Below are 57303 nucleotides of genomic sequence, written 5' to 3'. Positions count from 1 at the left end.
TGAAATTGGTGGTCGGAACGTCTTCGGTCAGATCGAAATAATGGATGCCGGCAAGATGGGCGGCGCGGGCCAGTTCGATATTCAGATGGTAGGGAAGGCAGGAGAGCACCGCCTCGACGGTGGAGAGCAGTTCGCCAATCACCTGAGCGTCGGAAATATCGCCGGTGCGGCACCGGAAGGGCAGATCGCCCAGTGGCAATTGCGCATCGACGCCGATGACCTCGAAGCCGCCTTCATGCAACAGCGTCGCCGCCAGCCGTCCGACCTTGCCCAGGCCGAGAACGGCAATCTTTTTGAAACTCATGCATATCCTCCCACGCGCCCGCTTCGGCGCTTTCGTTTTTGCCCGATGCGTGCCGCTCCAAATCGGACATGCACGGGATGGGCGGAGGTATAGAATAAAAAGCTTATAAAGGAAAACGGCCGGAATCCCTTCCGGCCGCCGAATTTCCTCGAAAATCCACCACTTATTCGTTGATCAGCCGCTTCAGCAGCTCGATTTCGTGCGAAAGCTTGGTGTCTCCCGAAATCAGCTCCTCGATCTTGCGCACGGCGTGCAGCACGGTGGTGTGATCACGCCCGCCGAAACGGCGGCCGATCTCGGGGAAGGAGCGCGGCGTCAGCGTCTTCGACAGATACATGGCGATCTGGCGCGGCTTGACGATGACGCGGGTGCGGCGATTGGAGACCAGCTCCTGGCGCGAGACATTGTAATGCCGGGCGACGATGCGCTGGATATCCTCGATGCGCACGCGGCGCGGTTCGCCGGAGCCGACGAGATGGGCGAGCAGTTCGTCGACGCGCTCGATCGACAGGTTCGGTTCGAAGGAGCGGCGGAAGATCAGCTGGTTGAAGGCGCCTTCGAGTTCGCGGCCGCTGGCCGTGATGTTGCGGGCGACGTGCTGCAGCAGATCGGCTGGAATTTCCAACGACGGATCCTCCTGGCGGGCGGCCGCAAGGCGCCTTTTGAGGATTTCGAGACGCATTTCGTAATCCGGCGCGTCGAGTTCGATCGCCACACCGCCCTGCAGGCGCGAACGGACGCGGGGATCGAGCGATTCCAACTCCCAAGGCGCGCGGTCGGCGGCGACGACGACCTGCTTGGCGCTGTCGAGCAGCATGTTGAGGAGATGGCAGAATTCGTGCTGGATCATCTTGCCCTGCAGGAACTGCATGTCGTCGATGATCAGCAGGTCGATGTTGCGCAAGGAATCCTTCAGCGTCAGTGCGTCGTTATCACGGATCGCGGTGGCGAAGCGCCACATGAAATATTCCGCCGTCAGATAGACGACGCGCAGAGCCCGCGGGTTCTGCACCGCCGCATTGGCGATCGCCTGCAGCAGGTGGGTCTTGCCGAGCCCGACCGTCGAATGGACGAAGAGCGGATTGAAGCGCACGGCGCCGGAACCGGCTTCGGCGATCGTCTTGGCAGCTGCAAGCGCGACGCGGTTCGAGCTGCCTTCCACGAAGGTATCGAAGGTGAAACGGCTATCGAGCGGCGAGCCGAACAGCGGCGCACCAAAGCTTGCCGGCCTTGCGGCGGCGACAGCCGAAACTGCCTGCTGGACGGCCTGGCTGGCCGGCTGGGCGCTTGCCGGGCGGCGCATCTGCGCGGGAGCGGCCGGCTCGGGCTGGACCACCTCGTCGGCAGCCTTCATGCCGCTGCGCGTTGCCGTGCGCACCAGAATTTCGATCTTGAGAATTTCCGGATCTTCAGCCTGGAACAGACCAGTGATGAGATCGAGATAACGATTGTTGATCCACGACTTCAGGAAGGTCGTGGGAACCGACAGGCGAACGACGCTCTTCGATACCGAATGCAGCTTCAACCTGGCAAACCAGCTGGCATAGACGTCAGGTCCGACCTGGGCCTTCAAGCGCGCGCTGACGCGCTCAAACAATATGCTCTGCTTCATTTCCGCCTTTGCTTCCCCCATTTCCAGGCGAATGGAGCCGAACGCCTGCGGTGCCGCATCCCCATTGTCGTGCCCGCCTGCCGTCATCGTATTCATCTGCATAGTGCCGCCTTTCAATTCCACCGGGCGGCCTCCGCTAAACAGCCGCCCGAGCATTCCCCGCCTTTGACGGGCTGGCGGCATCCTCATGAAGCCGCTCGCCTGCCGGTTCACTCAAACACTGCCCCCGAAGGGACCGGCGCAGAACTCCGCTGCAGGTACCGCGTTCATGCGGCGCCTTCATCGGCCTTCCGTGCCAGGCTGGCGGTCGATCCTCGTTTTCGGCCGACCAGCCCGAACGCAATATTACTATCCCCTATCCCGCAGCCGCACGTTAAACGTGTGATTGCCATAGGCACAAAACATCCCTGCCCCGTAACAGCCACGTTACGGCTCAAATCCGTCAAGTGCTTGAAAAAACGGAAGCGCAAGGCTCCGTAACAAATGGTACAAACTTATCGCCCTGCCGACGTGGCAGTTAAGACCGAGCCTCTGCAGGTGATGTCCGCGCCCTTTGTTGGAAGCCATTTAGGCAGGATCAAATGGCAAGATCAACGATGAATTTTACGCAAAATTAAGATGCAGCCATTGACTCCGCCCGCCCTTTTCGGGCGTCACACCAGCGTCAAAAAAGAATCGCTTTTGAATCAAGGAGATTCCCCGTTCGGGCTATTTTGACACGCAAAGAAAGAAAAAAAATAAAAATCTTCTTGACTCCCCCAGGCTCCCCGGAGCGTAGGCCAGAGTCGCGCAGCGCGAAAGCATCCTTGCGCAAGCCATTGTTTTTTAAAGACTTTTCCTGTCATGGCGCTGACACGAAACAGTCGTGCGATTAACCATGAAGACGCCGATCGGCGGAATCGAAAAAGCCCGGTAAAATTACCGGGCTAATCATAACGAGGAGGTCGTTAATGGAAGATTACGCGGTCGCTGAGACCGAAAGAGCCTTCACACGAGCGGCCAGGCGCGAGACCTTGCGCGATGCCGTGTTGGAGTGCAGCACGCCCTTGCTGGCGGCACGGGCAAGCTCCGGCTGAGCGGCCAGGAAAGCGGCCTTCGCCTTGTCGGCGTCACCGGATGCGATAGCCTCTTCGACCTGGCGAACGAAAGTGCGAACGCGCGAGCGACGAGCCTTATTGACGTCGGTACGGCGGGCGATCTTGCGGGTCGCTTTTTTCGCCGAAGTTGTATTGGCCATGGATGCCTCTCTCAAGAATTCGAACAAACTCCGCCATCACCGCGGGCCCTGCGGCCACCAAATCCAGCAATGCGGGAGCAATCGCGGAAAACCAGAGCGGCTTTCCGAACCGTGGGCGGGCATATAACCCTAAAGCCGGCCCACGTCAACGCGGATTTTCAAGCTTTCCAGCCGGCAGGCGCCGAAAAGCATTCAACGGTGCTTGAAGGCGGGTTTGCGCTTCTCGACAAAGGCCGCCATGCCTTCTTTCTGATCATCGGTGGCAAAGAGACTGTGGAACAGGCGGCGTTCGAAGCGGAGCCCCTCCTCCAGCGTCGTCTCGAAGGCGCGGTTGACCGCCTCCTTGGCCATCATCACCGAGGGCTGCGAAAGCGAGGCGATCTTCTCGGCGGCGGCAAGCGCCTCGTCGAGCAGACGCTCGGGCGCCACCACACGCGAAACGAGTCCCGATCGTTCGGCTTCTGCCGCATCCATCATCCGGCCGGTCAGGACAAGATCCATCGCCTTCGCCTTGCCGACGGCGCGTGTCAGCCGCTGCGAACCGCCCATGCCGGGAATGACGCCGAGGGTGATTTCCGGCTGGCCGAACTTCGCCGTCTCCGCGGCGATGATGAAATCGCACATCATGGCCAGCTCGCAGCCGCCGCCGAGCGCAAAACCGCTGACGGCGGCAATGACCGGCTTGCGCGCCTTGGCAATGTCGTCCCAGCCGCTGATGAAGTCACTCTTATACATGTCGGCGAACTGGAGCGACTGCATCTCCTTGATATCGGCGCCGGCGGCAAAGGCGCGTTCGGAGCCGGTGATGACGATCGCGCCGATCGCCTCGTCGTCATGGAAGGCGGCGTAGGCCACCTTCAACTCCTTCAGCACGGTGGAATTCAATGCGTTCAGCGCCTGCGGGCGGTTCAGCGTGACGAGGCCGACATTGCCTCGGGTTTCGACGATCAGGGTCTCGTAAGCCATGCTGGTCTCCGGTTCACTGTTATTTCTGGCAGGCGGCGCAATAGAAGGTGGAGCGGCCCGCCTGCACGATACGGGCGACCGTACCGCCGCAGCCGGGCGTGCCGCAAGCCTGACCTTCGCGATCATAGACGGAGAAGGAATGCTGGAAATAGCCGAGCGACCCGTCGGTCTGGATATGGTCGCGCAACGACGATCCGCCGGCGGCGATCGCATCGGCGATGACGTCGCGGATCGAGGCGACGAGCAGGCCGAGCTTTTCCTTCGGCTTGCCGCCCGGCGTCACCAGGGTGCCGGCGGCGCGGATCGGCGAAAGATGCGAACGCCACAGCGCCTCGCAGACATATATATTGCCGAGACCGGCAATGTTCTTCTGGTCGAGAAGCGCGCTCTTCAAAGGCTGCGCCTTGTCGCGGAAACGTTCGGCGAGGTAGGCGGCGCCGAGATCGTTGCCCGTCGGCTCCGGGCCGAGGTCACGGAAGAAGGGATGGGCGGCAAGATCGGCTCGTCTGACCATATCCATGAAGCCGAAACGGCGCGGGTCGTTATAAACGACGCGGCGCGGGCCCCCCTGGCCTTCGAGATGAAAGACGACGTGATCGTGCTTCTCGTCCTTGGTGCGGGCGTGATGGAATTCGCCCGGCATCGCCGAGGCCGCGCCCTCCTCGATACGGAAGGAACCGGACATGCCGAGATGGGAAACCAGCGTATTGCCGTCGTCGAGATCGACCAGCAAATATTTGGCGCGGCGGCCAAGCCCGACGATGGTGCGGCCGGAAACCCTGTCCGCCAAGGCTTCGGGAAAGGGGAAGCGAAGGTCCTGGCGGCGCAGTTCCAGCCGCGCGACGCGAGCCCCTTCCATCGCCGGCGCCAGCCCGCGCTTGACCGTTTCGACTTCTGGCAATTCCGGCATCTTAACCCATCTATATCGAACGTGTTTCAACCGAGGTCGATGTGCGCTATAGCGCCAGTGGGCCGCGGAGAGCGCAGCCCAGTGATAGCGTCGCGCGCGGTCTTTCGCTATGGCCGCCGTGCCCGAATCTTGAAGGAACGGAGCAGCCTGATGTCAGAAAGCCGCACTTCCGCCGATGGCGGCATGGAGACCTCCTACGGCTTTCGCGAAGTGCCCGGCGGCGAGAAGCAGGGCCTGGTCAACCAGGTGTTCCACAAGGTCGCCAAGCGCTACGACATCATGAACGACGTCATGTCGATGGGCATGCACCGCGTCTGGAAGGATGCGATGATCGCCGCCCTCAATCCGCGCAAGGAACCGGGCTACAAAGTGCTCGACGTTGCCGGCGGCACCGGCGACATCGCCTTCCGCATCGTCGAGGCTTCCGGTCGGCAGGCGCACGCCACGGTACTCGACATCAACGGCTCGATGCTCGGCGTCGGCGCCGAGCGGGCGGAAAAGAAGAAGCTTTCGGCTAATCTGACCTTCGTCGAGGCGAATGCCGAGGAACTGCCCTTCGAGGCCGCCAGCTTCGACGCCTATACGATCGCCTTCGGCATCCGCAACGTGCCCAGGATCGATGTCGCGCTGGCTGAGGCCTATCGTGTGCTGAAACGCGGCGGCCGGCTGCTGGTGCTGGAATTTTCCGAAGTCGACATGCCGCTGCTCGACAAGATCTATGACGCCTGGTCGTTCAACGCCATTCCGCAATTCGGCAAGGCGATCACCGGCGATGCCGAGCCCTACCAGTATCTGGTGGAATCGATCCGCAAATTCCCGAACCAGGAGAATTTCGCGGCGATGATCCGCCAGGCCGGCTTTTCGCGCGTCAGCCACACCAATTATACCGGCGGCATCGCCGCACTGCATTCCGGCTGGAAGCTCTGAGGGAATGAAGAAAAAAGAGACGAACCTCCGTCACCGGGGCATTCCAGCATGAGCACTTTCGGAGCCTATTTCCGCCTTTGGCGCGTCGGCTGGGTGCTCGTGCGTGAGGGCGTCGTCTCGGCGCTTCCTTCCGAAGGCCTGCCGCCTTCGGTCGCGCTCGCCAAATCCTTCGTCACGATTTTCGAGCGAAGCAAGGCAAAGCATCAGAAGCGCAGCGACCGATTGGCGCAGGCCGTCGAGCGGCTTGGCCCCTCCTATGTGAAGATCGGACAGTTCCTGGCGACGCGGCCTGACGTGGTCGGCGTCGAATTCGCCAACGACCTGTCGCAGCTGCAGGACCGCATGGCCTTCTTTTCGTCGGCTGCCGCCAAGGCGAATATCGAAGGCTCGCTCGGGCGGCCGATCGGCGAGCTTTATGCGAGCTTCGGCGAGCCGATCGCCGCCGCCTCGATCGCCCAGGTGCACCCGGCCGAAGTCGAGACATCGCAAGGCCGAAAGAAGGTCGCCGTCAAGATCGTGCGACCCGGCGTGCGCCAGCGTTTTGCGCACGACATCGAGGCCATGTACCTCGTCGCCCATATGCAGGAGCGTTTCATGCCGTCGAGCCGGCGGTTGCGGCCGGTCGAGGTGACGAAGACGCTCGAACAGACGACGAAGGTGGAGATGGATCTGCGCCTGGAGGCGGCAGCGCTTTCGGAGATCGCCGAAAACACCGACAGCGATCCCGGCTTCCGCGTACCGAAGGTGGACTGGGAGCGGACGGGCCGCGACGTCATCACCATGGAGTGGATCGACGGCACGAGAATGTCCGATGTCGAGGGGCTGCGCGCGGCCGGCCACGATCTCAATCTGCTCGCCGACACGCTGATCCAGTCGTTCCTGCGCCACACGCTGCGCGACGGTTTCTTCCATGCCGACATGCATCCGGGCAATCTGTTCGTCGATGCCGATGGCATGATCGTCGCCGTCGACATGGGCATCGTCGGACGGCTCGGCAAGAAGGAACGGCGGTTCCTCGCCGAAATCCTCTATGGCTTCATCACCCGTGATTACATCCGCGTCGCCGAGGTGCATTTCGAGGCGGGCTATGTGCCCGGCCACCACAATGTCGAGAGCTTCGCCCAGGCAATCCGGGCGATCGGCGAGCCGATCCATGGACAGCCGGCCGAGACGATATCGATGGGCAAGCTGCTGACGCTGCTGTTCGAAGTGACCGAACTCTTCGACATGGCGACGCGGCCGGAACTGGTGATGCTGCAGAAGACCATGGTCGTGGTCGAAGGCGTGTCACGCATGCTCAATCCGCGCTTCAACATGTGGAAGGCTTCCGAGCCCGTCGTCGGCGACTGGATTCGCAACAATCTCGGGCCGAAGCGGATCGCGACCGATCTCAAGGACGGACTGAAGGCGGCGGTCAAGCTTGCCGAAGCCGTGCCGGAAATTGCGGCAAAGACCGAAAAATTCCATCATCAGCTCCTGCATATAAGCGAGCACGGCCTGCGTTTCGACGAGGAGACGGCCGAGGCGATCGGCAAGGCGGAAGCACGCCACAACCGCTCGGGCAAGCTCGCGCTGTGGATCATCGCATTGACGCTTCTCTATATTGCCTGGATGTTGAGCTGACCGCCTCCCGATAACATGCTGTGTTCGGCATTTAGGATATCCCATGTGACGGAGGGCTCGCTTAATCTCTCGAATTAGGAGATAAGGCACATGCAGCACGAACGCCCCGGCATCGAACTTTCCGGACGACCGCTTGGTTTTGCCGAGATGGTGACCATCGGTGCGGGCAAGGCGACGGTTTCCGCTTCGGCAACCGGCATGGCCCGCATCGCCATCGCCCGCGAGATCGTCGAGGATGCGATTGCTTCCGGCATGCCGGTCTACGGCTCGACGACCGGTGTCGGCGCCATGAAGGATGTGGAGTGGTCGGCCGACGAACTCGACACTTTCAATCTCGGCCTGGTGCGCGCCCATCATTTCGGCACCGGCACGCCGTTTTCCTGCAACGTCGTGCGCAACGCCATGGCGATCCGCGTCAACACGGCGCTGACCGGCCAGGTCGGCTGCACGCCGGAGCTGATCGAGGCCTATATCAGGATGCTGGAGGCCGATGTCATCCCGGTCGTGCGCCGCACCGGCTCGATCGGCTGCGCCGATATCGGCCTGATGGGACAGATCGGCGCGGTGCTCACCGGCGTCGGCGAAGCGGTCTATCGCGGCAAGCGGATGCAGGCGGCCGACGCCTTCCGGGCCGCGGGACTGGAACCGGTGCGGATGGCGCCGCGCGACAGCCTCGCCTCGCTCAGCATCAATGCGGTGAGCTTTGCGGCCGCTGCGGAAACGACACGCAATGCGGCGGCCTCGATCCGCATCCTGCTGGCGACGGCGATGATGGCGGCCGGCGCACTCGGCGCCTCCCGCGATCCCTGGAAAGCCGTCCGCCATGTCGGCACGGCGCGCGAGGCACTGATCGGCGCCTGGCTCTGCAACGCGTCGGAGGACTGGAACTGGCCTGTTGCAACGCATGTGCAGGATCCGCTCAGCCTGCGCATGATCGCCCAGGTGTTCGGCGCCGTCATCGAAAACCTGCTGTCGACCGGCCACAAGATCCTTGCCGCCACCGGCCGCTCGGACGACAATCCCGTGGTGGTGGAAGGCAGGGTGATGACCTCCGGCGGCTCGCTGCCGCTCGATGTGACCATCCTGCTCGAATCGGCCGCCCTCTGCATGGCGCATGCGGCACGCAACGCCTTCAATCGCTGCGTCATTCTCGGCAATGGCCAGCGGCGCGACCTGCCGGTCAATCTCGTGCCGCCGGGTCGGATCGCCACCGGCTTCGGGCCGATCATCAAGCTTGCCGGCGAGATCTTCTCGCGCGTCTTGTCGATGTCCGGTCCCGTTTCGGCGCAGTCGCTGGTCGTGGCGGCCGGACTGGAGGACGAGGCGGCCTTCCTGCCACTCGTCATCGAGCGCTTCGAGCGGCAGATGCAGGCTCTGAAGCGGCTTGCCGCACTCGAGGCGCTGCTGTCGGCCCAGGCAATCGACATTCTCGGAGACGAACCGAAGGGCGTCGCCGGCATGCTTTATCAGGTCGTGCGCAAACACGCGGCGTTTTATACCGTCGACCGGCCGCTCTCGGCCGAGGTGGAAGCGATCGAGGAAGAACTCGGATCGGACGAGTTTCTGGCAAAATTGATCGAACAGGTTCCGATCGCCTCCTTCGACGATTTCTTCGCACTCGGCTCGCCGGAGCCCATCGAGGAGCGGCTGGCCAGCCGAACAGGATGATGTCCGGCCAGGGCCTGAAAATCTGGATCCTGTTCTACATTAACCAGTCGGGGCCGTGCGAAAGACGCTCGCGCTTTTGGCGTTCTGCCCCGGCCGGCAACGGTCTGACTTCAGTCTAGGAGGAAGCGGCATGGACTTCGATCTCGTTCTGCAGGGCTCGGTGGTGCTGCCGGACCGCATTCTCGACGAAGGCTATGTCGCCGCGCGCGACGGCAAGATCGCCGAGGTCGGCCTCGGCGTGCCGCCTTCGGCGCGCGAGCGGCATCTGCTCGGCAAAGCACTGATCCTGCCCGGCGCGATCGACGCACAGGTGCATTCGCTTTCGCAGAAAGACCAGGAAGACTTCATCTGGTCGACGCGCTCGGCGGCGGCCGGCGGCGTCACGACAATCGTCGACATGCCCTATGACGAGGGCGATCTCGTCTGCTCGGCCGCAGCGGTCAAACGCAAGATCGACCATGCCGGGCAGCAGGCGCGTGTCGACTTCGCGCTTTACGGCACGGTCGACCCGGAAGAAGGCCCGGCGCGGATCGGCGAGATGGTCGAGGCGGGCGTCGCCGCCTTCAAATTCTCGACTTTCGGCACCGACCCCAAGCGCTTTCCACGCATCCCGCCGGCCCTGCTCGACGCCTGCTTTGCGGCGATCGCGCCGACGGGGCTGACGGCAGGCGTGCACAATGAGGACGACGAGGCGGTGCGCAGCTACATGGAGCAGGTCAAGGCGAGCGGCATCACCGACTGGCGGGCGCACGGCCTGTCGCGGCCTGCGATCACCGAACTCCTGGCCATGCACACGATCTTCGAGACGGGTGCGGCCACCGGCTGCCCGGCGCATGTGGTGCATTGCTCGCTCGGGCGTGGCTACGATATCGCCCGCGCCTATCGCCGTGACGGTTTTGCCGCGACCGTCGAATGCTGCATCCATTATCTGACGCTTGACGAAGAGAACGATGTGAAGCGCCTCGGCGGCAAGGCGAAGATCAATCCGCCGCTGCGGCCGCGCGCAGAGGTGGAGAAGCTCTGGCGGAAGGTGGCCGAGGGCGATGTCTGGCTGGTTTCGACCGATCACGTCAGCTGGTCGGAGAACCGCAAGACCAATCCCGACATGCTCGCCAACGCATCCGGCGTGCCGGGTCTCGAGGTCATGGTGCCGCTTTTCGTCAATGGCGCCATCGACCGCGGCATTCCGCTGACTTGGGCGGCCCGGCTGATGGCTGAAAATCCGGCCAAGCATTTCCGGCTCGACCATATCAAGGGGGCGCTGACGCCGGGCAAGGACGCCGATATCACCGTGCTGGAACCGCGGGAAAGCGTCTATGATGCATCGGCCAGCGGCAACAATGTCGTCGGCTGGAGCCCCTATAACGGCATCCGCCTGCCGTGGACGGTTACGGCTACCTATCTGCGCGGCGAAAAGATCGCCGAGGGTGGCAAGGTGCTGGCCGAGCCCGGCACCGGCCGGTTCGTCCGTCCGCCGCCGCGCCACATCATTGCGGGAGCCGGTGCATGAGTCGCAATCTTGCCGTCAATGCCAGCCGGATTGCTGAGGATATCGTGGCGCTGGCAGAAATCACCGAGCCGGGGCATCCCTGGACGCGGCGGGCCTTCTCGCCGCTCTTTCTCGAAGGCCGGACCTATCTCGAAGCGCGGATGAAGGCGGCCGGACTGGAAACGCGGATCGACGCGGCCGGCAATCTGATCGGCCGGCGCACCGGTCGCAAACCGTGGCTCGGCACGATCATGCTCGGTTCGCATTCCGACACGGTGCCCGACGGCGGCCGCTTCGACGGCATTGTCGGGGTGATTGCGGCGCTTGAGGTGGCGCGGGCGCTCAGCGACCAGAGCATCGAGCTCGAGCACGATCTGGAGATCGTCGATTTCCTCGCCGAAGAAGTCAGCATCTTCGGCGTCTCCTGCATCGGCAGCCGCGGCATGACCGGGCAATTGCCGGAGGCCTGGCTTTCGCGCGTCAACGGCGATCTCGACCTTGCCGGGGGCATTGCCCAGGTGGGTGGCGAGCCCGGTGTACTGCAGCAGCAGAAGAGGCCGGATATTGCAGCCTTTCTCGAACTACATATCGAGCAGGGGCCGGTGCTCGAAGCCGAACGCAAGGATATCGGCATCGTCACTGCGATCGCCGGCATCACCCGCATCGAAATTACCGTCGAGGGGCGAGCCGACCATGCCGGCACGACGCCGATGGACCGGCGGGCGGATGCGCTGGTGGCGGCTTCGCAGCTGGTGCTCGACATCCGCAACGCCGCCGCCGAACTTGCCAAGATGCCGGGCCACTTCGCCGCGACGGTCGGCGAATTCCGGATCGAGCCGAACGCCGCCAATGTCGTGCCGTCGAAAGTGGTGCTGCTGATCGACGGCCGTGCGGAAATCCGAGCCGACATGGAGGCTTTCTGCCGCTGGCTCGATGGCCATGTCGAAAAGCTGGCAACCGCCTATGGCGTGACGATCGCGACACCGAAGCGGGTGTCCGACAATCAGCCGACGCCCGGCGATGCCGGGCTGCTTTCGGCGCTCGAGGCTGCCTGCGAGCGCGTCGGCGCGAAGCATCGGCGCATGGCATCCGGCGCCGGACATGACACGGCCTGGATCGCCAAGGTGGCGCCGGCGGCGATGATCTTCGTGCCCTGCCGGGGAGGCCGCAGCCATTGCGCCGACGAATGGGCCGACAATGACGACATCGCGCTTGGCGCCGCCGTGCTGTTCGAAGCGGTGCGCGAGATGGATAAGGATTTAAAGCGGGAGAAGGTCGATGGGACGCATACTGGTTGAGAAAGACGTCGAAGCCGCCGTCAAGGGCGGCTCCGTCTATGCCGCCGGCGGCGGCGGCTGGGCCGATCACGGGCGGATGCTCGGGCTTGCGGCCGTCAATGTCGGCAAGCCCGAGCTGGTCTCGATCGAGGAACTGAAGGACGACGACTGGGTTGCCACCGCGGCCGCGATCGGCGCGCCGGCCTCCACCACCCCCTGGGAAATGCAAGGCATCGATTATGTGAAGGCGGTGCAGCTCCTGCAGGAGGCGCTGGGCGAAAAGCTTTCCGGGCTGATCATCGGCCAGAACGGCAAATCCTCGACGCTGAACGGCTGGCTGCCCTCGGCGATCCTCGGCACCAAGGTGGTTGATGCGGTCGGCGATATCCGCGCCCATCCGACCGGCGACATGGGCTCGATCGGCATGGCGGCTTCCCCCGAGCCCATGATTCAGACTGCCGTCGGCGGCAATCGCGCCGAAAACCGCTATATCGAGCTGGTGGTAAAGGGGGCGACGGCGAAGATCTCGCCGGTGCTGCGCGCCGCCGCCGATCAATCCGGCGGCTTCATCGCCAGCTGCCGCAACCCGCTGCGCGCTTCCTATGTCCGCAGTCACGCCGCACTCGGCGGCATCTCGATGGCGCTTGCGCTCGGAGAGGCGATCATCGCGGCGGAGAAGCGCGGCGGGGCCGCCGTCATCGACGCGATCTGCAAGACGACGGGCGGGCATATCCTCGCCGAGGGCGTCATATCGAGAAAGGACGTCGTCTACACCAGGGAAGCCTTCGACATCGGCACGGTCATCGTCGGTTCGGACGCAAAATCGGTGACGCTGCATGTCATGAACGAATATATGGCCGTCGACGATGCCGGTGGCGGACGGCTTGCCACCTTCCCCGCCGTGATCACCACGCTGTCGCCTGAGGGCGAGCCGCTCAGCGTCGGCCAGCTTAGGGAAGGCATGCAGGTCTTCATCCTTCATGTGCCGAAGGATATCATCCCGCTGTCGGCAAGCGTGCTCGATCCCACCGTCTATCCCGTCGTCGAAAGGGCGATGGGGATCGAGATCGCCCGCTATGCATTGGAAACGAAGGCCTGAGCCATGACGCGCGATCCCGGCCTCGAAGAACTGCTGCGCGACGAACTTGGCGACCGGCCGGGCCTCAGCGAGACATCCATGTTCGGCGGCCGGGCCTTCCTGCTGAACGGAAATCTTCTCTGCGGCGCCCGTCATGACGGCATGCTGATCCGTCTCGGCAGGGGCAATGACGGCTGGGCGCTGGCGCTGCCCGGCGTGATCCAGATGTCGATGGGTGAGCGGGTCATGCATGGCTGGGTGCGCGCCAATGCCGAGGCCTACGGCGACGATGCGCTGAGATGGCGTCTGCTCGATGCGGCGCTCGCCTATGTGGAATCGCTGCCGGGCAAGTGACGACTGCGCTTTCCCCCTTCTCCCCAGCGGGAGAAGATGTCCGAAGGACAGATGAGGGGGTGAGCGGCAAAGCCGCGAATGCCCTGAGCGCAAGCGAAGGGCCATGAATGTTGTGCTGTGTGGCCCCTCATCCGACCCTTCGGGCCACCTACCGGGGTCGAGCCACAGGTCTCGACCCGTCCTTCGGACCCCCACAGGGGATAAGGGAAAAAGAGAGAACCAAGCGAGGAACAACCATGCCGAAGGCCAATCCGCGTCACCCGAAATTTCCCATTCCCGGCGGGCCGGAGCTGCGCGCCAAGGGCTGGCGGCAGGAGGCGCTGCTGCGACTTCTGGAAAACGTCCTGTCGGTCGGCGAAGACCCTGACAATCTCGTCGTCTATGCCGCACTCGGCAAGGCGGCCCGCAACTGGGCGGCGCATAAGGGCATCGTCAAGGCGCTGACCGAGATGGAGGAGGATCAGACGTTGCTGATCCAGTCCGGCAAGCCGATCGGGCTGGTGAAGACGCATGCCAAGGCGCCGCTCGTCATCATGGCGAACTGCAATATCGTCGGGCAATGGGCAAAGGCCGAGGTGTTCTATGAGCTGCAGCGCAAGGGACTGATCTGCTGGGGCGGGCTGACGGCAGGGGCCTGGCAATATATCGGCAGCCAGGGCGTTATCCAGGGAACCTACGAGATCTTCATGCGCATTGCCGAGCGGCGCTTCGGCGGCGATCTCGCCGGCCGCTTCGTGCTGACGGCCGGTCTCGGCGGCATGGGCGGAGCCCAGCCGCTCGCCGGCCGCATGGCGGGCGCTGCGATCCTCTGCGTCGACATCGATCCGGAGCGCGCCCGCAAACGCCAGCAGATCGGTTATCTCCAGGAGATCGCCCCCGATCTCGATACCGCCCTTGAGATGATCGATGCAGCGGTGAAGGACAGACGGGCGGTTTCCGTTGGGTTCGTCGGCAATGCGGCGGAGGTCTATCCCGAAATCGCAAGGCGCGGCATCGTGCCCGATATCGTCACCGACCAGACCTCGGCGCATGACCTCGTTTATGGCTATGTGCCGAAGGGCATGAGCCTCGATCAGGTGAGAGAATTGCGCGACGATGGCCAGGGCCAGTTGATGGCGGCAAGCCGCGCTTCGATCGTCGAGCATGTGATGGCGATGCTGGATTTCCAGAAACGCGGCGCCGAGGTCTTCGACAACGGCAACCTGATCCGCACCCAGGCGAAAGAAGGCGGCGTCGCCAATGCCTTCGACATTCCGATCTTCACCGAAGCCTATCTGAGGCCGCTCTTTGCCCGGGCGATCGGCCCGTTCCGCTGGATGGCGCTGTCGGGCGACGAGAGCGATATCGGCCGCATCGACGATCTATTGCTCGAACTCTTCCCCGACAACAAGATCATCACCAACTGGATCCGGTTGGCCCGCGAGCACGTTCCCTTCGAGGGGCTGCCGGCCCGCATCGCCTGGCTCGGCCACGGCGAACGCACAATGCTGGCGCGGCGCGTCAATGCGCTGGTCGCAGGCGGCAAACTCAAAGGTCCCGTCGCCTTCTCCCGCGACCATCTCGATGCCGGCGCCATGGCGCATCCCAATATCATGACCGAGCGGATGAAGGACGGTTCCGACGCGATCGCCGACTGGCCGCTGATCGATGCGATGATGCTGTGTTCGTCGATGGCCGATCTCGTCGTCGTCCATTCCGGCGGCGGCGGCTATGCCGGCTATATGACCAGCTGCGGCGTCACCGTCATCGCCGACGGTAGCGAAGCCGCCGACGAGCGGCTCGACCATGCGCTGACCAACGACACCGCCCTCGGTGTCATGCGGTATGCCGATGCGGGATACGAGGAGGCGCTGGACGAGGTGGTGAAGAAGGACGTGCCCTATATCAGGCTGGATTGAGGCCGGAGGCGGATATCGGCCTATCGAGCGTCAGTCGATCAGGTTCGAAACCTCGATGAGATTGCCGTCTGGGTCTCGGAAATAAACCGAGCGGAGACCTCCGGTGGCACCGGTGCGTTCGACCGGACCTTCTTCGATCACAATGGCCGAAGCCTGCAGATGGGTGATGACGTCGGCAATCGGCGTTTCGGCGATGAAGCAGAGGTCGCCGGAGCCGGGGATTGGATTTCTGGCCTTGGGTTCGAATTCCTGGCCGGCCTGATGCAGGTTGATTTTCTGGTGGCCGAATTTCAGCGCCTTGCGGCCTTCCGCGAAGGTTTCGACCGACATGCCGAGGATGCGGGAATAGAAATCGCAGGTGGCTGTGATATCGGCGACGGTCAGCACGAGATGATCGAGACGGTCAATGCGGATCATGCTTTTTCCCTTGCAAGACGCTGCGCGACACAGGCGGAGATAAAGGCGAGCGCCAGCATGACAAGGGTGAAGGCGACTACGGCGGCCCAGCCGTCGATTGCGAAGAACCAGCCACCCGCCGACCCCATGAGGCTGGAGCCAACGTAATAGGCCAGCATATAGAGCGACGAGGCGTGGCCCTTTGTGCCATGCGCCAGCCTGCCGACGAGGCCGCTGGCGATGGAATGGCTCATGAAGAAGCCGGCGGTCAGCACCACGATGCCGAGAATGATGGATGGCAGTGGGACAAACAGCGTCAGCACGCTGCCGGCGGCCGTCAGCGCCAGACCGAAGAGCAGCACGCGAAAATGCCCGATCCGATCTCCGATGAGGCCGCCGATCGAGGCGGCGCCGATGCCGAAGAGATAGACGCTGAAAATCAGGCCAAGTTCGGTCTGGTTGAGGCCATAGGGCGGCGCCACGAGGCGGAAGCCGGCGTAATTGTAGATGGTCACGAAGGAACCCATCGCCAGGAAGGCGATGGCGAAGATGAAGGGCAGCGCCGGGTTTTTGAGATGGCCGAGCCAGGCCCTGGCATGGAAACGCGGATCGAAGCCCGGACGACGGACGAAATTCCGTGATGGCGGCAACAGGGCGATGAAGCCGAGCGCCGCGGCAAGGCCGATGGCGCCGACGAGGAAGAGCGCCGGCCGCCAGCCGAGATATTCGGCGAAGATGCCGGTCAGCACGCGGCCGGACATGCCGCCGAAGGCCGTGCCGCCGACATAAAGGCCCATGGTGGCGCCAAGGCCGCGCGGATCGATCTCCTCGGCGAGATAGGCCATGGCAACGGCGGGCACGCCGCCGAGTACCAAGCCCTGCAGGGCGTGGATGACGAGCAGCAGATGCCAGTTCGGCGCAAAGGCGGTGGCAATCGTCAGCAAGGCCGCGCCGAGCAGCGATATCGACATCAGGCTGCGGCGGCCGAGCCCTTCCGAGACGGCGGCGGCGCAGACGATGGCGAGTGCGAGGAAGCCGGTCGAGAGCGACAGCGACAACGAGCTTTCCGCCGGGCTGACGGAAAATTCCTGCGAGAAGATCGGCAGCAGCGGCTGCACGCAATAGAGCAGCGAGAAGGTGGAAAAGCCGGAGAGGAAAAGCGCCAGGCTGGCGCGGCGATAGGCGCCAGTGCCGCGCGTCAAATAGTGCTTTTCTCCTGTGAGCACGGTCTTCACGGCGTGCACTGGCGGCGGCATATCTTCATCCCGACGAATCTTCAAATTCATGCGTCAATCCGCAATATCCCAATAGGGCGGATCGCCAAAACTCTTCTTCAGGTGATCGGCGATGGCGCGCAGCTTGGCGGAAGGGTTCCGGCCGGCGGGATGGGCCATGTAGATGAATTCGGCCTCCGGCCTGTGACCGACATCGATTTCGGCAAGCAGGCCCTCGCGGATGGCCGGGCCGGCAATGAAGGCGGGCAGCAGCGCAATGCCGAGGCCGGCGATGGCGGCGTCGCGGAGCATATCGCCGTTGTTGATGCCGAGCGCCGGTTTTGCGCGGACGAGGATCGCCCCCTCCGGCGTCTGGAAGCGCCAGTCGGCGACACCGCGATTGGTGTAGAAGATACCGCGATGGCTGTTGAGGTCGGCGAGCGAGCTCGGCATTCCCTGGCGGGCGAGATAATCCGGCGAGGCGCAGAGAAGGCGGCGGCTCGGCGCAAGCTTCCAGGCGACCAGCCGGCTGTCGGCGAGTGGGCCATTGCGGATGATGGCGTCATAGCCGTCCGAGGCGGCATCGACACGGCGATCGTCGATGTCGAGCGTCAGGTGAATCTCCGGATGTTCGGCGAGAAAGGGGTAGAGCGCCGGACCGAGATGCATGCGGCCGAAGGTGACGGGCGCAGCAATGCGGATCGGCCCGGACAGCGTGCCGCGCCGCTCAGCCATGTCGGCGGCCGCCTCCTCGATCTCGCGCACGATGCGCCCGGCCCGTTCCAGGAAGACCGCACCGTCCTCCGTCAAGCTGAGTTTGCGGGTCGTACGGTGCAGCAGCGTGCCGCCAAGCGCCTTTTCCAGTTCTGCCAGCCTTTCGCTGACGACGGATTTGGAGAGCCGCAGCCGCCGGGCCGCCTCGCTGACCGAGCCGGCCTCGACGACGGCAACGAAAGCGGCAATGCCTTCGACCCTGATCATTGTTCGGGCTTTCCGAATTCGAATTCCTCGATCTGGAGACTAATCCGAACGAAAGGAAAATGCCATCTTCGATTCAACGCAAGGGACGGCAGGGGCCGCCTCGCTTCACATAGGAGATGGAACCATGAACCGCTTGAACAACAAGGTCGCAATCGTCACCGGCGCAAGCTCCGGCATCGGCCGCGTCACGGCAAAGCTCTTTGCCGCCGAAGGCGCCAAGGTCATTGTCGGCGCCCGACGTCAAGCCGAACTCGACAGCCTGGTGGCGGAGATTAGGGCCGAGGGCGGCGATGCCGTGGCCGTTGCCGGCGACGTCCGGTCGGAAGACTATCACAAGGCGCTGGTCGCGGCCGCTGTGACCCATTACGGCAAGCTCGACATCGCCTTCAACAATGCCGGCATCATCGGCGAAGCGGGTCCGAGCACCGGTGTCTCGGAAGCAGGTTTCAGCGAGGCACTGGCCGTCAATCTCACCGCATCCTTCCTCGCTGCCAAACATCAGATCGGTGCGATGGCGGAAAATGGCGGCGGTTCGGTGATCTTCACCTCGACCTTCGTCGGCTACAGCTTCGCCTTTCCCGGTGTCGCCGCCTATGCCGCCAGCAAATCCGGCCTGATCGGGCTGACGCAGGCGCTCGCCGCCGAATTCGGGCCGCAGGGCGTGCGCGTCAACGCCGTCCTGCCGGGCGCCGTCGATACCGACATGTACCGAGACATGAACGATACGGCCGACAAGCAGGCTGCCGTCACCGCTATGCATGCCCTGAAGCGGGTCGCGACGCCTGATGAAGTCGCCCGCTCGGTGCTCTACCTTGCCTCCGACGATGCCAGCTTCGTCACCGGCACGGCGTCGCTGGTCGACGGCGGCATTTCGATTACCCGCAGTTGAGACGGCGCGGCTGCCGCCATCGACCGGGGTCGAGCCACGGGTCTCGACCAGTCCTTCGGACCCCCGCTTACGGGGAGAAGGGCATATGCCGCAACCTCTCAGTTCCTCGCTAGCCTCTCGCGGGCACGTCGCCTCGCCCCGTATTTGCGGGGAGAGGGTTAGGCTGAGGGGCAGCCATGGGCGCCGATCAGACAGCAGTACCCCGTGCAAGCTCCATCGCTTTCACCGGGGCGATTGCATGTTGTCCGCCAAAGGCTTAGGGTCGAGGCCGGGCGAAAAAAAGGCGACGGGTAGAAAGCCATGGCTCTCAGCGGCAAACGCATCCTCCTCATCATCTCAGGCGGCATCGCCGCCTATAAGAGCCTGGATCTGATCCGCCGGTTGCGCGAGCGTGGCGCAAGTGTGCGTCCCATCATGACCAAGGGAGCGCAGGAATTCGTGACCCCGCTGGCCGTCGGTGCGCTGGCCGCGGATCACGTCTTCGTCGATCTGTTTTCGCGGCAGGACGAACAGGATGTCGGCCATATCAGGCTGGCGCGCGACTGCGATCTCGTGCTGATTGCGCCAGCCAGCGCCGACCTGATGGCGAAGATGGCGAACGGCCTTGCCGACGATCTCGCCTCGACGGTGCTCCTGGCAACGGCGAGGCCGGTGCTTGCGGCTCCGGCGATGAACCCCAGAATGTGGGCGCATCCGGCAACCCGGCGTAATGCGGCAAGACTGCGGGAAGACGGCATCCGCTTTGTCGGACCGATGGCCGGCGAGATGGCGGAAAGCCACGAGGCTGGGCTCGGCCGGATGGCGGAACCGCTCGACATCGTCGCTGCCGCCGAAACCATGCTCGAGGATGGCGAAAAACCGCTGAAAGGGCGCAAGGCGATCGTCACCTCAGGACCGACGCATGAGCCGATCGACCCGGTGCGCTACATCGCCAACCGCTCCTCCGGCCGGCAAGGCCATGCGATCGCCGCAGCGCTTGCCAAGCTGGGGGCCGAGGTGACGCTCGTCTCCGGCCCGGTGACGATTGCCGACCCCGTCGGCGTCCACACCGTGCATGTCGAGCGGGCGGAGGAAATGCGTGATGCGGTGCTGGCGGCGCTGCCGGCCGATATTGCCGTGATGGTGGCAGCGGTGGCGGACTGGCGCGTCGCTTCGGCCGCCGACCAGAAGCTGAAGAAACATCCGGGCGAATCCATTCCGACGCTGGCGCTGACGGAAAATCCCGACATCCTCAAAACCGTCGGCCATCATACGATGCGGCCGAAACTGGTGATCGGCTTTGCCGCCGAGACGCAGGACGTCGAGAGCAATGCGAGGGCGAAACTCGAGCGGAAGGGCGCCGACATGATCGTCGCCAACGACGTTTCTCCGGCGACCGGCATCATGGGCGGCAGCCGCAACAGCGTCAAACTCATCAGGCACGACGGCGTCGAGCAATGGCCCGACCTGGCGAAGGAAGAGGTTGCCGAAAGGCTGGCGGCGCTGATCGCCGAGCATTTCCACGCATAGTGAGAGCACGTCTCGCAAAAGTTTGCGACAAAGACATGTGTGAAAATAAAGACCTAAAGCGTAACAAGCGAATCTGAAGGATCGCGAACGCTTTAGAAAATCGCTTTCGATTTTGACGAAGATTATGCAGAGGCGGCCAAAGGCTGCAGCTTGGCGACGCTTCGATTTTCCGGCCGGAAATCGGCGACGTGGATACCGTTTTTGCCAACGGTGACGGCGCTGCCATCGGGAATTTCCGCCCAGGCGTCGACATCGTCGTTCAACGGTTCGGAGACGAGGCAATAGCCGGCGCCGACCGGCGAGGCATAAAGCGTCGGGGCCTTGCGATCCGTGGCATAGCGGATCGCATAGAGCGTATTGCCGTCGGAAAAGGCGGCGGTAAAGCGCAGCAGGATCGAACCGATGATATTCTCGGCCAGGTCTTCGACGAAGCCGACCATTGTAGCCATCGCGGCGACCGGCGCCTCACGCAGGCCAAATTGCAACGCCAGCAGGAACATCAGCTCGGAATCGGTCGTGCCGCTGCGGGCATTGAACAGCTCGTCGTCGAGCATCGCCTCCATCGGCCGGCGCAGGCGCTCGAAGCCGGATATCTGGCCATTATGCATGAAGGACCAGGTGTCGTGGGTGAAGGGGTGGCAGTTGTCGCGGCGCGTGCCGCCGCCGGTGGCGGCGCGGACATGGGCGAGGAAGAGCGGCGAGCGGATCTGCCGCGCCAGGCTCTTCAGATTGCAGTCCGACCAGGCCGGCAGGATATCGCGGTAGCGACCGGGCTCGGGCCTGTCGCCATACCAGGCAATACCGAAGCCGTCGCCGTTGGTCGCTGTCTTGGCGCGGGTGGCGCAATGGGACTGCTCGATCAGCGAATGGGCGGGCGAAGATACCAGCTCCTCGAGATAGAGGGGGTTTCCGCGATAGGCTGCCCAGCGACACATGGCTTTTGCTCCGGGGACCCGCCGCCGCTTCGGCGGGAATGCTGAAATTGTCGAACGTCAAGGCTAATAACAGCTTAACACGCCGCCGGTTTGCAAGCGCAAGATGACGGTTTCGTGGCGCCCGGCGCCTTCAAATTCAGCGAAACTCTGTGTTCTTTTGTGAACAGCAAATTGCCCCAGTAGCGGCCCACCAAAACAATTTCTTCTTGCATCCGAGAAGAATCGGCCTACCTTCGATCTATCAGCAACAGAACGAAAGGAAGGTGATCCAATGTCTAATGAGATTTCGGACCTCGTAACGGGCATGGAAGTGGTGATGAAAGCGAGGCAGCCCTCGCTCTAAGACCCGCCTTCCTGGGGCTGCTTCGACAGTCCAGGCCAGTTCGAGGCCAAACTCATGGAAAGGGTCGCTGAGGCGGCCCTTTTTTATTGCCCGGATTTTCCTTTGACGAAGAGGATAAAGTCAGCTACTCATAAAGTCATCCGATGACTTTAGAGTAGCGACATGCGTGCGATCAGCAGGACAAATCTCGCCGAGGAGGCGATCGAGGCGATCCGCAGCGACATCCTTGGCAAACGCTGGGCGGTCGGCGATAAATTGCCGAATGAAGCCGCGCTGTCGGCCATGCTCTCCGTCAGCCGCGGCACGGTGCGTGAAGCGGTACGCGTGCTCGTCTCGCAGGGTTATCTCGAAACGCGGCAGGGTTCGGGCACTTATGTCCGCTCGACCAGCGATGCCGGCCGGCCGCTGACGATGGCGCGGCGCGCCAGCCTGCGCGACCAGTTCGAGGCGCGCCTGGCGCTCGACGTCGAGGCCGCCCGGCTGACGGCGATCCGCAAGACGCCGGAGACGGTGACGGAGCTTCGCCGGCTGCTTTCCGAGCGCGGCACCTATGATGGCGGCGACAAGGCCGGCTTCATCGAGCGCGACCTCGCCTTCCACAAGGCGGTCATCGCCGCATCGGGCAACCGGGCGATGGTCGAGATCTATGATTTCTTCTCCGCCTCGATCGCTGAGACGATTGCGGCGACGCTGGGGCAGGATATTCCCGAACCGGATATGCGGGCCCATGCCGATATCGTCGACGCCATTGAAACCGGCAATCCGGATCGAGCGGATGCGGCGGTGCGCCGCTTCATGGCCCCGGTTCTCGCCGCCCTCGACCGGATGATCCTGTCATGAGCACGCCTTCCAACGATCTCGCCGCCACGCTCGACCCGGCCGACGAACTGCTGATCGACGCAAAGGCCGGCAGCCTGCCGTCGCCGCAGGCGACACCGAACCGCGGCGCCGCGGATCGTGTCCTGCTCGGGGCGAGTCTCGTGCTGATCGCCTTCAACCTGCGCCCGGTCTTCTCAAGCGCCTCGGCACTACTGCCCGAAATCCGCTCGGAACTTGGCCTCACGGCACTCGGCGCCAGCCTGCTGACGACGCTGCCGGTCGTCTGCCTCGGGGCGTTCTCGCCGCTGGCGCCGCGCCTTGCCCAGCGCTTCGGTTCGGAGCGTACGCTGCTCGGCGTCGTCCTGCTCCTGGCCCTTGGCACTGCATTGCGCGGGCTTTCCTCCGTGCCGCTACTCTTCATCGGCACGGCGCTCGCCGGCGCCTGCATTGCCGTCGGCAACGTGCTGCTGCCGGGACTGGTCAAACGGGATTTCGCCACGCGCACCGCCCTGATGACCGGCTTCTACACGATGGCGCTCTGCGCCGGTGCGGCAAGTGCCGCCGGGCTGACGCTGCCGGTCGAGCACGCTCTCGGCGGCTCGCTTGCCGGTGCGCTCGCAATCTGGGCACTGCCGGCGCTCGCCGTCGGCCTGATCTGGCTGCCACAGGTGCTGCGCAGCAGCGGCCAGGCAAGGCGAAACGGATTCCATGTAAAAGGCCTCTGGCGAGACCGGCTTGCCTGGCAGGTGACACTGTTCATGGGGCTGCAATCGGCGCTTGCCTATTGCGTGTTCGGCTGGCTGGTTCCGATCCTGCGCGAACGCGGGCTCGACGGCGTCACCGCCGGGGCGATCGTTTCGCTCTCGGTGATGGTGCAGGCCGCATCCTGTCTGATCGTGCCGCATATCGCCGTGCGCGGCAAAGACCAGCGGCTGATCAATGCCAGCCTCTGCGGCGTTGCCGTGACCGCCCTGCTCGGCCTGCTCTTCGCGCCGCTGTCGACGGTCTGGCTCTGGGCGGTGCTGCAGGGTATCGGCCAGGGCGGGCTGATCGCGGCGGCGATGACGACGATCGTGCTGCGCTCGCGCGATCCCGATGTCGCCGCCCATCTTTCCGGCATGGCGCAATGCGTCGGCTACCTGCTTGCGGCCGTCGGCCCGCTCATCGTCGGCCTCATCCGCGGCTGGACCGGCAGCTTTTCCTGGTGCGCGCTTCTCTTCGTCGCGCTCGGGCTCGGCGCCGCGATCAACGGCTGGAAGGCCGGCCGCTCGGTTGACGTCAATGTCCGTGCGGTCGCGAAGACCGGCTGAGCCCAACCTGCACATTTCGTGGCTCACCGAGATATCACCATCTCTTGATGCCGGTCGCCGGCCGCGGGTGCTACGCTATCTCAACCACGATGCCGCACTGCCGGAGGAGAGAATGCGCCGACGATTCCTGTTTCTGCTGGCCGCGCTTGCGGCGTCGCTGGCCCCCGCCCTGTCCCCGGCACAGGAAAGCCCCCAATCCAGAGCCAATGTCGAAAGCGGCGCGCGCGACGGCGTGCTGAAGCTGCTGCCGGCCGATTCCGTCACCGAGCACGAGTTGACGATCGGCGGCCGGAAGATCGCCTATACCGCGACCGCCGGCACGCTCGATCTTTTCGGCCAGGACGGCGCCCAGACCGGCGCGATCTTCTACACCGCCTACGTTGCGAATGACGCGGGGGCCGACCGGCCGCTGACCTTTGCCTTCAATGGCGGACCGGGGGCAGCGTCCGCCTTCCTGCACCTCGGGCTGGTCGGGCCCAAAGTGCTCGACTTCGGGCCTCAGGGCCGCGACGGCGCCAATGCCAAGCTCGTCGATAACGCGCACAGCTGGCTCGATTTCACCGATCTCGTGCTGATCGATCCGATCGGTACCGGCTGGAGCCGGACGGTCAAGGCCGACGACGCTTCCAACTATTACAACGTCAACTCCGACGCCCAGAGCATCGCCAAGGCGATCGCGCTCTATGTCGCGCACAACAACCGTTCCAATTCGCCGAAATATCTGCTCGGCGAAAGCTATGGCGGCTTCCGTGCCGCCAAGGTCGCCTCCATGCTGCAGGAAAGCCAGGGCATCGTCATCGCGGGTGCGGTGATGCTTTCGCCCTTGCTGGAGGGACAGTTGATGTTCAATGCCGACCAGTTCGCGCTCGGCGCGGCGCTCGAGCTGCCGTCGCTGGCGGCGGCCGAACTCGAGCGACACAACGCCTTCGACGAACAGAAACAGCGCGAGGCCGAGACCTTCGCGCTCGGCGACTATCTGACGACGCTCGCCGGTCCGCCGCCGACCGGCGCCGGCGCCGCCGCCTTCTATGGCAGGATCGCCGGACTGACCGGTATTCCTGAGGATATCGTCGCGCGCAATCGCGGCTTCCTCGGCAATTCCTTCGTCAAACATTCAGACGGGGGCAGCGGCGCGGTGATGAGCCCCTACGACGCTTCCTTTGCCGCACCCGATCCCTATCCGGAATCGGATTACGACCGCGGCGACGACGCCATTCTCGACGGCTTCACCCGCGCCTATGGCGGCGCCTTCACCGACTATGCCCGCAATACGCTCGGCTTCAGGACCGAAATGACCTATTCGCTGCTCGACAGCGATATCAGCCGGCGCTGGGAATGGGGCGGCGGGCGCGGCGGATCACGGTCCCAGGCGAGCGCCTCCGATGACCTCAGGCAGTTGCTCGCCTCGAACTCGGCCTTCCACCTGCTGATCGCGCATGGCTACAGCGATCTGGTGACGCCTTACGGGGTCAGCCGCTACGTGGTCGACCACCTGCCGCCCTCGCTCGCCGGCGGCCGCGTCGGGCTGAAACTCTATCGCGGCGGCCATATGTTCTACACGAATGCCGATCAGCGGGCCGCCTTCACGGCGGATGCCAAGGCCTTCTATACCACGCGCCCGGCTTCCCCGCCGGCAGATTGAGGATGCCGATGCAAATATCAGGAGGATGCCATTGTGGGGCGATCCGCTACGAGGCGCAGATCGAACCGGAGCGGGTTTCGATCTGCCATTGCACCGATTGCCAGCGGCTGACGGGCTCCGCCTATCGCGTCACCGCGCCGGCGCGGCCGGGAAGCTTCACGCTGATTTTGGGCGAACCGCGCGACTACAGCAAATATGGCGATAGCGGTGGTCTCAGCCGGCAGTTCTTCTGCCCGACTTGCGGATCGCCGCTCTACCGCACCGATGAAGAAGGCGGCGCGATCGGCATCCGTCTCGGCAGCATCGACCAGCGGCGCGACCTGACGCCGAAGAAACAGATATGGTGCCGGTCGGCCTTGCCCTGGGTGGGCAATATCGAACCGCTGCCGCGGTTCGACAGCGAAGACTGAGAAACAATCCAACGCCACCCGCCGGAAAAGACATGGCGCGCTGCAATCGCGAGTGCCATTTCCGACCGGCTCTCGATGACAGCTGCTGTGCTCTTTCGGCCTCGCCTGGCTTTCTCTGTCGCCACCGGACGCCACTTGTGATGTAGGCGATTTCGCCGCGTCGCAGGTCCGCGTGGGATCTGGCGACAACCTAATAAGATGTACTTTTTCCTAAAAAAACAGAATAAAATCAATATATATCCCACCTTAGCTCGAAGTGGCTAAGTGAAATTTCCCCCAACTTATAGTATAAAGAAACTGGAGGGGGAATTCTCGTGCCGGATTTGGTGGGGGTTGCATAGCTATAAATGTCATTGTTCTGAATTTTACAAACTCTATCTTGCATTTTATGAGAATGTAATCTTCGGAGTTGTTATCGTGATAGCCTCCATACATGGGCTTAGGTCTTAATCCAAAGCCGGACCTTAGTCTTAATACCCTCCAACTGAGAAGAACCGGCGCTCTCCATCGGCGAGACAATCGCGATCGGCGGAGAGCGGCAGGCCCAATGCGCAAGGGGTGGACCTGTCGGATGCATTTGGCGTCCGGGGCGCGGCCTCCCTGCGACTTAACCGAGGGAGAATTTCCATGGCACTCGACATCACAACCCAAGACCTCGTTATCGACGAGACCAGCGGCTTGCAGGACGACGATATCAATCCTTTGCTTGCGCCGCACGGCACCAACACTACGCTGCAATATATGTTAAGCCTCGACGGCTCGGGCGGTTTATCCCCACCGGAAGTCGCCTTCCAGTCCAACTTCGTCGTCGCTTCGGCGAATGCAGGGGAGACCATCACATCGGTGGTCCTCGCGCAGAATTCTTCCGGCACCCCGTTTTCCAAGACGGACGGCGTCAACAGCGGTATTCGCACCGTCGATGGCAATTATGTCTGGCTGTTCCAGAGCGCAACGAATGCAAACGTCGTGATCGGCGTCATCGGCACCTCTAACCCGCTCACCGAACCCGCTGAGACCGGGCCGCTCGCCTTCTCGCTGGGGCTGACTGGTACCGGCGCCACCCATGACCTCTATACGGTGCAATACGTGCCGCTGCTCCATCCCGACGCGACCAACCCCGACGACCGCATCGATCTGACCAATAAGGTGTTCGCCTCGGTCACCGGCACCTCGGTGGTCAATTTCAGCCAGCTTGGTGACGCCCCTTCCGGACACAACAACTGGTATATTCTCGACGCCGACGCAGCCAGCCCGCAGAAGATCCTGGTGACGGCGCACGACAATGGCGTGCAGGCGGAAGTCAATGTCAGCACGCAAGGCCTGGGCGTCGCCTCTCAGGACGTGCGCTTCGGCCGCGAGCTTCAGATCGACCTGATCACCGGCGGCACGCAGAGCGCGGGCAAGGACTTTACCAACACGCCGACCGCGCCCGACTATGGCTCACACCTCGAGAACGTCTCCAGCGCGGGCTTCTCGGTCTCGCAGTCGACCCCGACCGGGACCGTCGCCGACATCGAGATTCACGCCTATAATAACGACGACAATGTGGAAGGCGCGTCCTTCCCCACTGACGACAACGACACCGAAATCAATATCACTGGTGTGACGTTCAAACTGAACGGCGTGACAAAAACGGCGGCGGAACTCGGCATCACCGTCAATCTCGCCGGCAATGGGCTGATCCTCGAGAATGTCGGCGAGGGCGTGACAGTCGATTTCGCCACCGCGGGCGGGTCTGGCGGAACCTTCGATCGCTTCACCATCAAGAATATCGACACCGAGAAAGACTTCTTCGACGTCAAGGAAGTGCATTTCGGCGGTGAGGTCAGCAACGCTCATAACGAAGAAGTTGGCTCCTTCATCAACTTCGACGACGACGGACCAACGATCTCGGCAACCGGCAGCCCGCCGAACCTGACGGTCGACGAGTCTATCCTGACGACCAATGCCAGCGACGACTTCTCGACCTTTTTCACCTCAAATGCCGGGGCCGATGGTGACGCCATCGCCTATTCGCTCGGGATCAGCCAGGCCGGCAGTGCCAGCGGTCTGACCGACACGGCAACCGGCCAATCCGTGCTGCTCTTCAAAGAAGGCGCCAGCGTCGTCGGCCGCGCCGGATCCGCCGCCGGCGCAATTGTCTTCACCGTCAGCGTCGATGCCGCCGGCGTCGTCACGCTCGACCAACAAAGGGCAATCGTCCACGCCGACGCCACCAACCCGGATGACAGCCGAACCCTGGCGGCCGCCAACCTCGTCACCCTGACCGCCACCATTACCGACGGTGACGGCGATCACGCCGCAGCCACCCACAATATCGGCCAGAACCTCAACTTCGAGGATGACGGACCGATAATCGGGGTAAAAGGCGGCGGGTCTCCACTGACGGTCGACGAGACCGACCTGACGACCGATGTCAGCGCTTTCGGGCCCGCCTTCGTCGCCTTCCCCGGGGCCGATGGCGTTGGCAACGGAATCACCTATGCGCTCGGCATCAACCCGAACAACAATGTCAGCGGTCTTACCGATACCGTAACCGGCCAGTCCGTCCTGCTCTTCCTCGAAAACGGCAGCGTGGTCGGCCGCGCCGGGGCTGGCGGTCCGATCGTCTTCACCGTCAGCGTCAGCGCCGCAAACCTTCTCACCCTCGATCAGCAACGGGCAATCATCCACGCCGATGCCAGCAACCCGGATGACAGTCGGACCCTTGCGGCTGCCGACCTCGTCACCCTGACCGCAACCATCACCGACGGTGACGGCGATCAGGCGACGGCCACCCGCAATATCGGCCAGGACCTCAACTTCGAGGATGACGGGCCGACGATCACCAAGCCGTTCGACGGCAACCCGGCCCTCGCAGGTATTCAGCACGAGACCCTGGCCAACACGCTCAACGCCCAGGCCAGCGGCGACTTCGGCTACAATATCGGCGCGGATGTTCACCCGGCTGCCTTCTATACGAATGGCGGCTCCGACTTCGTCGACCAGGACACCCAGACCGCCGGCGTCCAGATCGGACTGACCGGCACGATCATCGGCGGTGGCGGCAGCAATCTCCTCAGCTCGAATGTGACGCTGGCGTCGGAGAGCCTCACCTCGGCGACGTTCAACTTCACCTTCACCTACGACAAGGATCCGGCAACCGGCGACCAGATCGGCACGGCAGGCGGCACCCTCGTCTTCGACAAGGTCGCCGACACCTATACCATCAACCTGACCGACCCGCTCGAAGGCTTCAGCTTCGACGTGCTCCATACCAGCGAGCTGCTGTCCAAGAACCCGACGAGCAATACCGGCCATCCGCAGATCGTGCTGGAAAAGCTGCAGGCCGATGACTCGAATACATCTGCCGACGAAGACTTCTTCGTGCAATTCACCGGCAACCTGATCACCAAGGGCAACCCGTTCAGCCTGACGAGCAACGGCGAGGGCTCGTCTGGGGTCTCGGCCTTCACCCCCGACGGTCAGTTGATGGTCAGCAACAACAATGAGACGTGGGTCTCTGCAACGCAGAGCACCAACGGCGTCGCCGGCGACACGATCCAGAAAGACGAACTGCTCACCTTGCGGTTCTTCAGCAGCGATGTCGGCATCGCCAACGAGGCCACCACCCCGACGGCGACTGCCGGCGCGATGGCCATCAAGTTCGACGGCATCGGCAACAGCGAAGACCTGATGCTGATCCTCAACCTGATCGACAAGGACGGTGCCGACAACATTGCCGGCAACGGCGACGACAATCACGTGATCACGCGGGCCATGTATGTGTCGAACGAAGACATCTACAAGATGGGCCAGGTCCCGGCTCCCTACAGCAGCGAGTTCACGCTCGACAATAATGACGGCCTCGTGATCGTCGAGCAGAACGACTACAACGCAAGCGGCGAAGACTACGTGCTGCGGAGCGTGCAGATCATGCAGTCGGGCAACGGGATCACCGGCGACGCTACGGCGATCAACCTGATAAGGGCGACCGGGGCCACCGGCGGCAGCAATGCGACCGGCGGTCTGGTGAATTTCGATCCCACCGACAACGACGTGCTGAAGATCACCGACATCGGCTTCACCTCCACCGTCAGCCAGACGCCGGACGCCAATCTCGACTTTGCCTTCAAGGTAGTCGATGCGGACGGCGACCAGACGGAGCTGCAGCACATTCTCGTCGACGTAACCTGAATTGTCGCCAACGGGGGCAGCATTCGCTGCCCCCGTCATGCATTGCGCAAGGTGTGATCTCGAGTACAGAGCTAGAAAAGATGAAAACCAAACAGCCGCCCCCGGCGCTTCAGGTGGTGATGAAAGAAGCCAGACGGGCCATTCGGCCGCTTATCTGGTTCAGCGGCGCGATCAACGTGCTGATGCTGACCGGGGCGCTTTACATGCTGCAGGTCTATCACCGCGTGCTGTCCAGCCACAGTCTCGAGACGCTGCTGATGCTATCGCTGATGGCGGCAGCCGCACTTGCGGCAATGGCGGGGCTGGAGGTGGTGCGCGGGCGCCTTCTGGCAACCGTTGGATCGTGGATGAACGCGCGGCTGGCGCCCGTTCTGCTGACGGCATCGGTAGAATATGCCGCCGCAAAACCCGGCCAGGCCAACGCCCGCCCACTGCGCGACCTCGACCAGGTCCGGAATTTCTTCACCAGCCCGAGCATCTTCCCGATTCTCGATGCGCCTTGGGCGCCGCTGTTTTTCGCCGCCATCTTCTTCATGCATCCCTGGCTGGGCTGGCTGGCGCTGTCGGGCGGCGGGGTGCTGTTTGCACTGGCCTTGCTCAACGAATGGCTGACACGCAAGCCGTTGACCGAGGCCACCAGCGCACAGTCGCGCGCCTACACCCAGGCCGAGGCGGCGATCCGCAACGCCGAGGTCGTCCAGGCGATGGGCATGCTGAAGCCGCTGCTCGAAGGCTGGAAGGTGCAGCAGGACGAGGCGACCAAAGGACAGGTCGTCGCCGCAAACCGGGGCGGCATCATCTCGGCCATCGCGCGTTGCCACCGGCTGGCTCTGCAAATGGGAATATTGGCCCTCGGGGCCTATCTCGTCCTGCGCAACGAGGCTTCCCCGGGCATCATGGTCTCCGCCTCCATCCTGATGGGCCGCGCGCTCTCGCCAGTCGAGCAGGCGATCGGCACGTGGAAGGCGACGGTCGGCGCGCGCGCCGCCTACCGGCGCCTCACCGCCGTCGCCGGCGAGCACCCAGAGGCCGCGCCGGTTCCGGCAATGCCGCGGCCGACAGGCCGGTTCGAGGCCGACAATATCGTGCTTGCTCGACAGGGCGGCGAACATATTCTGAAAGGGATCAACTTCCGTCTCGAGCCGGGTGAATCCATGGCTTTGATCGGCCAGAGCGGCGCCGGCAAGACGAGCCTGGCACGCATCCTGGCCGGGGCCTGGCGCCCTTCCGGCGGGCGGGCTTTGCTCGATGGCATGGATGTCGCCCAATGGGCGGCGGAGGACCGCGGTCATCATGTCGGCTACCTGCCGCAGGACATCGAGCTTTTCGCCGGCAATGTCTGCGAAAATATCTGCCGCTTCGCCACGGTCAGTCCCGTGGTGTTCGACAAGGCAGTCAAGGCAGCGCGGCTGGCGGGCGTCCACGACCTCATCAAAGGCCTGCCGAAGGGTTACCTGACCGAGATCGGCGAAACCGGCGCGGTGCTGTCGGGCGGACAGCGCCAGCGCATCGGCCTGGCGCGGGCGCTCTACGGCGATCCGGCGCTCATTATCCTGGACGAGCCCAATTCGAACCTCGACCGGGAGGGCGAGGAGGCCTTGATCGCAGCGCTCGGCACTGTCAAGGCGGCGGGCACGACCGTCATCCTGATCGCGCACCGACCGAACATCATGGAAACCGTCGACAAGATACTGGTTCTCAACCGAGGCCAGCAGGACCTGTTCGGTCCGCGCGACCATGTCTTCAATGAACTCGCCGCACGTGTCCGCAAGGTCGCCCAGATGCCGACGATCGTGGCAAAGTCGCAAGGAACGAAACAGCCATGACGGATATGAAGGTCGTCCCGTTACCGGTTTCGCCGCCCGCTGCGCCAATCCCCCTGCGTCTCACAGGCGTAACGGTCACGGGCTTCGCGATCATATTCCTGTTCTTCGGCATGGCCGGAGGCTGGGCGACACTTGCGCCGCTGGACAGCGCCGCAGTGGCGCCTGGAGTCATCAAGGTGGCCGGCGACCGGAAACTCATCCAGCATCTGGAGGGCGGCATCATCGCTGACTTGAACGCCGCCAATGGCGATGTCGTCAAGGCGGGCAAGGTTCTCATCCAGCTCGACAGCACGCAGGCGCGGACGAAGCTCGACCTGGTCCAGAACCGGATCGCAACGCGTGAGGCGCTGGCCGCGCGGCTGCGTGCCGAGCGGGACGACAAGGCCGAGATCGAATTCGATCCTGCCTTGCTGGCAAACTCGAGCAAGTCAGCAAAGGACGCCGTGGCCGCTCAGCGCGACGTCTTTGCGGCGAAGCACCACAATCTGCAGGACGAGCGCGAAATTCTCAGCCAACGCCGGCGCCAGACCCAGGAAGAGATCACCGGACTGCAGGAGCTGATCGTCACCGAGGACAAGCAGATCGAGGTCTTCGAGGGTGAAACCAAGGACCTCGAAAGCCTGCTCAAGCGTGGCCTCGTCACCCGCGAACGCGGCCTGCTGCTCACCCGGCAACAGCGGGAAGTCGAGGGCGATCGCGCCACCAATGTCGCGGCCATTGCCCGCGCCAAGAGCGCCATGGCCGAGATCGACATGCAGATCCTCAATCTCAGCACGTTGCGGCTGAACGAAGCGGTCGAAGAGCTGAGCAAGGTCGAGGCGGAACTGGTCGATCTCAGGCAGGAGGAGCGGTCCGCCAAGGACGTGCTTGCCCGCACCGATATCATCGCACCGGTTGACGGCATCGTCATGGACCTGAAGGTCCATACCGCGGGCGGTGTCGTCAAACCCGGCGAGACCCTGATGACGGTCGTACCGCTCGGGCAGCAACTGGTGGTCGAGGCCATGGTCCGGCCGGAGGATGTCGAAACGATCGCGCCCGGGCAGCGCGCGCGCGTCAGCTTCCCGGCCTTTGCGCGCTACAACCTGCCGCCGCTCGAGGGCGTCGTCGGGATCGTCTCGGCCGACCGAATGGTGGAAGAACGCAGCGGCGCACCCTATTTCGCCGCAACCGTGCTGATCGACAAGAGCGAACTCGCCAAGCTGGAGGGCCGCAAGCTCATGCCCGGCATGTCGAGCGAGGCGATGATCCGGACGGGTGCCCGCACCGTGCTCTCCTATCTGGCCGAGCCGATCACCCAGAATTTCCGTCGGGCGATGCGGGAAAAATAGCCGCAGCGCCCGAACCCACAACAATCACGCCGCCTTGGCGGCGTGATATTCCTTGATGGCGACCATCTTGATTGCCGGATAACGCTCCGCCTCGTAGCGCAGCGAGAAGGCATCCTGGGCGAGGAAGACGGGATCGCCGTCGAGATCGCGGGCGATATCACCGCGTTTGACGGTCAGGAATTTTTCCAGATCAGCCGGCTGATCGGCCGAGATCCAGCGGCAGACGGAGAAGCGCGACATTTCGAAGGAGACCGGCAGGCCGTATTCGGCCATCAGCCGCTCCTTCAGCACGTCGAGCTGCAGGGCGCCGACGACGCCGACGATTGCCGGCGAGCCGTCCTCCGGCGAGAACAGCTGGACGACGCCCTCCTCGGCCATCTGCTGCAGAGCTTCCTTGAGCTTTTTCGCCTTCATCGCATCTTCGAGACGCACGCGCCGCAGGATCTCCGGCGAGAAGTTCGGCACGCCCTGGAAGACCAGCGATTCACCTTCGGTCAGCGTATCGCCGATGCGCAGCGTCCCGTGATTGGGAATGCCGACGACATCACCGGCATAGGCGGTGTCGGCCAGCTGGCGCTGCGAGGCGAAGAAGAATTGCGGCGCCGTCAGGCCGAGCTGCTTGCCGGTGCGGGCGAGCCTCGCCTTCATGCCGCGCTCGAGCTTGCCGGAGCAGATGCGGGCAAAGGCGATGCGGTCGCGGTGGTTGGGATCCATGTTGGCCTGGATCTTGAAGACGAAGGCCGTCATCTTGTCGTCGGTCGCGTGCACCGTCCTGGTATCGGCGACCTGGTCGCGCGGCGGCGGGGCGAATTCGCCGAGCGCATTGATCAGATCACGAACGCCGAAATTGCGCAGCGCCGAGCCGAAGAAGACCGGCGTCATATGGCCTTCGAGGAAAGAGTCGCGGTCGAAGGGACGGCAGGCCTCGATCGCCAGCTCGGTCTCGTCGATGAAGGCCTGGCGCTCGTTTTCCGGCAGCCTGCCGGCAACGGCCTGCGGGCCATTGACCGGCGTGGTCTCAACTTCGGTGTCGGAACCGCGGGCGGTGCTGTTGGCCAGGTGATAGGAGCCGCAGAAGGTCTTCGAGCGGCCGATCGGCCAGGTGATCGGCGCCGTATCCAGCGCCAGCTTCTCCTCCACCTCGTCGAGGATCTCGAAGGGATCGCGGCTTTCGCGGTCCATCTTGTTGATGAAGGTAATGATCGGGATATCGCGCATGCGGCAGACTTCGAAGAGCTTCAGCGTGCGCGGCTCGATGCCCTTGGCGGCGTCGATGACCATGACGGCGGCGTCGACGGCGGTCAGCGTGCGATAGGTGTCGTCGGCAAAGTCCTCGTGGCCGGGCGTGTCGAGGATGTTGAAGACATTGTCGTTATATTCGAAGGTCATCACCGAGGTGACGACGGAGATGCCGCGCTCGCGCTCGATCTTCATCCAGTCGGAGCGCGTCTGCATGCGATCCTTCTTCGCCTTAACTTCGCCGGCAAGCTGGATGGCGCCGCCGAACAGCAGCAGCTTTTCGGTGAGCGTCGTCTTGCCCGCGTCCGGGTGGGCGATAATAGCGAATGTGCGGCGGCGGGAGACCGCCTCGGCGAGACTTTCGGCCATATTATGAATCCTGTGGAATTGCCGCGTATCTAGCGATTAAAGCCCGGCATTGCAATTGACCTCGGCGCTGCGGGCGCAAAGTAATGGGCCATGACCATTCATCACGACACGCGCCCGACGCTGAACCTCATCCGCCTGGCCAATGGCGAAGACCTCGACCTGCCCGCCTATGAAAGCAAGGGGGCGGCCGGCATGGACCTGCGCGCCGCCGTCGACGGCGATGCGCCGCTGACGCTTCTGCCCGGCAAGCGGGCGCTGGTGCCGACCGGCTTCATCTTCGAAATCCCCGAGGGTTTCGAAGGCCAGGTGCGGCCGCGCTCCGGCCTCGCCTTCAAGCACGGCATCACCTGCCTCAACTCACCCGGCACCGTCGACAGCGACTATCGCGGCGAAGTGAAGGTGCTGCTCGCCAATCTCGGCGAGGAAGCCTTCGTCATCGAACGCGGCATGCGCATCGCCCAGATGGTAATTGCGCCGGTCACCCAGGCACGGGTGGCCGAGATTACATCGGCAAGCGAAACCGCGCGCGGCGCAGGCGGCTTCGGCTCCACTGGAGTCTGAACCGTGTCGCGATCTTTCAGATTCGCTTGTCACGCTTCAGGTCTTTGTTCGCGCATGTCTTTATCGCGAAACCGCTGCACAGTTTTGCGAGACCTGCTCTGATGGCAAAGCGCCTGGACGGCGCGGGCGTGACCTTTCGGCAGGATTATTTCGGCGATCCCGCCGGCTGGGCTGCGCTTGTCCGCCTGCTCCAGGATATTTTCGGCATCGACATCGGTCCGCTGCAGCAGCTTGGCGGCCCCGATCCCACCAGCATGCCGTTCGGCTGGTTTGACGCCGACGGCGAGCTTGCGGCCAATCTCTCGGCCTTTGCGCTGCCCTTCGTCCTCAACGGCAGGATCGTCCATGCTGCCGGGCTGCAATCGGGCGCGGTGCGGCCGCCATGGCGCGGCCGCGGGCTTTATCGCGATCTGACAGTGAAGGCGCTCGACTGGTGCGAGCGGCAGGGCTTCGAAGCCGTCATCCTCTACACCGACAAACCGTCGCTCTATGAGCCTTACGGTTTTCGCGCGATGCCGCTGCACCGATATGTGGGAACGGCACCCACCCCCGCGATTGATGGCGCCACAGCCGCCCGGCCGCTTTTGCCGGCGAATGCGGACGATCTCGCCCTGCTGCAACTGCTGCTGAAAGCACGCAGCCCGGTTTCGACGACGCTCTCGGTGACCACAAATGCGGCGATGTTTCTCATCAACACGCAGCTCGATCCCGATGTCCGCATCAGCTTCCTGGAAGACTGCTAGGCCGTCATCGCCTGGAAGACGGATGGGACAGGCCGCTTCAGCCTTCTCGATGTCGTGGCAGCGGAGATCCCGTCACTTGCCGCGATCCTCGGCGGGCTCGACATTGCCTCGGCGACCGTCGAGGTGCTCTTCCGGCCGGACAAGCTCGACTGGACAGGCGCGCCGCAGTCGTTTGAAGGCGGAACGACGCTGATGCTGCGCGGGCTCGGCGACGCCGCTCCGCATTTTCCGGCGATGCTCTCGCCGATGGCAGATTTCTAGCCCGTTCGCCGATCTAAAGCGCGTCGCATCAAACTTGATTCATGCAACGCGCTTTAGCTCTTTGTTTCTATGCATGTCGTTGTCCCGGAACCGCTGCGCACTTCCGGTCGGCATGCATTATTTCCCCCGTGACAGCGGCGGCAGGCGGCGCTTGACGGGCGAGGCTTTGATCATCGCGGTGTTGGTCTCCGCGCGTTCGGCGACTCTGTCCAGGAGGCCGTCGAGTTCCGCCATCGAGCGGATGACCAGGCGGGCGATAAAGCAATCCTCGCCGGTCACCTTGTCGCATTCGACGATTTCGGGAATTTCCTGAATGAGGCGCTCGACGACATGCAACTGCCCCGGCAGCGGACGCACGCGGACGATCGCCTGCAGGGGGTAGCCGACGGCGGCGGGATCGAGATCGATGGTGAAGGCCATGATGACGCCGCGCTCCTCCAGCCGGCGCAGACGCTCGGCAGCACTCGGCGAGGAAAGCCCCACCTGCTGTGCCAGCTCCTTCAGCGAGATCCGGGCATTGCCGGCCAGCGCTTCGAGAATGGCCTGATCGATCTCATCAAGCGGCTGGACATCGTTAGGCATGATGATGAAGTTTCCTTTTATTATTAGGTCGCACCGGCGAACTGCATTTTTATCATTATATAATTTCGGCTGTTCCTGCAATATTATCACCCCAGCAAAAACGGAGGCGATCATGAGCGGTGACATCAAAAGAGGGACAGCGGAAATGACGGCAGCGATGCTGATCTCGGGGACGATCGGCTGGTTCGTCGTCATGTCGGGCCAGCCGGTCAGCGGCGTGGTTTTCTGGCGCTGCCTGTTCGGCGCGATCACCCTGCTTGTCATCTGCGGCGCTCTCGGGCTGCTGCGGCCAGGCATCCTCACGCTGCGCACCTTCGCCATCGCCGTGCTCGGCGGCATCGCCATCGTCGTCAACTGGCTGCTGCTGTTTGCCTCCTATTCGCATGCGACGATCTCGATCGCCACCACCGTCTACAACACCCAGCCGTTCATGCTGTTGGTGCTCGGCGCGCTGTTTCTCGGCGAGAAGATCACCGCCGCCAAGCTGTTCTTGCTGACGCTTGCCTTTGCCGGGATGATGGCGATCGTTCAGGCAAAACCGGGTGGAAGCGGCGATACATTCGAGAGCTACAGCCTCGGAATCCTGATGGCGCTGGGCGCGGCTTTCTTCTACGCGCTGGCAGCGCTTGCCGCGAAGTGGCTGAAGGGCACGCCGCCGCATCTGATCGCACTGATCCAGGTCGCAACCGGCATGCTGATGCTGGCGCCGATGACGGATTTCTCGCAGTCCCCTCAGGACGCCGAAAGCTGGGCAATCCTCGTTTCCATCGGCGTCGTCCACACTGGACTGATGTATGTGCTGCTCTACGGCGCCATCCAGCGTCTGCCGACCCATCTGACCGGGGCCTTGTCCTTCCTCTATCCGATCGCCGCAATCCTCGTCGACCGGCTGGCCTTCGGCCACGCGCTGCAGCCGATGCAGATCGCAGGCGCCGCCATCATTCTTTTGGCTGCCGCCGGCATGAACCTCGGCTGGACACCACGCTGGCTGCGGCCGCGGGCACTTCAAGGCTGACAAGAAGCGGACAGGCACGGACGGCAGGCATTTCTTCTGGTGATGGACCCATCAACGCCGGTCGATTGATGGCACGGCTTGGCGGATATAAAACATCGCGGAAGAGGGAGCCCATCCATGAGCCTTGCCGCCTTGCTTGCCTATGCCGGAGCGCTGTTCATCGCCGCCGCCATTCCCGGCCCCGGGATTACCGCGATCGTCGCCCGCGCGCTCGGCTCGAATTTCCGCGAGACCTTCTTCATGGGCCTCGGCCTGGTGCTCGGCGACATGACCTATCTCACCGCGGTCATTCTCGGCCTTGCCTTCGTGGCGCAGACCTTCACCGAAGTCTTTGTCGCCATCAAGATCGCGGGCGCCCTCTATCTCGCCTATATCGCCTGGAAACTCTGGACGGCAGGGCTGCTGCCGCAGGACATCGCGGCGAAGAAATCCAGCAATATCGGCCTGTCCTTCCTCTCCGGCCTGCTGGTGACGCTCGGCAATCCGAAGACGATGCTGTTCTATGTTGCGCTGGCGCCGACGCTGATCGATATCGGCAATATCGGCTTGCGCGACTATGTGATGCTGCTCGCCGTCACCTTCGTCGTGCTGATTGCCGTGCTCGTGCCCTATATGCTGCTTGCCTCGCGGGCCCGCACGATGCTCAAACAACCGCGCGCCCTGCAGGCGCTGAACCGGGTCGCGGCCGGCATCCTGGCGGGCACCGCCGCCTTCATCGCCACGCGGGCGGCCTGAAATAAACATCCGCCAAGAAGCGGTTTTCAAAGCTTTTTTTCTTCGACTCCGGCTCCGCCGGCATCAACGCGGGCTGGCCTCATTCGACCTTTGCCCCTATTCTCCTTTCGATTTCAGGGACCGAAGTCCAAAGGGAGGCATCCATGTCGCACAAGCCCGGCCGCGGCCGCATCTATTCCTCGATCACCGAGACCATCGGCAACACGCCGCTCGTGCGCTTCGACAAGCTGGCGCGGGAAAAGGGCGTGGTGGCCAACCTGATCGGCAAGCTCGAATTCTTCAACCCGATCGCCTCGGTCAAGGATCGCATCGGCGTGGCGATGATCGAAAGCCTGGAAGCGCAAGGCCGGATCACCCCCGGCAAGTCCGTGCTGATCGAGCCGACCTCCGGCAACACCGGCATCGCGCTCGCCTTTGCCGCTGCCGCCAAAGGTTATCGGCTGATCCTCACCATGCCGGAAACCATGTCGGTCGAGCGCCGCAAGATGCTGGCGCTGCTCGGCGCCGAGCTGGTGCTGACCGAAGGCGCCAAGGGCATGAAGGGCGCGATCGCCAAAGCCGAGGAACTGGCGGAGTCGCTTCCCGACGCCATCATTCCGCAGCAGTTCGAAAACCCGGCCAATCCCGAAATTCACCGCAAGACGACCGCGGAAGAAATCTGGAACGACACCGACGGCACGGTCGACATCGTCATCTCCGGCATCGGCACCGGCGGCACGATCACCGGCGTCGGCCAGGTGCTGAAAAGCCATAAGCCCGAAATCCAGATCATCGCCGTCGAGCCCGCCGATTCCCCCATTCTCTCCGGCGGCAATCCCGGCCCGCACAAGATCCAGGGCATCGGCGCCGGCTTCGCGCCAAAAATCCTCGACACCGGCATCTACGACGAGGTCGTCACCGTCACCAACGACGAAGCCTTCGAACAGGCGCGGCTGGTCGCAAGACTCGAGGGCGTGCCGGTCGGCATCTCCTCGGGTGCGGCGCTGACGGCAGCAATCAAGGTCGGCAGCCGTCCCGAGAATGCGGGCAAGAATATCGTCGTGATCATCCCGTCCTTCGCGGAGCGTTATCTCTCGACGGCATTGTTTGAGGGGCTGGGGAGCTAAAGTGGGCCGTGGCCGAGTCTTTCGGCCGGCGCTTTGTCTTGGCTAACATTGGGGCGCTTCAGCGCCCCTTCTCTTGTGCCATCATCTGCATCCCAATCGAAGTGGGACGAAAGTTCTATGGCAGTCCGCAATAATGATTGCCGATGTGCAGCTGAGCTCGTTGAATGCATGTGTTTGCCAACCTTCGCCATGACTTCCGACAGCGTCGCGTTCAGGCGGTTCAGCGCAGTGTGCTCCCTCGTCCGCTCCGGAGCGTAGCGCGATATGATGTACTCACGCTTTGTTGTCATTGCCTCCAGATGCAGGGCGGTTTTCTTTCTCAGTTTGAGTTTATCAACGAACATTGGCTCAGCGAGGTTGTGCATGCGTTTTCGTATTTCCTCGGGAGCAACGCCCTCATAGCGTAGGAAGGCATTTAGGTAGAGTTCAATAGCATGAATGGCGCACATTCGAGCCGGTGCGAGGGATAGTGCAACCTGCTTCCGACCCTCGTTGAACAGGAGTTTGGAAGCGTCAAAGTAGGCATTCGCCAAGTCTAGAACTTCCAAGGGATTGGCGTTTGAGCCCGGATATTCATTACTCATGGGCATTCCCGGCAACAGGCTTTCTCATCCCTCACCTCCGACCGACCATGTCGGACGGACCGACATCATCCTCGAAATTTTTCCAGCCGAAGCTAATATTGTAAATAGCGACGAAATGAGGAGAGGCTCTTACCGCTAACGGATAAGCAACACAGCGCGATCGCGGCCGCCAGCATTCCCGCCATGGCAGCGACCCATCGTTCCGTCGCGGTTGATTCGCCGACGGCGACATAACCTTATAATCCAGCGCATCAGCGTCACCGAAACAGCCATCAGCGCAACCGCGATCGGCAGATCGCTGGCGGCCCGACGACTAAAAGTTCAAAATATTTGCGCGCATTCGCCCTACGCCGCCGCCGTTAACCTCTCCCCGGCGATGCGATAGGAAATCGCCTCGGCCAGATGCAGGCGGCCGACGGTTGGTTTGCCGTCGAGATCGGCAAGGGTGCGGGCGACCTTGAGGACGCGGTGGTAGCCGCGGGCGGAGAATTTCATTTTTTCGGCGGCGTCGCGGAGGAGCTGCAGGCCGGCGGCGTCGGGTTCGGCGAGTTTCTCGATCATCGCGGTGGAGCAGCGGGCGTTGGTGCCGATGCCCTTGGCGCCGGCGGCTTCGAAGCGCTCCTGCTGGAGTTCGCGGGCGCGGGCGACGCGGCGGGCGACGTCGGCGCTCGCCTCGGCCACCATCGGGCGGATGAGATCGGCGGCGGAGACGGCGGGCACGTCGATGCGGATGTCGATGCGGTCCATCAGCGGGCCGGAGATGCGGGCCTGGTAATCGCTCATGCAGCGCGGGCCGCGGGCGCAGCTGTGGCCGGGTTCGCCGGCCATGCCGCAGCGGCAGGGGTTCATGGCGGCGATCAGCTGGAATTTCGCCGGATAGGAGACGCGGTGATTGGCGCGGGCAATGACGCATTCGCCGCCTTCGAGCGGCTGGCGTAGCGCGTCGAGCGCCTGCGGCGTGAATTCGGGAAACTCGTCGAGGAAGAGCACGCCGTGATGGGCGAGCGAGGCTTCGCCCGGACGGGCGCGCAGGCCCCCGCCGACCAGCGCGGCCATGGTGGCGGAATGATGCGGGGTGCGGAAGGGCCGGCGATCGGAGAGCTTGCCGCCGGTGAGCTGGCCGGCGATCGAATGCACCATCGAGACTTCCAGCAATTCGGCCGCCGAGAGCGGCGGCAGGATCGACGGCAGCCTTGCCGCCAGCATCGACTTGCCGGAGCCAGGCGGGCCGACCATCAGCAGATTGTGGCCGCCGGCCGCCGCCACTTCGAGCGCGCGCCTGGCGCTTTCCTGGCCCTTGATCTCGGCAAGATCCGGCAGGTTGGCGGCATTGGCGCGGATCGACGGCTCCGGCCGCGACAGCACCTGGGTGCCGCGGAAATGATTGGCAAGGGCAATCAGGCTGCGGGGGGCGAGGATATTGACCTCGGCGCCGGCCCAGGCGGCCTCGGCGCCGCTTTCGGCCGGGCAGATCAGCCCCTTGCCGAGCGCATTGGCGCCGATCGCGGCCGGCAGCGCGCCTGCAATGGCGGCGATCGTGCCGTCGAGATTGAGTTCGCCGACGACGACATAATCCGACAGCGCATCGGCGGGAATGGCACCGAGTGCGGCCATCAAAGCAAGCGCGATCGGCAGATCGAAATGCGAGCCTTCCTTCGGCAGATCGGCCGGGGCCAGATTGACGGTCACTCGCTTTGCCGGCAGCGCCAGGCCGGAGGCATGAAGGGCCGCCTGCACCCGCTCGCGGCTTTCGGCCACCGCCTTATCAGGCAGTCCGACGATCTGCATGCCGATCTTTCCGGGCGCGATCATGACCTGGACCTCGACCGGCACGCCTTCTATGCCCTGGAATGCCACCGTACTGACACGCGCGACCATATGCCCATCCCCTGCCCGCAAACTCTTATACCGCCCGCAACCCTTCAGGGCCAGCGGTTGCAATCTGGCACGGAAGCAGGAATAAAACAAGAACGATCAAGGAACGTTTTCAGATATGAGGGGTGACCGGGGTTGTACCCGGTCACAGCAGGCGTGGGGCTGAAGCCGCAGGCTCAGCCGCGCTTGCGCTCGATCGCATCCCAGAGCAAGGCTGCGATATCGGCGCCGCCGAACTTTTTCACCTCGCGGATACCCGTCGGCGAGGTGACATTGATCTCGGTCATGTAATCGCCGATCACGTCGATGCCGACGAGGAGGAAGCCGCGCTCCCTCAGCGCCGGGCCGATGCGTTCGCAGATTTCCTTTTCGCGCGGCGTCAGCTCGGTCGCCTCGGCGCGGCCGCCGACATGCATGTTGGAGCGGCTGTCATGTTCGGCCGGCACGCGGTTGATGGCACCGGCAAATTCGCCGTCGACCAGGATGATGCGTTTGTCGCCCTTGCGCACGTCCGGCAGATATTGCTGAGCGATGAAGGGTTCGCGGAACAGCTGGCCGAACATTTCCAGCAGCGAAGAGAGGTTGCGGTCGTCGCGGGTCGAATGGAAGACGCCGGCGCCGCCATTGCCGTAGAGCGGCTTCAGGATGATATCGCCCATCTCGTCGCGGAAGCGGCGGATCTCGGCCGGATCCTTGGTGATCAGCGTCTTCGGCATCAGGTCGGAAAATTCGGTGACGAAGATCTTCTCCGGCGAATTGCGCACCCAGGCCGGATCGTTGACGACGAGCGTCTTCGGGTGGATGCGCTCGAGCAGATGCGTCGAGGTGATGTAGGCCATGTCGAAGGGCGGGTCCTGGCGCAGCAGCACCACATCCATGGTCGAGAGATCGACGCGCTCGGGCGCGCCGAGCTCGAAATGATCGCCCTTGACGTCGCGCAGCAGCATCGGCTCGACGCTGGCAAAGAGCTTGCCGTCGCGGAAGCTCAGGCGTTCGGGCGTGTAATGGAAGAGCTTATAGCCGCGCGTCTGGGCTTCCAGGCTCATGGCGAAGGTGGAGTCACCTGCGATATTGATGCCGGCGACATGATCCATCTGGACCGCTACATTGGTGATCTTGGCCATTTCCATCCCTCGCTGAATGCCGGACAGATGTAGGTCGGCCCGGTATCAAACGCAACGGTCAATCAAGGCTTGCCGCCGCCACCGGTCGTCAGGCGGCGATCCCCTGATTGCTGCCATTGCGCAGCAGGTTGCGCAGGCGATAGGCGATCGCCAGGGGCATCGGGAAGGGCTTGCGTAGGAAGGCGACCTTGCGGACGTAATCGTCGACCCGCCAGCTTGCCCAGGTTCCGCCGGCGAAGAAGGCGACGTCGCCGGCACACAAGGTTCGTTCGGTGCCGTCCTCGGCGGTGATATGGACCTCGCCTTCGAGGATCATCACCGTCTCGTCCCAGCCGAAATACCAGCGGAATTCGCCTGCCGTGCAGTCCCAGATCGCCGTCAGCGACGCCTCGTCATGGCCGCGCGAATGTTCGGCGGTGCGCGCTTGCGGGTTGCCGTTGATGATCCAGTCGGGATTGATCGGCGTCGATTTCAGCGGCAGCAGGTCGCTTGCATGGGCGACGAAGGATTTGCCGGCCGGCTTCGCCACGGCATAAGGCACCGAACGCGCGGCCATGGCGACCGCACTTGCCAACATCATCTTCCAGGCCATGAAACAACCCCCAATTGTTACCCCAACAGGGATTGCGATAGCAGAGAGTCGTAAGGAGCTGGTTCAAGCCAGGACTAAAATTTTAACGATCCGAAACGGCTGGACCGGAACCGCTAAAAGGCGTCGGGGAAATGCCGCGGCAGGCGGCCGGGCGTGACCGCGACGATATCGTAGCGCTGGGAAAGACGGGCCTGATCGGCCTGGCGGGCGAGCCAGAGATCGCTTGCCGCCCTTATCCGCTTCTGGGCGGCGGCGGAGACGGCGTCGACCGCCGCAGCCTCGCCGTGGCGGGCCTTGACCTCGACGAAGACGGCGAGATCGCCCTTGCGGGCGACGATATCGATCTCGCCGAGCCGGGTGCGGTGGCGCAGCGCCAGGATGCGATAGCCTTTCAACATGAGGAAGACGGCGGCGACATATTCCGACACCAGGCCGCGGCGCAGCGCCTTTCTTCTGATGGCGGTGCGGTCGTTATCGCCCATCGGCGCCCTTCATCTCCAGCAGGCGCTGATAGAGCGCCTTGCGCGGCAGGCCGGTCAGACGCGCCGCTTCGGTGGCGGCCTTTGCGGTCGGCATCGACTTGGCGAGATCGGCAAGCACGGCCTCGACGTCGGCGTCCGGCGTTTCCACCGGCTGCGGCGGACCGACGACGAGAACGATCTCGCCCTTGACGTTGTCCACCTCTTGGTAATGGGCGGCGAGTTCCGCCAACGTGCCGCGGCGGAATTCCTCATAGGTCTTGGTCAGCTCGCGGCAGACGGAGGCCGGCCGCGTGCCGCCCAGCACATCGGCGGCGGCGAGGAGCGTGGCAGCGATGCGATGCGGCGATTCAAAGAAGATCAGTGTCGCGGGGGCGGCGGCGAGTTCACCGAGACGGTCGCGGCGGGCCTTGTCCTTGGCCGGCAGAAAACCGGCGAAGAGGAAAGCGTCGTTCGGCAGGCCTGAGCCGACAAGGGCCGCAAGCGGCGCCGAGGCGCCGGGGATGGGGACGACCCGATAGCCGGCGGCGATCGCCTGCTGCGCCAGCCGATAGCCGGGGTCGGAAACCAGAGGCGTGCCGGCATCGGACACCAGCGCCACCGAGCGGCCGGCCTCGAGCGCCTGGAGGAGACGCGGACCGGCCTCGTCGGCATTGTGTTCGTGATATGCAAAGGGACGGTTCTGGATGCCGTAGCGGTCGAGCAGAACGCGGGTGACGCGCGTATCCTCGCAGGCGAGCACGTCGGCGCCGGCCAGCGTTTCCAGCGCGCGCAGCGTGATGTCGCCGAGATTGCCGATTGGGGTGGCGACGAGATAGAGCGCCGGCTCCAGCGGCCGCGCCGGCACTGCCATATTGTGCAGACGGAAGCTTCGCCGCGTGGCCGCCTCCGCCGTCGTTTCCTCGTTCATGCCGTTTGCTTTCGTCCCGCCGTCGTCGAACCTCTATGAGGGAACCTTTATGGGCGAGCCGTACCGCTTCGGCAAGGGTTCGGATTTCTGTGAGGATTGCTCCGGAAAACCTGAAATGCGGGCCTCCCACCGCCCATGCCTCTTGCAAACCGGTGCTGAAGTCTGCCATTTTGCCCGTCCACTCCCCCGACCTCAATCGGGAAAGCATTCCTCGGGTGCTCGATGCGCCCGGACAGTCACGGTCGAAAGCGGTAGCATCCCATGCGTATTACTATTGAGCGGTCAAACCTGTTGAAATCGCTGAACCACGTGCACCGCGTGGTCGAACGTCGCAACACGATCCCGATCCTTTCCAACGTACTGCTCAAGGCCGACGGCCAGAACCTCGACATGAAGGCGACCGACCTCGACCTCGAGATCACCGAGGCGACGCCTGCCAGCGTCGAGCAGGCCGGCGCCACCACCGTTCCCGCCCATCTTCTCTATGACATCGTGCGCAAGCTGTCCGACGGCTCGGAAGTGCTGCTGGCCACCAGCACCGACGGCGGCTCGATGACGGTGCAGTCCGGCCGTTCGAAATTCTCGCTGCAGTGCCTGCCGGAATCCGACTTCCCGGATCTGACCGCCGGCACCTTCACCCACTCCTTCAAGCTGAAGGCGACCGATCTGAAGATGCTGATCGACCGCACGCAGTTCGCGATTTCGACCGAAGAGACGCGCTATTACCTCAACGGCATCTTCTTCCACACGATCGAAAGCAAGGGCGAGCTGAAGCTCCGGGCGGTCGCGACCGACGGCCACCGGCTGGCGCGCGCCGACGTGGAGGCGCCCTCCGGCTCCGAGGGCATGCCCGGCATCATCATTCCGCGCAAGACCGTCGGCGAACTGCAGAAGCTGGTCGACAATCCGGAAGCGATCGTCACCGTCGAGGTGTCCGACGCCAAGATCCGCATGACGATCGGTTCGATCGTCCTGACCTCGAAACTGATCGACGGCACCTTCCCGGACTATCAGCGCGTCATCCCGACCGGCAACGACAAGGAAATGCGCGTCGACTGCACGAGCTTCGCCCAGGCCGTCGACCGCGTCTCGACCATCTCTTCCGAGCGCGGCCGCGCCGTGAAGCTGGCGCTATCCGAGGGGCAGCTGATGCTGACCGTCAACAATCCCGATTCCGGCAGCGCCACGGAAGAGGTCGCCGTCGGCTACGATACCGACGCGATGGAAATCGGCTTCAACGCCAAGTACCTGCTCGACATTACCGCGCAGCTTTCCGGCGAGGAAGCGATCTTCCTGCTGGCCGATGCCGGCTCGCCGACGCTGATCCGCGACACGGCCGGCGACGATGCGCTTTACGTGCTGATGCCAATGCGCGTCTGACGGGAACGAAGGCCGCCAGCCATTGTTTTCCTCCTGTCAAAACGGGAGGATCTCCTCATGAAAAAGACCGGAACTGTGCGTATCGGCATATCCGGCTGGACCTATGCGCCCTGGCGCGGCCAATTCTATCCCAAGGGTCTGCCGCAGAAGCACGAGCTTTCCTATGCCGCCCGGCATTTCCGTTCGATCGAGATCAACGGCACTTTCTACGGATTGCAGCGGCCTGAAAGCTTCGGCCGCTGGCGCGACGAAACGCCCGAGGATTTCGTCTTCGCAGTCAAGGGCTCGCGCTTCATCACTCATATGAAGCGATTGCAGGAGATCGAGACGCCGCTTGCCAATTTCTTCGCATCCGGCCTGTTGCGGCTCGGCCCCAAGCTTGGCCCTATCCTCTGGCAGTTTCCGCCGAACATGGCCTTCGACCCTGCGCTTTTCGAAAGCTTCTTGTCGCTGCTGCCGCATGACTGCGATGCCGCGATCGCGCTTGCGAAACGCCATGACGGCCGCCTCAAAGGGCGAGCCTGGCTGAAAAGCGACGCCGACCAGCCGATCCGCCATGCTTTCGAGATCCGCCACGACAGCTTCCGCTCGCCAGCCTTCATCGAGATGCTGAGGCGTCACAACGTCGCGCTCGTCTGCGCCGATACGGTGGAGTGGCCGCTGTTGATGGACATCACCGCCGATTTCATCTATTGCCGCCTGCATGGTTCCGAGCAGCTCTATGTCAGTGGCTATGAGGATGAAGCGCTCGATCTGTGGGCCGAGCGCATTCGCGCCTGGGCAACCGGCGGGGAACCTGAACATGCGACGCGGGTGCTTGCGCCGTTGCCGTCGCGCAAGAAGGGCCGCGACGTCTATCTCTATTTCGACAATACCGACAAGAAGCTGCGTGCGCCCGTCGACGCCGATCATCTCGGCGAAAGGCTTGCCGATCTCATGCCTCGTTCCGACCGAAAGGCCGCATGAGTTGTTGATGCCGATGTCCTTATCGCGAAAATCCTTGTCGCGGGAGCGACAAGCAGCATATTAACACAGTCGATCAACGTGCGGATGGGTGGAGAATGCGTTTACGGGTCAAGGTGAGGGAACAGCTCGGGAAGAGATTCGATGAGGAAATCCGCTTCTTCCGGGGCATGATGCAGGGGCCGAAGACGGTGGGCTCGATCGTGCCGACCTCCTCGATCACCGCCAAGCGCATGGCCAGCGTCATCGATATGCATTCGGGGCTGCCGGTCCTCGAACTCGGGCCGGGCACGGGCGCCATCACCAAAGCGATCCTCGGCCGCGGCGTGAAGCCGGACAATCTGGTCGCCATCGAATATTCGACGGATTTCCACCAGCATCTGCTGCGAGCCTATCCCGGCGTGCACTTCATCAACGGCGACGCCTTCGATCTCAAGACGACGCTCGGCGCCTTCGGCGACCAGACCTTCGATTGCGTCATCTCCTGCATTCCGCTCTTGAACTTCCCAATGGCGATGCGCGTCTCGCTGTTGGAAAGCCTGCTCGACCGCCTGCCGCCCGGCCGGCCGGTGGTGCAGATCTCCTATGGCGCGATCTCGCCGATCGCCGCCAATCCCGATCGCTACCACATTCAGCATTTCGACTTCGTCATGCGCAACATTCCGCCGGCGCAGCTCTGGATCTACAGACGCGGCTGAAATGTTCGGGATCTATATCACCCATCCGCAAGTCAAGATCGATGCCAACGTGCCGGTGCCGAAATGGGGGCTTTCCGATGTCGGCGCCGCCCGCGCCCGCAAGGCGGCCGGGAGCGATTGGGCGAGGCAATTGCGGCGCATCGTCTCCAGCGACGAGACGAAGGCGATCGAGACGGCCGAAATCCTGGCGGAAGCCTCCGGCGTGGCGATCGAAATCGTCCACGGCATGCATGAGAACGACCGTTCGGCCACCGGCTTCCTGCCGCCGCCGCAATTCGAAGAGGCGGCCAACTGGTTCTTCGCTCATCCGGAAGAAAGCTTCAAGGGCTGGGAACGCGCCGTCGACGCGCAGGCCCGCATCGTCGAGGCGGTCAATGCCGTTCTCGCCGCGCATGACGCGGCAGCCCCGATCGCCTTCGTCGGCCATGGCGGCGTCGGCACGCTGCTCAAATGCCATCTGGCCGGCCGACCCATCTCCCGCGACCGCGACCAGCCGGGCGGCGGCGGCAATCTCTATGCGTTCGGCCTTGCGGATCGCCGCTTATCATGCGACTGGACACCCATCGAAGACTGGCGGGGGTGAGTTGAAATGGACGCACGCGAGCGGTTGATCGTCGGCCTGGATGTTCCAACGATCGGCGAGGCGGAAAAATTGGTCTCCACGCTCGGCGACGACATTCTCTTCTATAAGATCGGCTATCAGCTGGTCTTTGCCGGCGGCCTCGAATTCGCCCGTGACCTGGCCGCAAGCGGCAAGAAGATCTTTCTCGACATGAAGCTGCTCGACATCGACAACACCGTCGCCTCGGGTGTCGAAAACATCGTCAGGATGGGCATGTCGATGCTGACGCTGCACGCTTATCCCAAGGCGATGCGGGCGGCGGTCGAGGCCGCGGCCGGCTCCGGCCTCTGTCTGCTCGGCGTCACCGTGCTGACCTCGATGGATGCCGAGGATCTTGCCGAGGCCGGCTATAATCTGGATCCGCACAGCCTGGTGCTGCGCCGGGCCGAACAGGCGCGCGCCGCCGGCATGGGTGGTATCGTCTGTTCGGCTGCGGAGGCGGCCGAGGTGCGCGAGGTCCTCGGACCCGACATGGCGATCGTCACACCCGGCATTCGCCCGACCGGCAGCGACCATGGCGACCAGAAGCGGGTGATGACGCCGTTCGATGCGCTGAAGGCGGGGGCGACACACCTTGTCGTTGCCCGGCCGATCGTCAAGGCGCCCGATCCCCGGCATGCCGCTCGCGCCGTGCTCAACGAAATGGTTGCCGCGCGTTGGCCGGCAAACCGCTGACGAGAAGTAAAGGGAGAAGATCATGGCCAAGGGATATTGGATCGCCCGCGTCGATGTTCGCGATGCCGAGCGCTACAAGGATTACGTGGCGGCGGCCAAGCCCGCCTTCGAAAAATACGGCGCGAATTTCCTGGCGCGCGGCGGCGCCTTGACCGAACTCGAGGGCAAGGCGCGCGCGCGCAATGTCGTGATCGAATTCCCGTCGATGCAGCATGCCGTCGACTGCTATAATTCGCCGGAATATCAAATCGCCGCCAAAATCCGCCAGGAAGTGGCGGATGCGGAAATGGTCGTCGTCGAAGGCGTCTAGAGTGCCGTGCGTCCTTTCGGACGCACAAAGGAAGCTCTAGCACTTTGAAACCAAGCATCGTGCCTTCCGAAAATCGATTCCGATTTTCAAAAAGCACGATGCGTTAGGCGACTTCGCACCCGCAAAACTGACGGCGGGATGGGCCTTCCCGTCGCGCCGGGATTGGGCTAAGACGGGTGCCGATACAGCATCCCGCACAGCCTTTCGAGGAGCCTGCCATGACCCTTGCCAACCTGCCGCCGCTCGTCACCGTGTTCGGAGGGTCCGGCTTCGTGGGCAGGCACGTGGTTCGGGCGCTCGCCAAGCGCGGTTATCGCATCCGCGTTGCGGTGCGCCGTCCTGATCTCGCCGGCTTCCTGCAGCCGCTCGGCAATGTCGGCCAGATTTCCCTAGTGCAGGCGAACCTGCGTTATCGCAACTCGATCGACCGCGCCATCGACGGCGCCAGCCACGTCGTCAACTGCGTCGGCATTCTGCAGGAGACCGGCCGCAACACCTTCGACGCCGTGCAGGAATTCGGCGCCCGCGCAGTCGCCGAGGCGGCGCGCAATGCTGGCGCGACGCTTGCCCATATTTCGGCGATTGGCGCCAATGCCAATTCCGATTCGGACTATGGCCGCACCAAGGGCCGCGCCGAAGCCGCTATCCTCTCCATCAAGCCGGATGCGGTGATCTTTCGCCCGTCGATCGTCTTCGGGCCGGAAGACAGCTTCTTCAACAAATTTGCCGATATGGCGCGCATGTCGCCGGTCCTGCCGCTGGTCGGCGGCGGCAAGACGAAATTCCAGCCTGTTTATGTCGAGGATGTCGCCGAGGCGGTCGCCCGCGCCGTCGACGGCAAGGTCCCCGCCGGCAAGGTCTATGAACTTGGCGGGCCCGAGGTGCTGAGCTTCCGCGAATGCCTCGAGACGATGCTGAAGGTGACGAGCCGCAAGAACCGGTTGGTGTCCCTGCCCTTCGGCATCGCGTCGATGATCGGCAGCATTGCCTCGCTGATCCCGTTCGTGACGCCGCCGATCACCCCGGACCAGGTGCGTCTGCTCAAGCGCGACAACGTCGTTTCCGCCGAAGCCGAATCGGAAGGCCGCACGCTGAAGGGTCTCGGCATTGTGCCAACCATGGCCGCATCGGTGCTCGAATCCTACTTGGTGCAGTATCGTCCGCACGGCCAGTACACCGGCTCCGGCAAGGCTGCCTGAACAATTTTATGCCTTCGACACAGCGCCGTTCGCGCATAGCGCGGACGGCGTTTTGCGTGTGCGTCTGAAGCAAAGCCGGCGCAAGTTTCAAATGATCTTGTGCCGGTCATACCAAGTGCAGTTGCATAAAAGACGCAGCGGAAATTTTGTGGAATTAACGCCAAATTTAGCAGGAACATTTATTGCTATTTGCCATTCCACTGACTACCAAACCCCGCGCGTCTCCAATGGACTCGACGCCTGCGAAAGCGTGCGGCAATCACTGTGAAAGGCAATACTCGATGGGCAAGTCAATCGCGCTCCTGTTTGCGTGTGCGGCGCTGGTTATCCTTGCAGGCTCCTTCGTTGCGTCCGGTTCGGTCGCGGCGGTAAAGGGCGGCTGCTCGCCGGCCTACGGCGTCGACCCTTGCTCCACGGCTTCGATCAGCCGTTGACGAAAAGGCCGGCTTTGGCGCCGGCCTCATAGAGACAAACAGCGGCCGGAGCGTCTGAACCAGGACGTTCCCAAATAAACGCTCTGTATTGGCCGCTTCAAAAGCAGCGGACGCTTACTCTCTCAAATATTGCCAGCTGGAACGTTTGCGCCTGCCGCTAGCAAGTCACTTCGCGGCGTCCGACGGGCAATTGCATCCGCGATGCGCGAATGCAATGCGGTGGAGATGGCTCAGGCGATCAGACCTGATGTCGCCATGCCGAGCAGCAACACGCCGAGAATGATGCGGTAGATAGCAAACAGCGTAAACCGGTTGCTCCTGATATAGGCGAGCAGCCATTTGACCGCGATGAAGGCGACGATCGTGGAGACGATGAAGGCGATTGCCAGCGCGGTCCAGTCTTCGCCTGCCGCGCCGCCGTCCTTGAAGGTCTTCAGCAGCTCGTAGCCGCTTGCGGCATACATGGTCGGGATGCCGACGAGAAAGGCGAATTCGGTGGCCGCGGCGCGATTGCCGGTGCCGGCCAGCATGGCGACGAAAATCGTGGCGCCGGAGCGTGAGGTTCCCGGGAAAACGCCGGCAACGATCTGGGCGATGCCGACCAGGATGGCGACGAGCCAGGTGATCTCTTTGTGAGGCGCCTTACGCGCGGCGGCCCATTCGGCAAAGATCATCCAGATGCCGCCGATGATCAGCGCCCAGGCGATCGGCGTCGCGGTTTCCGGCAGTTCGAAGCCGAGCTTCTTGACGACGAGCCCAAGAATGGCGGTGATGAGAAAGGCAACAATCAGCTTGGCGGCGTAGTCGCGATTCTCAGGCTCCCGCCAGCCGAGCACCAGATCCAGGAGACGACGCCAGTAGATGATGGTGACGGCGAGGATGGCGCCGGCCTGAATGACGATATTGAACATGTCCGACCGATGGCCGAGCCATTGCTCCGCAATGATGAGATGGCCGGTGCTCGAGATCGGCAGAAACTCGGTGATGCCCTCGATGACACCGAGAAGGGCGGCATTGATATAGTCCATAAATTGTCTCCGGTTTAAAGGTCGGTCGGACTTGAACAGCGCTTGAGCCGATCAGGCGCTGCCTCTATCCTCATTCACAAGACGTTGTTTTGTCCCTTGTCAGATGGCGTGAAAGCCGATTCGCTTGTATTGGCGGGGCCAAGCTCCTATAGCTTCAACCAATGAGTCACGACTAAGGCGCTATAAATGAGCTGCCACACAGTCCTGTAACAGCAATCATAAAGCCCGAGTATCGATGCCCACGCTTTATCATCATCCCATGTCATCCGCATCTCGCTTCGTCCGGCTGATCCTGGCCGAATACGGCTATCAGGCGGATCTGATCGAGGAGCAGACATGGGAGAAGCGCCGGGATTTCCTGGCGCTCAATCCGGCCGGCACGCTGCCGGTCTATGTCGACGACAGCATGCGCGCGCTTTGCGGCGCGACCGTCATTTCCGAATATCTGGACGAGACGCACGGCGTGTTGAAGCGCGACCGGCGACTGCTTGCCGAGGACCCTTTCCAGCGGGCGGAAATCCGCCGGCTGAGCGAATGGTTCATGCAGAAGATGGAAAACGACGTGACGAAACCGCTCGCCCGCGAGCGTGTCTACAAGTTGCAGATGACCGCCGATCAGGGCGGCGGAGCGCCGGATTCGAAGATTTTGCGCACGGCTCGCGCGAATATCCGCCAGCATATGCGTTATCTCACCTGGCTTGCCGGTTCGCGTCAGTGGCTGGCCGGCGAGCGGATGAGCTATGCCGACCTTGCCGCCGCCGCCTCGATCTCGATCCTCGATTATCTCGGCGAGATCGAGTGGGCCGAGGCTCCTGTTGTCAAGGAATGGTACCAGCGGCTGAAGTCGCGCCCCTCCTTCCGGCCGATGCTGACCGAGCGGGTGCGCGGCCTGACCCCGGTTTCGCATTATGCCGATCTGGATTTCTGACGAGGGCGCTTCATGCCCGACAATGATGACAAAGAACGCCGCCGCCGCGACAATTTGACCGAGTTCGTCCGGGCGGAATCCGCCGCCAAGGGCTTCGATCTTTGCCGCATCACCCGGCCCGATGCGATCCCTGAAGCGAAGCAGCGCCTCGGCCAGTTCATTGATGCCGGGCGCCACGGGACGATGGAGTGGATGGCGGAGACGCGCGAGCGGCGCGGCGATCCCCTGACGCTCTGGAGCGAGGTCCGGTCCGTCGTCGTCTTCGGCCTCAACTATGCTCCCGAGGAGGATCCGCGCGGCATCCTCGGCAAGCCGGACAAGGCGGCGATTTCCGTCTATGCCCGCAACCGCGACTATCACGACATCATCAAGGGCCGGCTGAAGGAGATCGCCACGCGTTTTGCGGCGCGGGCCGGCGCCGACGTGAAAGTGTTCGTCGATACCGCGCCTGTCATGGAAAAGCCGCTGGCGGCGGCGGCCGGCCTCGGCTGGCAGGGCAAACACACCAACCTCGTCAGCCGCGCGCATGGTTCCTGGCTGTTTCTCGGCAGCATGTTCACCACCGCCGACCTTGCCGTCGACGAGGCCGAGACCGATCATTGCGGCTCCTGCCGCGCCTGCCTCGACATCTGTCCGACGGCTGCCTTCCCGGCGCCCTATCAGATCGACGCGCGCCGCTGCATCTCCTATCTCACCATCGAGCACAAGGGACCGATCGACCCCGATCTCAGGCCGCTGATCGGCAATCGCATCTATGGCTGTGACGACTGTCTTGCCGCCTGTCCCTGGAACAAGTTCGCGGTCTCCGCCGCCGAAATGAAGCTCAAGGCTCGCGACGATCTGAAGGAGCCGTCGCTCGCCTTTCTGCTGACGCTCGACGATGCCGCCTTCCGTACCTTCTTCAGTGGGTCGCCGGTCAAGCGGATCGGCCGCAACCGCTTCATCCGCAATGTGCTGATCGCCGCCGGCAATTCCGGCGAGACGGCGCTCATTGCGCAATGTCGCGCGCTCGCCGGCGATGCCACCCCGGCGGTGCGCGGCATGGCGGTCTGGGCGCTTTCCCGGCTGATGCAGGCTGGCGAATTTTCCGCCTTTGCCGCACAAAGGACCGATGAGAGCGACGACGATGTGTTGAACGAATGGCGGCTGGCGGGAGTGGGCTGATGCATGTGATGATCTTTGGCTGCGGTTATTCCGGCACGGCGATTGCGAAGGCCTTCGCCGGCCAGGACGTACAGGTTTCCGGCACCACGCGTTCGGCCGAGAAGGTCGAGGCGCTGCGAGCCAACGGGATCGAAGCCTTCCTCTTCGATGGCGAAACAATGGGAGACCGGTTGAGCCGCGCGCTGGTTGATGTCACCCACCTCGTGCAATCGATCGCCCCGGGAAAGGCCGACCCGCTGCTGCGGCTGTTGGGCGAAGACAGCGCCCGCCTCCTGCCCCGGCTCGAATGGATCGGCTATCTCTCCACCGTCGGCGTCTATGGCGATCACAAGGGCGCCTGGGTAAGCGAGGAAACGCCGTGCCTGCCGGTTTCCGGGCGGTCGAAGGAGCGGCTGGAGGCGGAAGAGGGCTGGCTGGCCATCGGCCGGGAACGCGATGTGCCGGCAGCGATACTGCGCCTTTCCGGCATTTACGGGCCGGGGCGCAACGCCTTCTGCAATCTCGACAAGGGCACGGCGCGGCGCCTCATCAAGAAGGATCAGGTCTTCAACCGCATCCGCGTCGAGGATATCGGCGCGGCGACGCGCTTCCTGTCGGAACACGGCCTTGGCGGCATCTATAATGTCACCGACGATCGGCCCGGGCCGCCGCAGGATGTGATTGTCGAGGCGGCGCGGCTGATGGGCGTCGAACCGCCGCCGGAACAGGCTTTCGAAACCGCCGAACTGACGCCGATGGCACGCACCTTCTACGGTGAGAACAAACGCGTTTCCAATGCGAAGCTCAAGAAGGCGGGCTTCGAATTCTCCTTCCCGACCTATCCGATGTCGCTTGCGCAATTGTGGCAGGACGGCCGCTGGCGGGGTTAGAGCCGGCGGCCAAAGCCTTCACCCAAAAGGAGTAGGAAATTCCTCCTTTCCGTCATCAGACGGGAAAATTTCGCCCCGTATTATGGTTAACAGCCTTTGAATTTGCCCAAATGTGGCAGTAAATATGGCGAAGCCAGAAAAAAATTTTCGCGATTTTTGTGAACGGCGGGACGGCGACCGCAACTCCGGAAAATTCATTCGGATTTTAGCTGATTTCATTATGTTTTTTCCATACGTGACAGCCGTCACCGATTTCCGTCATGATATCAACGCGCTCACAAATGTTACATACTGTAACATTCCGTGAACAGTAACGGCACTTTTTCGCCACTTTTTAACAGATTTAAGCCCCGCCGCCTGCAAGGGCGTGAGTTCAATAGTTGAGGGATACTCTGTTTTGAAGAAAATACGTCGTTCTATTATCGCTGCCGTAACTATTGCAGCCTGCTCTTCCATGCTTCCGGCGGAGAGCTTTGCTGGCAATGGCTGCGGCGGTGCTTCATGGTACGCGCTTCGCTCCAAAACTGCTTCCGGGGAACGTATGAACCCTGCCGTCTTGACTGCCGCACATCGTTCGCTGGCGTTCGGCACCAAGGTGAAGGTCACCAACCGCAACAATGGCCGCACCGTCGTCGTCCGCATCAATGATCGCGGTCCGTTCATTCGTGGACGCGTCCTCGATCTGTCGCGCGCCGCTGCACAGAATATCGGCATGGTGAGCTCGGGCACGGCGAAGGTCTGCTACCAAGTGATCAGCTGAAGCTGACAGCCGAGGTGATCAGCTGAAGCTGACAGCCGAGGTGATCAGCTAAAGCTGACAACTGAGTAATCAGCTAAGGCGCACAGCGCCGCACAACCGGCTGCGCCCTGACCGGCGCTTGCTCTTGCCGCCAATCGCGGTTACCACGCGGTTGAACTTGTCAACAATCCGCCCGGCCTGTGTGCGGATCGTTCACACGTCACGGCAACAGGAGATATGTGAATGCGTCTGGGCGGCCGCCTCGAAGGGGCGATTTCTGTGCTCGCGGATATCGATGCCCGCAAGCGACCCGTCGCCGACGCGCTCAAGGACTGGGGCCTTGCGCACCGCTTCGCCGGTTCCGGCGATCGTGCGGCGATCGGCAATATCGTCTACGACGCCTTGCGCATGCGGCTCTCCCATGCCTGGCTGATGGATGACGACAGCGCCGCGGCCATCGCCCACGCCGTCATGTTCCGCCAATGGGGCTTCACGCCCGATCGCCTCGCCGCCGAACTGGCGGACGACAAGTTTGCACCGCCGCCGCTTGCAGCTGATGCCCTCGCCGCCTTTGCAGGCCGTTCGCTCGACGACGCGCCGCCGCATATCCGCGGCGATATTCCCGAATGGATCCAACCCTCCTTCGAACAGGCTTTCGGCGCCGGCTGGCTCGCCGAGGCGCAGGCGCTCGCGGCGCGCCCGACACTCGATCTGCGCGCCAACATCCTGAAGTCCTCCCGCGACAAGGCCGTCAAGGCGCTCGAACGCGCCGGCGCACATGCTGCGAAGATCGCCCGCTACGGCATCCGGATTGCCGCCGGCGAAGGCGCCTCGCGCCTTCCCAACGTGACCGCCGAGCTTTCGTTCCAGAAAGGCTGGTTCGAAGTTCAGGACGAGGGTTCGCAGATCGTCGCCGACCTGGTGCTCGCCAAGGACGGCGAACAGATTCTCGACTATTGTGCCGGCGGCGGCGGCAAGACGCTCGCCATGGCGGC

At 63.2% G+C, this 57303-nt stretch carries 51 protein-coding genes and 1 pseudogene (2 of these 52 cut by a window edge); 34 read left to right on the top strand and 18 right to left on the bottom strand.

Annotated features, from left to right (window positions below; genetic code table 11):
* From AMC88_RS01955 to mutM, 5 genes are all read right to left on the bottom strand, one after another.
* Positions 1-304, bottom strand: partial view of a saccharopine dehydrogenase family protein gene (locus tag AMC88_RS01955; protein WP_012482405.1) — the 5' portion only. The gene continues 779 nt to the left of window position 1, outside the view; 304 of the gene's 1083 nt are visible here — the first part of the coding sequence; the start codon lies at positions 302-304; its stop codon lies beyond the left edge, outside the window.
* Positions 305-467: 163 nt separating this feature from the next.
* Entirely contained in the window at positions 468-2018 is a 1551-nt protein-coding gene (gene dnaA, locus AMC88_RS01950) for a chromosomal replication initiator protein DnaA (RefSeq protein ID WP_012482404.1), read from the bottom strand.
* A gap of 856 nt (positions 2019-2874) precedes the next feature.
* Positions 2875-3153 carry a 30S ribosomal protein S20 gene (rpsT, locus tag AMC88_RS01945; protein WP_008524652.1) on the bottom strand — a complete coding sequence of 93 codons (279 nt, stop codon included), beginning with the start codon at positions 3151-3153 and terminating at the stop codon, positions 2875-2877.
* 192 nt (positions 3154-3345) lie between these two features.
* The gene (locus tag AMC88_RS01940) at positions 3346-4119 is read right to left on the bottom strand and encodes an enoyl-CoA hydratase (RefSeq protein WP_012482402.1); all 774 of its coding nucleotides are present in this window, start codon (positions 4117-4119) and stop codon (positions 3346-3348) included.
* Between the two features lie 19 nt (positions 4120-4138).
* On the bottom strand, positions 4139-5029 hold the full coding sequence (gene mutM, locus AMC88_RS01935) for a bifunctional DNA-formamidopyrimidine glycosylase/DNA-(apurinic or apyrimidinic site) lyase (protein ID WP_012482401.1): 891 nt from the start codon (positions 5027-5029) through the stop codon (positions 4139-4141).
* Between the two features lie 150 nt (positions 5030-5179).
* Between mutM and ubiE the strand changes: the two genes are divergently transcribed.
* From ubiE to AMC88_RS01895, 8 genes are all read left to right on the top strand, one after another.
* Positions 5180-5956: a bifunctional demethylmenaquinone methyltransferase/2-methoxy-6-polyprenyl-1,4-benzoquinol methylase UbiE gene (gene ubiE, locus AMC88_RS01930; RefSeq protein ID WP_010013698.1), complete on the top strand. Its 777-nt coding sequence runs from the start codon at positions 5180-5182 to the stop codon at positions 5954-5956.
* Between the two features lie 48 nt (positions 5957-6004).
* Positions 6005-7579 (top strand): 2-polyprenylphenol 6-hydroxylase, encoded by a 1575-nt coding sequence (gene ubiB, locus AMC88_RS01925; protein ID WP_012482400.1) that lies wholly within the window; start codon positions 6005-6007, stop codon positions 7577-7579.
* Between the two features lie 90 nt (positions 7580-7669).
* A complete protein-coding gene (locus AMC88_RS01920) occupies positions 7670-9247 on the top strand; it encodes an aromatic amino acid lyase (RefSeq protein WP_012482399.1) in 1578 nt (525 codons plus the stop codon).
* Positions 9248-9377: 130 nt separating this feature from the next.
* Positions 9378-10757, top strand: coding sequence for a dihydroorotase (locus AMC88_RS01915; protein ID WP_012482398.1), 1380 nt, complete (start codon positions 9378-9380; stop codon positions 10755-10757).
* A complete protein-coding gene (locus AMC88_RS01910; RefSeq protein WP_012482397.1) occupies positions 10754-12034 on the top strand; it encodes a Zn-dependent hydrolase in 1281 nt (426 codons plus the stop codon). The genes AMC88_RS01915 and AMC88_RS01910 overlap by 4 nt, the downstream gene beginning before the upstream one ends.
* Complete coding sequence (locus AMC88_RS01905) at positions 12015-13112, top strand: DUF917 domain-containing protein (protein ID WP_012482396.1); 1098 nt, start codon at positions 12015-12017, stop codon at positions 13110-13112. The genes AMC88_RS01910 and AMC88_RS01905 overlap by 20 nt, the downstream gene beginning before the upstream one ends.
* A 3-nt stretch (positions 13113-13115) precedes the next feature.
* On the top strand, positions 13116-13445 hold the full coding sequence (locus tag AMC88_RS01900) for a TfoX/Sxy family protein (protein ID WP_012482395.1): 330 nt from the start codon (positions 13116-13118) through the stop codon (positions 13443-13445).
* 236 nt (positions 13446-13681) lie between these two features.
* Entirely contained in the window at positions 13682-15343 is a 1662-nt protein-coding gene (locus AMC88_RS01895; RefSeq protein WP_012482393.1) for a urocanate hydratase, read from the top strand.
* A 30-nt stretch (positions 15344-15373) separates the two neighbouring features.
* Here AMC88_RS01895 and AMC88_RS01890 read toward each other — a convergent pair whose 3' ends face one another.
* From AMC88_RS01890 to AMC88_RS01880, 3 genes are read right to left on the bottom strand one after another with little or no spacing between them, the layout of a single operon-like run.
* Entirely contained in the window at positions 15374-15760 is a 387-nt protein-coding gene (locus tag AMC88_RS01890; RefSeq protein WP_012482392.1) for a VOC family protein, read from the bottom strand.
* Positions 15757-16995 carry an MFS transporter gene (locus tag AMC88_RS01885; protein WP_064825791.1) on the bottom strand — a complete coding sequence of 413 codons (1239 nt, stop codon included), beginning with the start codon at positions 16993-16995 and terminating at the stop codon, positions 15757-15759. Before AMC88_RS01885 ends, AMC88_RS01890 begins: the two co-directional genes overlap by 4 nt.
* Before the next feature lie 33 nt (positions 16996-17028).
* Positions 17029-17934 carry a LysR family transcriptional regulator gene (locus AMC88_RS01880; RefSeq protein WP_012482390.1) on the bottom strand — a complete coding sequence of 302 codons (906 nt, stop codon included), beginning with the start codon at positions 17932-17934 and terminating at the stop codon, positions 17029-17031.
* 124 nt (positions 17935-18058) lie between these two features.
* On the opposite strand from AMC88_RS01880, the gene AMC88_RS01875 reads away from it, so the two are divergent.
* Both AMC88_RS01875 and coaBC read left to right on the top strand, forming a co-directional pair.
* A complete protein-coding gene (locus AMC88_RS01875; protein ID WP_064824735.1) occupies positions 18059-18823 on the top strand; it encodes an SDR family oxidoreductase in 765 nt (254 codons plus the stop codon).
* Positions 18824-19123: 300 nt separating this feature from the next.
* Positions 19124-20332, top strand: a complete 1209-nt coding sequence (gene coaBC / locus AMC88_RS01870) for a bifunctional phosphopantothenoylcysteine decarboxylase/phosphopantothenate--cysteine ligase CoaBC (protein WP_064824734.1) — start codon at positions 19124-19126, stop codon at positions 20330-20332.
* Positions 20333-20454: 122 nt separating this feature from the next.
* Here the strand turns inward: coaBC and AMC88_RS01865 are convergent, their stop codons facing one another.
* On the bottom strand, positions 20455-21267 hold the full coding sequence (locus AMC88_RS01865) for a class II glutamine amidotransferase (protein ID WP_010024540.1): 813 nt from the start codon (positions 21265-21267) through the stop codon (positions 20455-20457).
* 505 nt (positions 21268-21772) lie between these two features.
* Between AMC88_RS01865 and AMC88_RS01860 the strand changes: the two genes are divergently transcribed.
* From AMC88_RS01860 to AMC88_RS01830, 7 genes are all read left to right on the top strand, one after another.
* Complete coding sequence (locus AMC88_RS01860; RefSeq protein ID WP_064824733.1) at positions 21773-22450, top strand: FadR/GntR family transcriptional regulator; 678 nt, start codon at positions 21773-21775, stop codon at positions 22448-22450.
* Complete coding sequence (locus AMC88_RS01855) at positions 22447-23739, top strand: CynX/NimT family MFS transporter (RefSeq protein WP_064824732.1); 1293 nt, start codon at positions 22447-22449, stop codon at positions 23737-23739. The genes AMC88_RS01860 and AMC88_RS01855 overlap by 4 nt, the downstream gene beginning before the upstream one ends.
* 112 nt (positions 23740-23851) lie before the next feature.
* Entirely contained in the window at positions 23852-25381 is a 1530-nt protein-coding gene (locus AMC88_RS01850; RefSeq protein WP_064824731.1) for a S10 family peptidase, read from the top strand.
* An 8-nt stretch (positions 25382-25389) separates the two neighbouring features.
* Positions 25390-25791, top strand: coding sequence for a GFA family protein (locus AMC88_RS01845; protein ID WP_064825790.1), 402 nt, complete (start codon positions 25390-25392; stop codon positions 25789-25791).
* Positions 25792-26418: 627 nt separating this feature from the next.
* Positions 26419-29967 carry a DUF5801 repeats-in-toxin domain-containing protein gene (locus tag AMC88_RS01840; protein ID WP_064829854.1) on the top strand — a complete coding sequence of 1183 codons (3549 nt, stop codon included), beginning with the start codon at positions 26419-26421 and terminating at the stop codon, positions 29965-29967.
* A gap of 80 nt (positions 29968-30047) precedes the next feature.
* The gene (locus tag AMC88_RS01835) at positions 30048-31793 is read left to right on the top strand and encodes a type I secretion system permease/ATPase (protein ID WP_064824729.1); all 1746 of its coding nucleotides are present in this window, start codon (positions 30048-30050) and stop codon (positions 31791-31793) included.
* Complete coding sequence (locus tag AMC88_RS01830; RefSeq protein WP_081277712.1) at positions 31790-33124, top strand: HlyD family type I secretion periplasmic adaptor subunit; 1335 nt, start codon at positions 31790-31792, stop codon at positions 33122-33124. Before AMC88_RS01835 ends, AMC88_RS01830 begins: the two co-directional genes overlap by 4 nt.
* Before the next feature lie 24 nt (positions 33125-33148).
* Here AMC88_RS01830 and AMC88_RS01825 read toward each other — a convergent pair whose 3' ends face one another.
* The gene (locus AMC88_RS01825) at positions 33149-34732 is read right to left on the bottom strand and encodes a peptide chain release factor 3 (RefSeq protein WP_012482380.1); all 1584 of its coding nucleotides are present in this window, start codon (positions 34730-34732) and stop codon (positions 33149-33151) included.
* 90 nt (positions 34733-34822) lie between these two features.
* Between AMC88_RS01825 and dut the strand changes: the two genes are divergently transcribed.
* Both dut and AMC88_RS33860 read left to right on the top strand, forming a co-directional pair.
* The gene (gene dut / locus AMC88_RS01820) at positions 34823-35293 is read left to right on the top strand and encodes a dUTP diphosphatase (protein WP_064824728.1); all 471 of its coding nucleotides are present in this window, start codon (positions 34823-34825) and stop codon (positions 35291-35293) included.
* Positions 35294-35337: 44 nt separating this feature from the next.
* Positions 35338-36297, top strand: a pseudogene (locus tag AMC88_RS33860) (GNAT family N-acetyltransferase).
* 117 nt (positions 36298-36414) lie between these two features.
* On the opposite strand, the gene AMC88_RS01810 reads toward AMC88_RS33860, so the two are convergent.
* Positions 36415-36879 carry an Lrp/AsnC family transcriptional regulator gene (locus AMC88_RS01810; protein ID WP_064824727.1) on the bottom strand — a complete coding sequence of 155 codons (465 nt, stop codon included), beginning with the start codon at positions 36877-36879 and terminating at the stop codon, positions 36415-36417.
* A 112-nt stretch (positions 36880-36991) separates the two neighbouring features.
* Here AMC88_RS01810 and AMC88_RS01805 point away from each other — a divergent pair, with 112 nt between their 5' ends.
* The 3 genes from AMC88_RS01805 (at position 36992) to cysK (ending at position 39735) form a co-directional block, all read left to right on the top strand.
* A complete protein-coding gene (locus tag AMC88_RS01805; protein ID WP_064824726.1) occupies positions 36992-37894 on the top strand; it encodes a DMT family transporter in 903 nt (300 codons plus the stop codon).
* A gap of 117 nt (positions 37895-38011) precedes the next feature.
* Positions 38012-38629 (top strand): LysE family translocator, encoded by a 618-nt coding sequence (locus AMC88_RS01800; RefSeq protein WP_064824725.1) that lies wholly within the window; start codon positions 38012-38014, stop codon positions 38627-38629.
* A 143-nt stretch (positions 38630-38772) separates the two neighbouring features.
* Positions 38773-39735 carry a cysteine synthase A gene (gene cysK, locus AMC88_RS01795; RefSeq protein WP_064821202.1) on the top strand — a complete coding sequence of 321 codons (963 nt, stop codon included), beginning with the start codon at positions 38773-38775 and terminating at the stop codon, positions 39733-39735.
* On the opposite strand, the gene AMC88_RS01790 is transcribed toward cysK, so the two are convergent.
* From AMC88_RS01790 to rsmI, 6 genes are all read right to left on the bottom strand, one after another.
* Entirely contained in the window at positions 39732-40319 is a 588-nt protein-coding gene (locus AMC88_RS01790; protein WP_029531663.1) for a hypothetical protein, read from the bottom strand. The two genes, cysK and AMC88_RS01790, sit on opposite strands and share 4 nt — an antisense overlap.
* 345 nt (positions 40320-40664) lie before the next feature.
* On the bottom strand, positions 40665-42197 hold the full coding sequence (locus tag AMC88_RS01785) for a YifB family Mg chelatase-like AAA ATPase (protein WP_064829853.1): 1533 nt from the start codon (positions 42195-42197) through the stop codon (positions 40665-40667).
* Between the two features lie 173 nt (positions 42198-42370).
* A complete protein-coding gene (gene gshB, locus AMC88_RS01780) occupies positions 42371-43318 on the bottom strand; it encodes a glutathione synthase (protein ID WP_064821200.1) in 948 nt (315 codons plus the stop codon).
* An 88-nt stretch (positions 43319-43406) separates the two neighbouring features.
* Positions 43407-43910 (bottom strand): cupin domain-containing protein, encoded by a 504-nt coding sequence (locus AMC88_RS01775; RefSeq protein WP_064824711.1) that lies wholly within the window; start codon positions 43908-43910, stop codon positions 43407-43409.
* A gap of 113 nt (positions 43911-44023) precedes the next feature.
* Entirely contained in the window at positions 44024-44392 is a 369-nt protein-coding gene (locus tag AMC88_RS01770) for a YraN family protein (RefSeq protein ID WP_016735015.1), read from the bottom strand.
* Entirely contained in the window at positions 44382-45299 is a 918-nt protein-coding gene (gene rsmI, locus AMC88_RS01765) for a 16S rRNA (cytidine(1402)-2'-O)-methyltransferase (protein WP_012482367.1), read from the bottom strand. Before rsmI ends, AMC88_RS01770 begins: the two co-directional genes overlap by 11 nt.
* A 261-nt stretch (positions 45300-45560) precedes the next feature.
* On the opposite strand from rsmI, the gene dnaN reads away from it, so the two are divergent.
* The 7 genes from dnaN to AMC88_RS01730 all read left to right on the top strand — a co-directional run bounded on the left by dnaN (position 45561) and on the right by AMC88_RS01730 (position 51146).
* Entirely contained in the window at positions 45561-46679 is a 1119-nt protein-coding gene (dnaN, locus tag AMC88_RS01760) for a DNA polymerase III subunit beta (protein WP_064824710.1), read from the top strand.
* 57 nt (positions 46680-46736) lie between these two features.
* On the top strand, positions 46737-47645 hold the full coding sequence (locus AMC88_RS01755; protein ID WP_064824709.1) for a DUF72 domain-containing protein: 909 nt from the start codon (positions 46737-46739) through the stop codon (positions 47643-47645).
* Positions 47646-47740: 95 nt separating this feature from the next.
* Positions 47741-48340, top strand: coding sequence for a phospholipid N-methyltransferase PmtA (gene pmtA, locus AMC88_RS01750; protein ID WP_016735017.1), 600 nt, complete (start codon positions 47741-47743; stop codon positions 48338-48340).
* Between the two features lies 1 nt (position 48341).
* Positions 48342-48923, top strand: a complete 582-nt coding sequence (locus AMC88_RS01745; protein ID WP_016735018.1) for a histidine phosphatase family protein — start codon at positions 48342-48344, stop codon at positions 48921-48923.
* A gap of 6 nt (positions 48924-48929) precedes the next feature.
* A complete protein-coding gene (gene pyrF / locus AMC88_RS01740) occupies positions 48930-49637 on the top strand; it encodes an orotidine-5'-phosphate decarboxylase (protein ID WP_016735019.1) in 708 nt (235 codons plus the stop codon).
* Positions 49638-49659: 22 nt separating this feature from the next.
* Complete coding sequence (locus AMC88_RS01735) at positions 49660-49947, top strand: DUF1330 domain-containing protein (RefSeq protein ID WP_012482361.1); 288 nt, start codon at positions 49660-49662, stop codon at positions 49945-49947.
* Between the two features lie 218 nt (positions 49948-50165).
* A complete protein-coding gene (locus tag AMC88_RS01730) occupies positions 50166-51146 on the top strand; it encodes a complex I NDUFA9 subunit family protein (protein ID WP_064824708.1) in 981 nt (326 codons plus the stop codon).
* 664 nt (positions 51147-51810) lie between these two features.
* On the opposite strand, the gene AMC88_RS01725 is transcribed toward AMC88_RS01730, so the two are convergent.
* Positions 51811-52608 carry an undecaprenyl-diphosphate phosphatase gene (locus tag AMC88_RS01725; RefSeq protein WP_010014908.1) on the bottom strand — a complete coding sequence of 266 codons (798 nt, stop codon included), beginning with the start codon at positions 52606-52608 and terminating at the stop codon, positions 51811-51813.
* A 235-nt stretch (positions 52609-52843) separates the two neighbouring features.
* On the opposite strand from AMC88_RS01725, the gene AMC88_RS01720 reads away from it, so the two are divergent.
* The 5 genes from AMC88_RS01720 to AMC88_RS01700 all read left to right on the top strand — a co-directional run.
* Positions 52844-53536: a glutathione S-transferase family protein gene (locus tag AMC88_RS01720; protein WP_016735022.1), complete on the top strand. Its 693-nt coding sequence runs from the start codon at positions 52844-52846 to the stop codon at positions 53534-53536.
* A 12-nt stretch (positions 53537-53548) separates the two neighbouring features.
* Positions 53549-54700 carry a tRNA epoxyqueuosine(34) reductase QueG gene (gene queG, locus AMC88_RS01715; RefSeq protein WP_064824707.1) on the top strand — a complete coding sequence of 384 codons (1152 nt, stop codon included), beginning with the start codon at positions 53549-53551 and terminating at the stop codon, positions 54698-54700.
* Positions 54700-55569: an SDR family oxidoreductase gene (locus tag AMC88_RS01710; protein ID WP_012482357.1), complete on the top strand. Its 870-nt coding sequence runs from the start codon at positions 54700-54702 to the stop codon at positions 55567-55569. Before queG ends, AMC88_RS01710 begins: the two co-directional genes overlap by 1 nt.
* A 397-nt stretch (positions 55570-55966) precedes the next feature.
* The gene (locus AMC88_RS01705; protein ID WP_012482355.1) at positions 55967-56329 is read left to right on the top strand and encodes a septal ring lytic transglycosylase RlpA family protein; all 363 of its coding nucleotides are present in this window, start codon (positions 55967-55969) and stop codon (positions 56327-56329) included.
* Between the two features lie 222 nt (positions 56330-56551).
* Positions 56552-57303 carry the 5' portion of an RsmB/NOP family class I SAM-dependent RNA methyltransferase gene (locus AMC88_RS01700; RefSeq protein WP_064824706.1) on the top strand. It continues 538 nt past the right edge of the window, so the window shows 752 of its 1290 coding nt (coding positions 1-752); its start codon is at positions 56552-56554; the stop codon falls past the right edge of the window.

This window comes from Rhizobium phaseoli (genome assembly GCF_001664385.1).
Taxonomy (GTDB): domain Bacteria; phylum Pseudomonadota; class Alphaproteobacteria; order Rhizobiales; family Rhizobiaceae; genus Rhizobium; species Rhizobium phaseoli.
This window is presented reverse-complemented; position numbering and strand designations above follow the sequence as displayed.

Coding starts and splice junctions, on each gene's coding strand:
- AMC88_RS01790 (WP_029531663.1), bottom strand. CDS start 40,319: ATGAGTAATGAATATCCGGGCTCAAACGCCAATCCCTTGGAAGTTCTA.
- AMC88_RS01825 (WP_012482380.1), bottom strand. CDS start 34,732: ATGGCCGAAAGTCTCGCCGAGGCGGTCTCCCGCCGCCGCACATTCGCT.
- AMC88_RS01735 (WP_012482361.1), top strand. CDS start 49,660: ATGGCCAAGGGATATTGGATCGCCCGCGTCGATGTTCGCGATGCCGAG.
- AMC88_RS01910 (WP_012482397.1), top strand. CDS start 10,754: ATGAGTCGCAATCTTGCCGTCAATGCCAGCCGGATTGCTGAGGATATC.
- AMC88_RS01800 (WP_064824725.1), top strand. CDS start 38,012: ATGAGCCTTGCCGCCTTGCTTGCCTATGCCGGAGCGCTGTTCATCGCC.
- coaBC (WP_064824734.1), top strand. CDS start 19,124: ATGGCTCTCAGCGGCAAACGCATCCTCCTCATCATCTCAGGCGGCATC.
- AMC88_RS01940 (WP_012482402.1), bottom strand. CDS start 4,119: ATGGCTTACGAGACCCTGATCGTCGAAACCCGAGGCAATGTCGGCCTC.
- rpsT (WP_008524652.1), bottom strand. CDS start 3,153: ATGGCCAATACAACTTCGGCGAAAAAAGCGACCCGCAAGATCGCCCGC.
- cysK (WP_064821202.1), top strand. CDS start 38,773: ATGTCGCACAAGCCCGGCCGCGGCCGCATCTATTCCTCGATCACCGAG.
- AMC88_RS01840 (WP_064829854.1), top strand. CDS start 26,419: ATGGCACTCGACATCACAACCCAAGACCTCGTTATCGACGAGACCAGC.
- AMC88_RS01810 (WP_064824727.1), bottom strand. CDS start 36,879: ATGCCTAACGATGTCCAGCCGCTTGATGAGATCGATCAGGCCATTCTC.
- AMC88_RS01770 (WP_016735015.1), bottom strand. CDS start 44,392: ATGGGCGATAACGACCGCACCGCCATCAGAAGAAAGGCGCTGCGCCGC.
- AMC88_RS01775 (WP_064824711.1), bottom strand. CDS start 43,910: ATGGCCTGGAAGATGATGTTGGCAAGTGCGGTCGCCATGGCCGCGCGT.
- AMC88_RS01845 (WP_064825790.1), top strand. CDS start 25,390: ATGCAAATATCAGGAGGATGCCATTGTGGGGCGATCCGCTACGAGGCG.
- AMC88_RS01890 (WP_012482392.1), bottom strand. CDS start 15,760: ATGATCCGCATTGACCGTCTCGATCATCTCGTGCTGACCGTCGCCGAT.
- AMC88_RS01785 (WP_064829853.1), bottom strand. CDS start 42,197: ATGGTCGCGCGTGTCAGTACGGTGGCATTCCAGGGCATAGAAGGCGTG.
- AMC88_RS01860 (WP_064824733.1), top strand. CDS start 21,773: ATGCGTGCGATCAGCAGGACAAATCTCGCCGAGGAGGCGATCGAGGCG.
- AMC88_RS01835 (WP_064824729.1), top strand. CDS start 30,048: ATGAAAACCAAACAGCCGCCCCCGGCGCTTCAGGTGGTGATGAAAGAA.
- AMC88_RS01880 (WP_012482390.1), bottom strand. CDS start 17,934: ATGATCAGGGTCGAAGGCATTGCCGCTTTCGTTGCCGTCGTCGAGGCC.
- AMC88_RS01875 (WP_064824735.1), top strand. CDS start 18,059: ATGAACCGCTTGAACAACAAGGTCGCAATCGTCACCGGCGCAAGCTCC.
- dut (WP_064824728.1), top strand. CDS start 34,823: ATGACCATTCATCACGACACGCGCCCGACGCTGAACCTCATCCGCCTG.
- AMC88_RS01830 (WP_081277712.1), top strand. CDS start 31,790: ATGACGGATATGAAGGTCGTCCCGTTACCGGTTTCGCCGCCCGCTGCG.
- dnaN (WP_064824710.1), top strand. CDS start 45,561: ATGCGTATTACTATTGAGCGGTCAAACCTGTTGAAATCGCTGAACCAC.
- AMC88_RS01895 (WP_012482393.1), top strand. CDS start 13,682: ATGCCGAAGGCCAATCCGCGTCACCCGAAATTTCCCATTCCCGGCGGG.
- ubiE (WP_010013698.1), top strand. CDS start 5,180: ATGTCAGAAAGCCGCACTTCCGCCGATGGCGGCATGGAGACCTCCTAC.
- AMC88_RS01710 (WP_012482357.1), top strand. CDS start 54,700: ATGCATGTGATGATCTTTGGCTGCGGTTATTCCGGCACGGCGATTGCG.
- ubiB (WP_012482400.1), top strand. CDS start 6,005: ATGAGCACTTTCGGAGCCTATTTCCGCCTTTGGCGCGTCGGCTGGGTG.
- AMC88_RS01755 (WP_064824709.1), top strand. CDS start 46,737: ATGAAAAAGACCGGAACTGTGCGTATCGGCATATCCGGCTGGACCTAT.
- AMC88_RS01850 (WP_064824731.1), top strand. CDS start 23,852: ATGCGCCGACGATTCCTGTTTCTGCTGGCCGCGCTTGCGGCGTCGCTG.
- AMC88_RS01915 (WP_012482398.1), top strand. CDS start 9,378: ATGGACTTCGATCTCGTTCTGCAGGGCTCGGTGGTGCTGCCGGACCGC.
- AMC88_RS01900 (WP_012482395.1), top strand. CDS start 13,116: ATGACGCGCGATCCCGGCCTCGAAGAACTGCTGCGCGACGAACTTGGC.
- AMC88_RS01905 (WP_012482396.1), top strand. CDS start 12,015: ATGGGACGCATACTGGTTGAGAAAGACGTCGAAGCCGCCGTCAAGGGC.
- pmtA (WP_016735017.1), top strand. CDS start 47,741: ATGCGTTTACGGGTCAAGGTGAGGGAACAGCTCGGGAAGAGATTCGAT.
- mutM (WP_012482401.1), bottom strand. CDS start 5,029: ATGCCGGAATTGCCAGAAGTCGAAACGGTCAAGCGCGGGCTGGCGCCG.
- gshB (WP_064821200.1), bottom strand. CDS start 43,318: ATGGCCAAGATCACCAATGTAGCGGTCCAGATGGATCATGTCGCCGGC.
- AMC88_RS01805 (WP_064824726.1), top strand. CDS start 36,992: ATGAGCGGTGACATCAAAAGAGGGACAGCGGAAATGACGGCAGCGATG.
- AMC88_RS01745 (WP_016735018.1), top strand. CDS start 48,342: ATGTTCGGGATCTATATCACCCATCCGCAAGTCAAGATCGATGCCAAC.
- AMC88_RS01885 (WP_064825791.1), bottom strand. CDS start 16,995: ATGCCGCCGCCAGTGCACGCCGTGAAGACCGTGCTCACAGGAGAAAAG.
- AMC88_RS01865 (WP_010024540.1), bottom strand. CDS start 21,267: ATGTGTCGCTGGGCAGCCTATCGCGGAAACCCCCTCTATCTCGAGGAG.
- AMC88_RS01725 (WP_010014908.1), bottom strand. CDS start 52,608: ATGGACTATATCAATGCCGCCCTTCTCGGTGTCATCGAGGGCATCACC.
- AMC88_RS01730 (WP_064824708.1), top strand. CDS start 50,166: ATGACCCTTGCCAACCTGCCGCCGCTCGTCACCGTGTTCGGAGGGTCC.
- AMC88_RS01720 (WP_016735022.1), top strand. CDS start 52,844: ATGCCCACGCTTTATCATCATCCCATGTCATCCGCATCTCGCTTCGTC.
- rsmI (WP_012482367.1), bottom strand. CDS start 45,299: ATGAACGAGGAAACGACGGCGGAGGCGGCCACGCGGCGAAGCTTCCGT.
- dnaA (WP_012482404.1), bottom strand. CDS start 2,018: ATGCAGATGAATACGATGACGGCAGGCGGGCACGACAATGGGGATGCG.
- AMC88_RS01855 (WP_064824732.1), top strand. CDS start 22,447: ATGAGCACGCCTTCCAACGATCTCGCCGCCACGCTCGACCCGGCCGAC.
- queG (WP_064824707.1), top strand. CDS start 53,549: ATGCCCGACAATGATGACAAAGAACGCCGCCGCCGCGACAATTTGACC.
- pyrF (WP_016735019.1), top strand. CDS start 48,930: ATGGACGCACGCGAGCGGTTGATCGTCGGCCTGGATGTTCCAACGATC.
- AMC88_RS01920 (WP_012482399.1), top strand. CDS start 7,670: ATGCAGCACGAACGCCCCGGCATCGAACTTTCCGGACGACCGCTTGGT.